Below are 53235 nucleotides of genomic sequence, written 5' to 3'. Positions count from 1 at the left end.
AAATCAGTTTCTTACTCTACATTAAAATCTTACTTTACTTCTACCCAGCCATTTTTAATCGCAACAACCACTGCTTGGGTACGGTCGTTGACATTCATTTTTTGTAAAATGTTTGAGACATGGTTTTTGACTGTTTTTTCACTGATGAATAAAGCTTCGCCGATACCACGGTTGCTTTTTCCATCGGCAAGCATTTGGAGTACTTCGCACTCACGGCGTGTCAATAAATGCAATGGACGGCGAATTTCCATTGTTGGCATATAGCCTCCGCCGCCACGGGCCACACCCGCAGCAAGCTTGCGATATTCGTTCACCAAATTATGGGTGACCTTTGGATGTAGATAGGAACCGCCATCCGCCACAACACGCACTGCTTCAATTAGGGCATCGGCATCCATTTCTTTTAATAGATAACCTTGCGCACCCGTCTGTAAAGCATGGGTCACATAGTTTTCATCATCATGTATGGATAAGATAATAATCTTCGTTTTCGGATATTTTTCAACCAACTCACGAGTTGCTTCGATCCCGTTCTTTTGGGGCATGTTAATATCCATGATGACAACATCGGGTTGGAATTCTTCTACTAATCTTAGTGCTTCACAGCCATCATCGCCTTCAGCAACAACTTGGAACGATTTTTCAAACTCTAGTATTCTCTTAACGCCTTCTCTAAATAGTTGATGATCGTCTATAATGACAATTTTTGTAATCAATTGTTACGCCCCCCTAATCCTTCTAATTTCGAAATTTTTCTCCATTGGCGGTAGGTTCATTAGTTCTTTAGTTAATTAGTGGAACTCGAATAAGTACTGCGGTTCCCTTGCCCATTTTTGAATCAAAGGTAATTTCGCCTTCAAGCAAATCGACACGCTCGCGCATCCCTATCATGCCAAATGACTCAGGTTTCTTTTGCGTGATATCAAAACCGACCCCGTTGTCCTTGATCAAGACGGTAACTGAGGCATTGGTTATTTCTAAACGGACTTTGATTTCACAGGCATTTGCATGCTTCAGTGCATTTTGCACCGATTCCTGGATCATCCGGAAGAGTGCGACTTCATACTTAGTAGGAAGCCGGCGCTCTAGGCCTATATTCACAAACTCGATTTTTGAGTGGTTATGATATTCTTCGATGGTTTGTAAGTATTTTCTGAGGGTAGGGACAAGACCTAAATCATCCAATGCCATCGGACGAAGGTCATAAATAATGCGCCGGACCTCATAAAGTGCCGATCGGACCATTTTTTTAAAGCTATTGACCTCAGAAAAAGCCTCATCCGCGCCCTTTTCCCTATAAACACGTTCGATTAAGTCGGAGCGCATGATGACATTGGCAAGCATTTGGGCGGGACCATCGTGAATCTCCCTTGAAAGCCGCTTGCGTTCCTCTTCCTGTGCTTCAATTATCTTTAAGCCAAAATCTTGTTTGGCTTTCGCATGTTCTAGGACTTTACCAACCTGTTTTAAATCACTCGTCAAGTAATTCATCACGACGGAAATTTGCGAAATAAGCTGGTCAGCACGATCAATCGTTTCATCTAAACCGACCAGACGATTTTCCAGATCTGCCCGTTTATCCAAAAGCTGCTTTTTGTACTGCCAATTAATCGAAAGATCCATTTGCAGTTGATGGGCCTTTTCGTAGGCATCTCGGACTTCTTCTTCAGAGTAATTTTTAAAATTCATACTGACTTCTGAGAGCATACTCCGCGCCTCGAGGACTTGTTTCTCGAGCTTCTCGCCTTCTTTTATGAGTTTGCTCATCATTTTCTTGATATTGTCTAATTCATTGATCATATTTTCGTAATCTTGACGGCATTGCTCGCCTATCTGGAAGATGTCGGTTTTGCTGCAAGTAACAGTTTCAATCATTTCTTCGCGAATTTCATCAATCGATTTCATATTAATCTGCTTAAGCTTCATACACATTCCTCCGATAAGAAAAGCAATAAACGCCTGGACGCTAAGCTAAACAATAATCTAATTTCAGTGAATGATATTTTATTATCTTTGGATTTCAAAATTCATCATACTACCTTTTAACATATTTTACCTTTAATTTTATCAATATGCGAATATGAACTTACGTTGTACCCTTGATTCCAGTAAAAAAGTAGTATAATGGTAGTATCTCTTTTTGTCTATAAAAATAGGTTTTCACTACCTTTATCTTTTTTATTATAACACGGAAACTTTACTGCCATATTAAAGTTATATTACACCCTGATGAAATTAAGGAAGGAGTGCGCAATATGTTGCCTCGTTACCATACAGTAAAACAAACTGGTGAACATGAAATTATTATTCAAAAATCAAGATTTATTGCCCACATCAAAAGAACTGAATCCGAAGCGGAAGCCCAGGAATTCATTCAAACATTGAAGAAAAAATTTTGGGATGCCACACATAACTGTTCTGCCTATCTGATTGGCGAGCACGATCAAATTCAGAAAGCCAATGATGACGGCGAACCAAGTGGTACAGCCGGCGTTCCAATCCTTGAAGTTTTGAAAAAAAGAAAGCTGAAGGATACAGTGGTGGTCGTTACCCGCTATTTTGGCGGGATTAAATTAGGCGCAGGCGGTTTAATTCGTGCCTATGGTAAAGCCACGTCGGAAGGCCTGGATGCAGTTGGGATTGTCGAAAGAAGGCTAATGCGGGTCTGCCATGTAAAAATTGATTATTCTTGGCTTGGCAAGATTGAAAATGAATTGCGATCATCCATCTATATCCTTAAAGATATCCAGTACCAGGAGAATGTCGAAATTGAGGTATTTGTCGAAGAAGAGAACCAACCGGCTTTCACAGAATGGATGATTGAAATGACAAATGGACAAGCCGATATTACTGCTGGAGAAGTTACCTATCTTGAGTCAGATAACTAGGAAATTTCTTTCCTCCCTGCCTATTGAGAATAGTAATAATCTTGTAAAAAAAATTTCATTTTACCAATCTCAATAAATATTATAAAATAGAGTAGATTTTCAACAAAACTTGACAATTTTCTATTTAAACTACTAGGAGGCAATCTATGTCTATCAATAGACAGGTGTATAAAAATAATAACAAGGGTAAGGTAAAGAGAAGACTAAGACGAAAACGAATCTTGCTATGGATCGTAATGCCCATTCTACTATTAATAATAGGTGCAACAGCTTACGGCGGATTTTTGTATAATAAGGCTGAATCAGTGATGAATAAATCCTACAAGCCAATTGAACGTGATACCAAAGCGAAGGCCAATGTAAAACTTGAAAATACATCGATACTATTTATTGGTGTCGATGATAGTGAAAAGAGAAAATCGAATGGCAGATCTCGTTCAGATGCCTTGATGCTGGCTACTTTTAATAAGAAAGAAAAATCTATTAAGCTATTGAGTATCCCGCGTGATTCATATGTTCACATCCCTGAGAAGGATATTTATACAAAAATTACTCATGCCCATGCTTATGGCGGCGTGAAACTTACGCTTGAAACAGTCGAAGAATTGCTTGATGTACCAGTCGATTATTATGTAAAAATGAATTTTAACGCTTTTATTGACGTTATTAATGCGCTAGATGGTGTGAAAGTAGACGTTCCATTCACATTTTCTGAACAAGATTCCCAGGACCATGCGAAAGCGATCACCTTGAAAAAAGGCGTACAAGAATTAGATGGTGAACAAGCGCTTGCGTTTGCACGAACAAGGAAAATGGATAGTGATATACAAAGAGGACAGCGCCAGCAGCAGATTTTTAAAGCCATCCTCTCAAAAGGATCATCTATAAAGTCTATTTCTAATTACACAGATGTGATGGAAGCTGTTGGAAAGAATATGTCAACAGACTTAACGTTTGACCAAATGAAATCGTTTATTAGCTATATCCAGGCTGGTAGTGGAATCGATGTTGAATCACTATCACTAAAAGGGTCCGATTCATATATTGATCATGTTTACTATTATCAACTTGATGAAACGGCCTTAGAGGAAACAAAATCAACACTTAAGACACACCTCAATAGAAAAATTACGGCCAGTACAACGGACGGTAAATAAGAACAGACCCGGATCAGATGAGATCCGGGTTTTTATTTGCATAAATATTAATTAAAAGAAAATAATAAAAGGGTAGATCACAAAGACTTACTCTGTTGTGATCTACCCTTTTATTATAGTAAATATTCTATTAGATTTATTTGTTTCTCAAAATCCCCATGATTCGGAGGAGCGGCCGGTAATTTTTATTAATTAAACCAATCGTTTCAACAAATAATTCAATTGCCAGTAATATTAGAGTAATAATTAAAATTGAGCCCCATACTGTTGTAATGGTAAAAATAAAGGCAGCAAGACCAAACATCGCACTCATAGCATAAATTAACAGAACCGTTTCTCGATGAGTAAAACCTAGTTCTAGTAAACAATGGTGTAAATGAGATTTATCTGGTGCGGATAATGATTTCTTATTGTAAATACGACGGATGATTGCAAAAAAAGTATCTGAAATCGGAACACCTAAAATAATGATTGGAACAACAAACGAGATTAAGGCAACATTTTTAAAACCGAGCAAAGCTAGAACTGAGATCATGTAGCCAAGGAAGAGTGCCCCAGAATCTCCCATAAAAATTTTTGCCGGATGAAAATTATATAGTAGAAAGCCTAACGTACTCGCAAGCAGGATTGTCCCCATGGCAACTACATAACCATTTCCCATCACAATCGCCATCCCGGAAATAGTGATAAAGGCGATTGAGGAAACACCAGCTGCCAAACCATCAAGTCCATCGATTAAATTAATTGCATTGGTAACGCCAACAATCCAGATGACTGTAATTGGAATACTAAAGATACCAAATTCTAAGGTCCCATTAAACGGTAAGTTAATAAATTCAACTTCCACCCCGCCCCACATCACAACGATCAGGGCAGAAACAATTTGTAAGGTAAATTTTATTTTGGCCGATAATTCAAAGATATCATCTAAAATACCGGTAACTAGTATGATTAAACCACCAGCAACAATAGCTGCATGGTAGGGACTGCTTGGGTGCAGGATTAAAAGACCGAAGAGAAAACTGATATAAATCGCCAGTCCGCCTAAACGCGGCATAATCTTAACATGTACCTTACGCTGATTAGGACTGTCCGTTGCTCCTAATCTAAAAGCCAATTTTTTTACGATTGGAGTGATTAATACGGAGCATAAAAAACATAATATTAAGGTCAGATATAACATGAAGACCCTCCCTATGAATATAATGCCCCATTAATAAATTTTAGAAACAGGCACATATTTCTAAGTACACAACGAACATATTATAGCACATATTTTTTACTTTGGTATATTTTGTTGAATTGTCGGAAAATTTCTTCTTAATAAGCTACCGTTACTAGGATTTATTAGTCACGATCCCACACCATGTAAGACGATTGGTTACTCCAAAAAGTTACATTTATTTTAGAATAATCGCTTATTTGGTGAACTTTAATTGGAAGATTTCCAGTAAAAACCGGGGGATGGCTAACATTCTCCTCCACCTCGACGGCTGCGAAATCAAGCGATAGAACCATTCGAGGTTCATTTTTTGCCAGAAACGAGGGGCACGCTGGACCTCTCCAGCGAGGACATCGATGCTGCCGCCAACTCCCATACATACCCCTTTGGAAAATCGTTCCAAATTCCTCGCGATCCATTGTTCTTGTTTAGGGAATCCTAATGCCACGAAAATCAAATCGGGGCTTGAGGCTTTAATCTCAGCAGTGATCGGATTGTTTTCCCAATCAAAAAACCCATGATGACTGCCCACTATTTGAACATGCGGAAATTGACTGTTGATATTAGCCACAGCTTTTTGATTGGTCTCTTCGCGCCCGCCCAATAGATAAATTTTCAACTTATTCTCGTTCCCAAGTTCCAGTAGACGGATCATTAAATCATAACCTGCGACCCTCTCCTTAATCGGGGTATTTAATATTTTTGACGCTAGAATAATCCCATAACCATCAGGAACCACCATGTCGGCTGATTGAATGATTTTTTTATAGTCGGGATGTTCATGAGCGTACATGACAATTTCCGGGTTGGCTGTGACAATGAAAGCTTTGCGATTACTTTTTATCACTTCATTAAGAATGTTAACTACTTCATTAAATTGTTTATTGATAAAATCAATACCTAATATATCGACGGTGTTGTTCTGCATGGTTTATATCCTTTTGTATTTTTTCATATTTAAAAAAAAAAGCTCAAAAAAATGGATCTAGCCAATTATTTTTGAGCCTCTTTTTATTATCTAGCTGTATTTAATACTAATCTGCTCTGCTTTTCTAAGGCTGTTTCTCTAAACTTTCGCTGTTCCTCTTTAGACATGGCCTTAAATTCTTTGAGAAACGCTTCATATTGCGGAACCACTTCCGCAGTCGTCCCATATGCTTTGATTTGACCAAATTCTAACCATAAAGCTTTTTGGCAAAAATCTTTAATCTGGCCAATCGCATGGCTTACAAAAAAGATGGTTTTGCCTTTCTCTTTAAAGCTGTACATTTTTTTCTTTGATTTTTCTGCAAATGCTTGGTCCCCAACGGAGAGCGCCTCGTCGATAATTAATATATCGGGATCCACTGTCACGGAGATGGCAAAACCAAGCTTTGATTTCATACCACTTGAATAGGTTTTTACAGGCTGATCAATAAACCTTCCTAGTTCGGAGAAATCAATAATTTCGGGTTCGAGCTCCCGGATTTCTTTTTTACTAAAACCGAGCATTAAACATTTCAGTTCAATATTTTCTCGACCCGTTAAATTATTGTTTAACCCAGAGGCAATCGCAATTAAAGATGTTTGTCCAATCGTTTCGACCTTTCCATTTGTAGGTGGAACTACGCCTGCAATAATGTTGGATAGAGTCGATTTTCCGGAGCCATTTACACCAATTAAACCAATCACATCGCCTTGTTCAGCGGTGAAACTTATATTTTGCAACGCGTAGAAATCATCACCATAGCCATTGGGCAAAATGATATCAAGAAGCTTATCAGATGTTCTATTATACAATTTGTATTTCTTTGATACATTATCAATAATAACTGTTTTAGTCATTTTATCCACTTCCACTTTACAAGTAGTCTACAAATCGGTTTCGAAATTTCAAGTGCAGTGCAGAGCCTATAAATAACAACACGAAAACAAGTCCCCAAAAGTAGGCGGTATATTTAATGTGTTCAATTAGATACCAGCTATGCCCTAACAGAGCAGCGCGATAACCTTCAGCAATATAGTATAATGGATTAAACTTCATTACGCTTTGAACGATATGTGGAAGTCTTTCAGGCGTCCATAATAATGGTGTCAGATAAAGCAGCATTCTGACAACCGCTTGGACAATCATTTGTACATCCCGTACAATCGTCGCTAAGGTAGAGGTAATTAATGAAATAGCTACCAGTAGAATAATGGTGGCAAACATATAATAAGGTAACGACAAATAATATATCGATATAGGATAGCCTGTAAATTGAAAGATAACCACAATTACTCCAACTAACATGAGATGCTGATAAAATTTCGATATAATGACATAGGTTGGAATAACACTCATCGGAAAGCTCATTTTTGCGATTAAGGCGATCCTCGTATAGATCGACTTTGATGCGTCCAATATTGCTGGATTAACAAAGAACCAAACTAAAATACCCGCCAGCATCCAATAGAAATACGGAATCCCCTCTACTGCACGTCCACCACGGATACCATATCCGAATACAAAATAATAGATACCTATTTGAATCATGGGATTGATTAATTCCCATAATATCCCTAAATAATGACTGTTATTTGCACTTTTTAATTCAAAAAGGGATAATCTTCTGATGAGATAAAAACTGCTAATCTGTTCCCTTATGACCTTAAACATTGACATCGTGTTGATCCTTCCTAAACGATTTAATTGGGGATATAAGATAAGACCTTTTCATAAAATGAATCATTCCCCCTCAAAGACCATAACATTTTACCATAAAAAAAGGATAAATTCTAACTCAATTACGACATATGTAGTTAGTTTGAGTTCTTATCCCTTTGATACGAGTCGCTTTGTGATTCTTTAAAAATGTAATCTACGAGCTTCTGGCTGGATATCCCGTTTGAATATTTATTCCAAATGTCAGAAAAACTGGTAACCTTCTGATAATCAAATAAGTTATCTTTAATAATCGTAATGATTTCATCCGTATGTTTCGTGATCGGACCTGGAACGGTCTCTTCAAAATCCTCCCACAATCCTCTTTCCACTTTGTATTGTTCAATATCATAAGTAAAAAAGATCATGGGTTTATTTAATAATGAAAACTCATATGGTATGGAAGAATAATCTGTAATCAGCAAGTCAGTGATAAGTAACAGTTCATTAGCATCATAACGTGAGGATGAATAATCATAAACAAAATTAGAATATAATTCATTGTTTTCTAAAGAACTTTTTATCGCAGGATGGAAACGGAGCAATAAAACATATTCATCACTGAGCTCCTGATACATTTTTTCTAAATCCAATTTTAATTCAAATTGATCTAATTGATGATCCCTGTATGTTGGGGCATACAAGATCACCTTTTTGGATGCTAATTCAGGATTCTCATCTAATAATTTAGAAATAATTGCTTTATGTTTGTTCTCATCAAAAAAAAAGTCAGTTCTCGGTATTCCTGTTCGAAGAATGTTTTGATCCTTTAGGGCAAATACCTGTTTAAAAATATCAGCCATTTTGTCTGACCCAACAACAACCTTATGAAATTTTTTGTAAACTCGTAGAAATCGCTTATGAGCCCTTTTACTACGATTGACATTGGACTCATCCTCCAGTCCAAACTTTTTAATCGCACCTGCTGCGTGCCAAAGCTGGATACATTCCACACCCGTTTTAAAATTAGTTGAAGCCAAAACCCCAAAATAGTTATCAATAATAATTTTTTTGGAAGTAGCAAGGTGATAGATGGAACGCAATAGATCGATAAACGATGTTTCAAATGGAATGACAGGAAGAGCAGGATATTTCTTAAAAAGTGAAAGAGAAGAACCCTTACATAAAAAGACAATTTCTTGTTGGATATTCTGGTGAAGGATTTCCTCGTACACATATTTGGCATTATCCCCAAAGGAAACCAGAAAAGTGACCTTATTTTTTAATGGAAATGTCTTACAAATCATAAAAAAACACTTAAATATAAACAAATAAATGGATATGACAATTTCTCTAATCATTTTTCACATAATTTAAATCGGATTTAATTTTGGAGGTTGAGATACCGGTAGTTCTTGGCAAATAAACCACTTCACAATACCTTCTTAGAAAATCAAAATGACCTTTCCAATCATCACCCATTACAAAGACATCAATATTATGGTCAATTACGTCCTGGATCTTTTGTTCCCAGCAGGATTCCGGAATGACGTGGTCAACATAGCGAATTGACTCCAAAATTAATTGTCGGTCCTGATAACTATAGTAGGCTTTTTTATTTTTTTCGATATTAAATTCATCTGTTGATAGACCAACGATTAGAAAATCTCCTAATTCCTTAGATTTTCTTAATATATTGATATGACCAACATGGAGCAAATCAAAAGTCCCGTACGTTAATACCTTTTTCATTCTTTTCAACTCCTCACCGAGTTTTCATTGCAGCGTTCACCACCTGAAAACTCTTGCAGAAAAACAATCCATTTCCCATTATATATCCCACTAGTTTTTATTTCAAACACTAGTGAAAGGATTCACGTTCGGTCTATTTAAAAATAAAACCATGATATTTACTATCATGGTTTTATTAGTATATCCACAAATCTTTTTGCAGATTCTCCGTCAAGATCATCGAAGAATCGATGTTTAAAGCTTTCAATCTTTTTAAAATCAAACTGGTTTTCTTTCACCGTTTTGATAACCTCATCAGTAGTTTTTACAATTGGCCCTGGAACAAAGTCAGAGTATTCATAGTAAAAACCACGATCTTCGAGATACTCATCAAGGTCATATGCAAAGAAAATCATTGGTCGTTCCAATAAAGAGAATTCAAAAACTAAAGATGAATAATCACTAATTAAAATATCCGTATTCATTAATACATTATTTATTTCATTCGAACTCATATTTATTACAAAGTCTGCTGCTTCCTCTGGTATTTGAACTTTTTTGGTAACAGATGGATGAAGCTTTAATATCAGTACATATTCATCTGAGAGTTCTTCAGCCATTTTTACTAAATCCAATTTAATATTAAAATTAGCCCGCTTACCTGGACCACCTCTAAACGTGGGAGCATAGGTAATCACTTTTTTATTTTTAAGCTGTGGATAGGTTCCCAGATATCGCTGGTGAACGAATTCCATTAATTCCTTATCAAAAAAGACATCTGTTCGCGGCAATCCTAATGGGTAAATATTTTCTTCCGGTACTTCAAATGCCTCAGCATAGTGAGGAATAATCTCTTTACTTGTAACTACTGCTTTTGTATAAATTTGATGAGCACTTCGTTCAAATTGGGTGGAATTACTTTCACGATACCCTACGGCACTATGGCCAAATTTCTTAAAAGCGCCAGCTGCATGCCAAGTTTGAATCACTTCCGTTTGCTTGCGCACACGAAGCTTATATAATGGACGATAATAATCATCTAAGATTAAATAACGGGAAGTCGCGATATCATAATACAGTCTACAGAAATCCCTGAAATTTCGCTTTTTCTTCAAATGACCTCTAATTTTGTAATCTGGGCGCTGATTAATTAATTCATCATAAATATGCTCAAATGAATCCGTTAATCTCGGAAATTTGTTGGTCGCCATCGTAATTTTCTTTTGTACAGGCAGGGTGCTAAAAAATGGAAAAGCCACCCGCCGGACAAAGGCCGTTTTCACCTTGGTTTTTATTTTTTTAAATTTAACTTTTACTAGATAGAAAAAGATCGGGGAAAGATTATTTCTTTTCCATGCTTTCTTAACCGCCATGAACACTTTTTGTTTTTTCGAAGTCTCTAATGCATGTAAAGAACCTGGATCCAGTTTTGAGAAACAAACCTTTAGCCATTGTAGATACAGTTTTTTGGCAGCTGGACTAACTAGTTTATACCGATCTGCAATCTCATAGGTCATCACTCTATGTAACGACGGAATCTGATTAAATAAATGATAATCTAAAGTTTTAACCCACTCCAAAACCAGGGTAAATGATTCTACTTGAGTTTTTTGATCCTTGCTTACAAGCGCACTTCGAATAGCAGGCCAAATGTCTGCTGAAATAATTCTGGTATAATAACTTTTCTTTAAAGCAAATCGGGTATGTTGATTAGAAATATATTTATCCCATAATTGATCGGAAATACGTAAACTTTTAAAAATATCGGTTAAAACCTTTACTGAATTCACCCGGACAGTTTGTGATAAGGATAAATTCTCCTCCGCTTCCCTAGACCGATATTTATATATGATTTTATCAACTGTATATATTTTATTTGCCTTCATATAGGCTTCAATTACAAATGGCTGATCCTCGGTTACATGAATATCTGCAGGAAACCGTATTCCTTTAACAATTTTAGAATGATAAAGCTTATTGCATGGTCCTAATGAGAATAGTAACCCTGGATTGGAGACGAGGCTCTTTTCACCTGGAATGTATACACCATTATTCACGTGACTAGCAATAAACCATGTTTCTGAGCTATTAAAGCTTAAAGAAGTTCCTAAAACGATATCTGCCTTTTCTTTTAAAGCACTATTATACATGGTTTCTAAGGCATCTAGTGGTAAGAGGTCATCTGAATCAACAAAACTAATGAATTCACCTCTTGCTACTTCTAAACCATTATTCCGTGCTACTCCTGGTCCTGAATTTTCTTGTTTTATAAAAACAATATTTCTGTATTTATTTGCATATTCTTCAACGATTTCTGGACTTTGATCACTTGATCCGTCATCAACCATAATAATTTCAATGTGATCTAACGTCTGGTTGACAAGAGACTCCAATGTCTCCGTAATATATTCTTCCACATTAAAAACTGGGGTAATTATACTTACCTTCACATCTTCTAATTCAGGATGAATGATATATTGAAGTTTACTCATATAATATCTCCTCTGTTGTAAAAAAAACAAAGCACCATTTTTTGAAACGCTCATCTTTTTTAACTATTATTAACATCATTTCCCTCTTTTATGATTTAAATAGAAGAATAGGGATAAAATTCACTCTATTTAGAATCAGCATCTACGATGAGTTGGTCAACAACGCGATTGCTTGATTTTCCATCCGTATGATCAAAAAAGTAATCAACAAATGTCTCGATTTTTTCCATTTTGAAGTCTTTATTTTGAATGGTTTCAATTAATTCATCTAATGTCCTTGCTAATGGGCCAGGGATAAATGAATCATATTTATAATAAAAATCTCGTGTTGCTATATATTCCTCTACATCTGGGGAGTAGAAAATCATTGGCTTATTTAATAAAGCAAACTCAAAGCAAACAGAGGAGTAATCGGTAATTAAAATATCAGAGATAAATAATAAATCATTAATTTCCCGATAATGTGAAATATCGAAGAAAAAATCATTATATTCTGCAGGGATTTGCCAATAGTCTTTTACAAACGGATGCATTTTAAATAGAAAAACATACTCATCATGTAAGGCATGATAAAGTTTTTCTAAATCAAGATAATCCTTTGGATAATAGGCAGACTGTTGGCCGTCCCCCCGAAAGGTTGGTGCAAACATAATGACTTTTTTTTCAGATAAAATGGGATACTTTCTGTATAATTCTTCTTTAACCTTCACTTGGTATGCTTGATCAAAAAAGACATCCGTTCTTGGTATCCCAGTTGCAAACACCCGATTTTCACTAATCCCAAAGCCTTCAGCATAATGCTTTGCCACATTCTTCGAACTTACGATTACCTTTGTATAATTGCGGTGATTCAAAGAATGAGGGTCTGGACCGCCCGGAAGACCTACACGGCTGTATCCAAAGGTTTTAAACGCACCGACTGCATGCCATAACTGGATAAGATCGGCACCTTTCCGTATCTTTAATGGATAGACCATCGGATAAAAATCATCCAACAAAATAAATTTTGCCGTTGCCAGATGAAAAGCTAAACGAACCATTTCCCAATAGGTTTTATAAGCCCTCGTACTCTCTTTGAGAATAAAATGGTATTGGTAATCTAAATTTTTTCTTTTCAATTCTTGATAAACGAATTCAAAGTTACCGCTTAAATCGCTTCGGCTATCTGATGCAAATAATATTTTTTTTTTATTTAACGGAAATAGACAAAAAAGTAGGTAAAGCAATCGAAACATAACTTTACGGAAAAAACGGTAAACAAGACTAAATTGAGAGCTGTTTCCTTTACTTTCCGCTTGGTTTTCCATTTTATTTTTTAACATTATTAATCACCTACTGGAAAATTTATGCGATCTAGCTTTTTTCAATTAAATTATCTACGATTCTTTTACTTGTTTTTCCATCAAAGTATGTAAAAAAACGATTTCTAAATTGTTCAATTTTTTTCAGATCAAATTCATCTTGTTGGATCCACTCAATCAGATCTTGCGTTTGATGAAAGAACGGCCCTGGAATGAATGACAGGAAAGGAAAATAAAAATCTCGTTCCTTTATATACTCTTCAAGGTCATCAGCTATAAAGGCAATTGGCCTGACTAATAAACTATAATCAAAAATAACCGATGAATAATCTGTTAAAAGAATATCAGCTAGAACTAGTAATTGTTCGATGTTGAATTTTTCCTTTACATGAAAGACAAAATCTTTATCTTCTTCCTTAATAGTGATCTCCGAACGCATATATGGATGTAAATGAATCAGTAGTACATATTCATCTCCGAGAGTTTCCCTCATAGCTGAAAAATCGATAGGACAGTGAAATGATTCTTGATAATGACTTTTGCCTCTAAAGGTAGGAGCATATAAGATAATCTTTCTCTGCTGAATCTCAGGAAATTCACTCTGTAATTCTCCCATCAATCTGAACTGCTCTCGTTTATTAAAAAAATAATCTGTTCTCGGTACACCTAATGGGAATATCCTTGAGGATGGCATATCGAAGGCTTCAGCATAAAAAGGAATGACTTCCGAGGAACTCACAAATACTTTAGAATAGTTTGAATGAACCTTAACATGTTTTAAATAATCTGAACTGGGACCAAATTCTTTATCTACGGTGCTTAAGCCAAATTTCTTGAATGCACCTGCTGCATGCCAAAGCTGAACAATATCCGTTCCCTGTCGAGGTTTTATCACATAAACGGGGAAATAATAATCATCGATGATAAAATAACGGGATGTTGCTAAATGATAACTCGCTTTAACCATATGTAGGACATAGTGGAATTTGCCTAGAAATGAGCTGCTATACTTTTTAAAAAGAAAAATACACGTCCAATTGGAATATCTTCCGTGTAATTCCTTATAAATATAATAGAGATTTCCCTGAATCTCCGTGGCCCGATAGGAAGCAAAGGTGACCTTTTCATTATTTACTTTAAAAAGAAGGCATGACAGGTAAAAGATCATCTGAATGAATCCCTTCACCATAATTGTTGGAAAAATTTTCAGTAAATACATCGCCATGCCTGCCTTTTTTATTTTATATTTTCCATTCGAGAATGGTTTTTCCCCAAGAGTTTGTCAGGTCTTTTTCAAATGCATCAATAATATCTTGGATGTTCTTTACTTGGTGAACTTCTCCAATCAGCATGCCAAAATACTCGACCACTTCCGGGTGCTCAACCATGAAATTTACAGTGTTGACAAAATCATTTCGTCCACTTCGACTGCTGCCAATCATTGTAAGACCTTTTTCTAGAATCATTCTAGTGTTTATTTCAACAGGATATTCAGAGACACCGAGAATACAAATAGATCCCTCTGGATTAATATAATCAATCATTTGATTAATCGCAGATTGGCTGCCATGCCCGCCAACACATTCAAATCCATGATCAATCCGTAAATCATCCGGAATCTCATCAATTTGATACGCTTCATCAACAAACGAAAAATGATCCATTTTGTATTTTGTTTTCCCAAAAATATAAACTTTGCTATCCGGATAGCGTTTCTTTAATATCAGCGTGGTTATATAACCTAAATTCCCATCTCCCCATACCCCGAACGTATTTTTTCGAGCATGTGCCTTTGCCTCAAAGCGCACTAATGCATGCATACTGATGGTGATTAATTCCATAAAAGCCGCAACCGATGGATCAATTTCTTCTGGTAAAGGGACAATCCGATCCCTATTAAGAAAAACATAGTCCTGCATAAATCCATCGTAACCACTTGAACGAAATTTACTTGATCGCAAGTAATTTTCTGCAATAACTTCATCTTTTTCAGTTGGGGTATTCGGTACCATTACGACCCGGGTACCAGGTGCAAACTCATTATTTGGATCATAAACGACCTTACCAATCCCTTCATGGATAAGCGCCATTGGCAGTTTCTTTGCCATTGCTTCCTTTCCACGTGTGCCGGTGTAATACCTTTGGTCCGCTGCACATATGGAGAGATGGGTGGGACGCACCACAATTTTATCGGACTGAATGGAACGATCTTTATAGGTCACTTCAAACTGTCGCGGAGACACTAAACGATACACTTGATTAATCATCGTGAAACCCTTTCTTGTAGGATTGCATTAGCAACCTTCAAATCATATGGGGTTGTTACCTTTATATTAAATAATTCACCCTTGACAATCTTAACCTGTTCACCTGCAAGCGCGCAAATTTTACATGCATCCGTAAGAATCATTTTTTGTTCCTCGGTTAGTGCATTATAATAAGTAACCAATTTCTTGATATTAAAGCTTTGTGGCGTTTGTCCCTGGAACATAGTATCCCTTACCGGAATGTTTGAGATAAATTCTCCATCCTCAGATTGGATAATCGTATCAATCGCCTCAATCACTGTATCAACAGCCCCAAACTTAATGGCCGCTTCAATATTCTCTTCAATAATTCGATGCGTTAGAAATGGTCTAACAGAATCATGGGTAATAATCACATCATCATCGTTAATTCCAAAAGTTTTTTCGATATAGCGGATACCGCTCATGATCGATTCATTGCGATCTTTTCCGCCTTCAAGCACAATAATCCTTGCGTCTTTTCCAATATATTTATTAATAATATCTTTGGCGTGATTAACCCATTCTTTCGGTGTAACGACTAGAATCTTCTCAAAACGATCATTCAGGATAAACTTTTCAATTGTATGTATAATGATAGGTTTACTATTTAAAGTTAAAAACTGCTTGGGCATATTAATATTACCCATTCTTGTTCCTTTTCCTCCGGCAAGAATTTCTGCAAAAATCATTGTCCACACTCCTTATCATACTTAACATGCTTAATTTAAAGTAACTTTATTATTAAAATGATACATAATTAACCGTACCACTCTTCATCCTAATTAACAGAAAACGACAAATTTCTTGACAAAAACTCAATTAAAACTATACACTCTTTCAAATACATTTTCAAGCGAGGTAAGATTTCAGTTCAGTGTCTTTATTGCAAAAAAAATGAAGGGAAGAAATCTTCCACTTCATTTTTTGGGGCTTAATAATATTTAGGGACATCAAAAACTAAAGTATAGCTATCTAGTAAACTATAAAGATTAAAAATGTTAGGTGTTTGTTTCACAGCCCAGCCAATATCGGTTGCATATTGATGTGTAGCTGGAGCCGCAGGATTCCATTTCATTTTATAAATGGTGTCCTGGCCTTTATCAATATAATTCAAGGCAACAAATCTTGCCCCACCCACAATCGCTTTATCCGGTGTAGTCCAGCCCTGATTAAATGCCCTTCTTGCTCCACAATGAAGCGGACACTTATCAAACGCACCAACACCGTACATATTATAGACGATCGCATCATAGGAGGTCGCATCACTTTTTAATTCAATAATCTCTTTTTCCCCTGTAGCAGGATCAATGACAGGATTTCCGTTACTATCAAGCTTTGTCTTTACCTTAACCCCTTTTGCTAACGGAGAACTGCCATTTCCTGTTTCGAGCAGCGCATGGGAAATCAAGTAAATTTCATTGATGTTATACAGTGCACCTGCGTTAACAAAAATTTGGCCTTTCCCTGTAAGAGTTCCTTTATTCGTCAATATCTTTTGATTGACTTCGTACGCATCTGCACCGGCAATTTCAGAAAGCTTTAGAAATTGATAATAACTTGCAGTGCCAATTCCAAAATTGGTAGGGTTAATATAATAGCTAATATCCGTTGGGCTTGGATTAACCCATTCTTCATTATATTGAATCTTATACCAATAATATCCATCCTTTTGCATGGTTTTGGAATCGATTGTCACTTGTTCATTAAGATCTAGCTTTCCAAGGATCCAACCATCAACTGGTATTCCTCTAACGTTTGTATTGTCTGTGTTTACAACACCCACATTCGGTGTTGAGGCATTGACTGTTAATAAATCACTTCGTACATAGGCATCATATTTTTTATCAGTTTGAGATACACCAATTTGTTTATCGAGAAGTTCTCCTAATGAAATATCATAATTGGTATATTGAGTAGTGGTTTTCTTAATAACCTCACTTAAGTTCACTGCTAATGAGGCACTATACTTACTGTCATAATACTCAACCTTAATGGTGTGAATCCCTTCCGACAATTGTTGGGGGGAAGAACTATAATTATTAACCCCGTCCTTCCAGCTATCCACTTTACGTACACCATCAACATAAATACGTATGCCATCATCGGATTTACCTGAAAGTTTATAATTACTTGATTTTACGATATATACCTTTTTTTCAAAAACAGCAGAAAAATTATCTGCTGGGATATTGGTTATAGGAGATCCACTCCAATAAAAATTCAGCGCATCAAACGTTTTTTGAACAGGAGTCCCTGTCAAATTATTGCTAGGATAGAATTTCGCTTCCCAAAAATCTTCAATGAGGTCTAATTTCATCGTGGCACTATATTTTGAATCATAATACTCAACCTTAATGGTATGGGTACCCGTCGTAAGAGTTACCTGATCATCGATGATATTCACGCCATCTTTCCATTTATCGACATTGAGGACTCCGTCTACATAAACTCGTACACCATCATCTGCTTTTCCTATGAATCTATATTTTCCAGGTTTCGTCACAACATATTGTTTTTCAAAGGTTCCAGAGAAACCATCAGATGGGAGCATAGGATCTGGCGAGCCATTTCCCCAAGAAAATTGTAATTCATCATAAACTTTTATTAATGGGGTACCTGTAAAATCCTTTGATGGATAATAAGTTGCTTTCCATTTTGTAGGATCAATCGTTTCATTCTCTTGATTAATTGGTTCTAAATTTAAATTCAATGAAGCGCTATATTTTGAATCATAATACTCGACTTTAACGGTATGGGTCCCAGGCTCTAGCGTAATCGGAACATCAAGGTAATTCACGCCATCTGTCCATTTATCCACATAACGGATTCCGTCAATATACACTCTTGCTCCATCGTCCGCTTTTCCTACGATTTTATAATCGCCTGTTTTATCAACAACATAATTTCTTTCAAAAATACCTGAGAAATTATCAGTTGGAATAGTAGAATCTGGTGAGCCGCTTCCCCAAGAAAATTGCAATTGATCATATTCTTTCTTAATAGGTGTACCTGTAAAATCCTTAGTAGGATAAAATCTGGCACTCCACTTATCAACTGGAATTGTTACCACTTCGTCTGGGATGGATTCCACTACTTCATTCATGTTAAATGCAAAGGAAGAACTCCATTTGTCATCAAAATACTCTATTAATATCGTATGACTGCCAGATGCTAGATAAACCTCTTGATTAAATGAATTAATTCCCGACTTCCACTTATCAACTTTTTTGGTACCGTCGACGTAAACACGCACTCCATCATCTGCCTTGCCTGTTAAGCTGTAATTTCCAGATTTAGTAACCTGTACTTGTTTTTTAAATACAGCCGTAAAATGGTCAGATGGAATGCCTGAAATTGGTGATCCGCTCCCCCAATGAAAGTCTAAGTTTGGATAAAATTTCTTTACTGGACTCCCAGAAAAATCAGCTGACGGATAAAATTCTGCTGACCACGAATCTGATCCAATACTTTCAGAAAGTTTTACCAAATCAATGGCTAGAGCAGCGCTCCACTTTTTTTCATAATATTGAACCTTTAGCGTATGAGTGCCTGCGGTTAAATAGATTTCTTGATTAATAGAATGTACACCGTCACTCCAAAAATCTATTCTTTTCTTCCCATCTACATAAATCCGTACCCCATCATCAGCTTTTCCTGTTAGGCGATATTTCCCTGGACTTGAGATGGTTACCGTTTTCTCAAATACTGCCGAGAAATTGTCTTTTGGAATTTTTGGATCAGGCGAATTAGCCTTCCAATCGAATTTTACATTTGTATATGTTTTAGTTATCCCAGTTCCAGTAAAATCAATTCTGGGGTAGAAAGTAGCTTTCCACGCTCCATCCTCGGCCTTAGCGGAATCATCGTATATAAAAAATAATCCGAAGAATCCAAGAAAGAATATTATTAATGGAATATTCAATTGTCGAAATTTGATTTTTAAGCCCTCCTAAATAATTTTTTTGTCGATATATAAACTATTATCTTAAAGTTTCATAGAATTGTTAATACATAATATAAATATAGTAAAAAAGACCCAGTATAACAACTGGAGATATGTCCCAACTAGGGAATGTTTAGTTAAAATGGTAAATTTTATGTACATTTATTAATTAATATCGAATAAGTTATAGATAATCCTAGAAAGAGGTGGCAGGTATGAGTAATCAAATGTTGGAAATTCAAAAAATAAGAACTTTTTTTGAAACGGTTGATCAGGATACTTCCGTCGAGAAAATAAGAGCAATGGGACTAAGTTTGATTTCCATTATTGATGAAATGATACAACAAAATCATCTCCTCAAGGATAAATGGCTTGAGGCCAATGAAGATCTCCACTGGCTAAGAAAAAGGGCTGATGACTGGATGTTAAGGGCTATGGAAAAGGATTCCCAAGTTAATAAATAAAGTCTACTTTAGTATGATTAATAATTTTTAGGACAAAATATTATACAAAGTTAACTGAAATAGAAGGTGGTACTATGGCACTATGTGCTGATTGCGGACGGGAAGATATTTCATACTACTTAATAAATGGTTTTTGTGAGGATTGTATTGAATATAATAGTATTTCTGAATGGAATGATGAGGATGAAGATGGAGATGAAAATGGAGATACTGGCAATGTAATGCCCTTAGATCCTGTCCTTTATTTATTACAAACAGATGAAATTTGAGTTGAGTTTTTTGGAATCGGTGAGGAGTATAGTATTCCTCACCTTTTGCTTTTTACCATTGCACTTCTAAGAAATTTTATTGTTAGAGGTTTAATTCTCATTAGACGTCTGGCTTTTTCTTTCATAACAAAGATCAAATATTCCGTACTGTACCGGATATCTTCTTTCCGAATAAATTCTACGGTCTTTATATTATCCTTATCGACTCGTCTGATCTCAAACCAACCTCTTATACATGGATAAACAATGTGCTCCTGCCTAGGTATTTCATAGTGATTGGCTGGTATAGATTTAATGGAAGGTCTAGTATAAGTGATTACATTTGCCCGTTTTGTTTTCATTTTCCACATGGTGGTCACTCCTATATTTTTTCTGTATTCCTCTATGTCCAGAATAAGGATTCTACATTTGGACTGAAGCCAGTTTATGAATATCATTTTCTTTTGCCACTTCCATAAAGTAATGGAACCGAGGTTCTAGAGAAGTAAGTAAGCTGTCATCCACATGGTTGTCAATAAATCTTTTTGTTTCACTTAACCAGTCTTTTTTTTGTTCGTGTGTTAACCGTGAAGTTAATAGATGCCCACGTAAACGGCTGGCATGTAGAAACCGATTTAAGAAAGCAACCTTTAACCTTGTTTTATATGATTCATCATGGTTACATTCATGTAAAAATTCCATGAGTCGATTAAAGGAAAAAAAGAATTGCTCTGCAGGGAAATACTTTACACTCAGATTCTCTTTCCCACGCGATACAACGAAGTAATAATGATAATCCGCGAGTACGGTAATAACCTTAGCTGTCACATAGCATTGCATGACAAAAAGCTGATCTTCACCCACTACAGCCTTTGGATGGAATCTAAAATCATTTTGTCTCAGAAAAGAGAGCTTAAACATCTTGTGAGGTGCTAAAGAGTTAACTAAATTATCTTTGATAATATCAGCCTTCGGACGGTTCCCTTTTTTAAACATAGACCCAGGTACTTTGCGCCCATTGATACCAACATACTTGCCATAAATGACATCGGACTGATTTTTTTTTGCTTCTATATAAAGGCGTTCTAGCGCTTCTTCTCCTAGGAAATCGTCATTGTCCAGGAAAAGAATATATTCACCACGAGCTGCATCTATCGCATCGTTTCGTGGAATCATTGGGCCTCCTGAATTATCAATCCGATCAATTAGAACAATGTTACTCATTAACTTACTAAAGTTCTCAATAACTTCCTTACTATTATCTGTAGAGCAATCATTCACACAAATGACCTCAAATTCTGACGCATCCATCGTTTGGTGCATTAAGGAATCCAACGTTACATTCAAATGTCTTGCCGCGTTATATACAGGTATAGCCACTGTAACCTTTAACAAGTCCATTCCTCCAACTAGGTAGTCCAAAATAAATTTATATGTATTACTTTTTCACTTTTTGTATCAATATATAACAGAAGCATAAAAATAAGAACCTAACTTCGGGTTACACTCATTATTCCCGTATTAATCTCGTATTAATCTTGATTGTCTGTCTTATAACGCAAAAAAGGCCGCCAAAAGGCCGCCTTATGTTTTGTATTCACGTATTTAATACCATAAATTCCTGGAAAGCACGCGAATAAGATGACAACCGGATAAAGGATTTTTAATTAATAAGATATGGCTCGCTTACTTTGGTTGCCCCATAATCTATTAAATTCCGCTTTGCTGATTTTGGCATTCTTTTCCCCTGTCCAGCAATCATTATAGTAATAATTAGATTGATCAAGACCTGTTAGCACCAATGCATGTACTGAAAAACCATGCATACGTGAAACCAAAACAACAACCGGTTTATTATTTACTAATTGTTTTTCTATTGTTCCATTACTAGCACCTGTTAGGTTTTTGGCACTTCCAGCATATTCCTTTACTAATCCCATTAGGGCAGGAGGATAAATAGTCCATCCTGATCTTGTAAACGGATTCCCAACATAACCAAGGTTTGGATTACTTGAATGCCTTGGCATTTTTTTCGCTAAGGTGACTTTATCGACACGCACGCCTTTATACTGAAGCATCATTGTGACTGCAGTAATTTCACAACCTGTTGGCAGCTCTGGCCTTTGATTGATCAAGGGTACATTTAATTTAAGACTACTGACCTTAGATGCGTGGTTCCCGTAAACCGTTTTTGCTTGATATTGATACCATGAAAGAACGCGTTGTGTTCCTTTTTCTCTTTGAGTAGCCTGGGTCACATATCCTAAATTGTTTAGGGTATAGCTAAACTTGATATTTTTCCCGTGGGTGCCATACACCGTATTAGGGTAATACTCGTATCTAGTAAGATTTCGCTGGGTTCCTTTTTCTCGTAATATAGCATTTGACACATACCCGGAGGCATTAAAGTTCAGGACATATTTGATATTTTTCCCATGGCTACCATACACAGTGTTTGGGTAATACACATACCTCGAAAGAATTCTCTGCGTCTGTTTTTCTCGTAAAACTGCATTGGTCACATATCCAGAGGCATTAAAATTCAAAACATACTTGATATTTTCCCCATGGGTACCGAAAACCGTTTTGGGATAATAAAAATATCTAGCAAGAATTCGCTGCGTTCCCTTTTCTTTTAAAACAGCATTGGACAAATACCCGGAGGCATCAAAATACAAGATATATTTAATATTATTTCCTTGTGTTCCATTTACAGTGTCTGGGTAATACACATATTTTTGAGTGGACTTATTTGGTTTCGTCGTGCTTATTGCGTGAGCATAATTCCCTAAAGCAGGAAATAAAAGCACAAGGATCAATAAAGAAACAGATAATTTTTTACTCATTATTTTCCCCTTCCTAAAAAAAACTTAGATACTATTATTATAGCATTATACACATATAAGACTTTCTATAAATTTACCAAAATTCAGAAAGTTAAAAGCAACCATACGGGTGAAGTTTGCCTAAGAACAACATCCTTATCAAAACCTGTCAACGAAAAAAGCCCTCCATTTCAGCAAAAGGCTTAGATGGAGAGCTATTTTTCAAAGTTGTTTATTGATTTTCACCCTGCCCTGGATGTTTAAAATTTGTTAAAGCAGGAGTGACAAAAATCGAGTTAATATTATTTAACAGGACAATTTGATCAATTTTATTTTCATCTACATATTTCTGGATTGGCATTTTATTATAATGGCGTAAATCCAATACATGTATCTCTTTATAGTGAGGAACTAGAAATTGAACAAATGCATTGGCATAGGAATCTTTAATGACTAAAAGTTTTTTATTATTCGTATGATTCGGATTTGTAATCGTCAGTTGCGCAAAATCTCCGCCTAAATAGGCCTGGTAACGATTTGTGTACAGATCCTCCATGGTTAAAAAGTCCGTATTATATAAGCCACTGCGTGATTTTATTCCCCACTTCATTACGTACGGCTTGTGGTTTTCTTTAAGCTCCGCTACAAGGATTTTATCCGCCTTTTTTGCATTTGCACTTGTTGTTTTCCTCGCATCTGAACCATAGAACGGTTTGCCTTTTAATTCCCAAGAATACTCGTTATACTGCGAAATTGAATCTTTCATGTTTTCCTTATCAATAATTTCAGACATTACATTCTGATACGCGTAAAAAGCGGCCTTAGCTTGCCAGTGATGGTCTGAATAGAAAAACATATAGTCCTCATTCATATGTTTTTCTAAAGTAGCACGCGAGTCAATCGGATGGGTATTTTCATCTAGCTCCTTATATAAGAGGTCCATATTTTTTTGACCATAGCTTGGAAAATACGAGGGAAATTTATTCTCCATCATCGTCGGTTTATTTGGCATTAATGCGGTATAAACCCCAATGTTCTTTTTAGCTAAATCATCGGCCAACTCATTGATTCCACTAGCTATTCCTTTGGCATCAGCCGACGTTCCCTCTGCTATCTGGGATAATAAATAACCGTCATCCGACACATAGACATCATCAATAATATTTTGTCTAAGAAAATTCTTATTAATTCTGCTGTTGGTTTCGATAAACGTATCACGCATCGGAAATTGATCATTGTAATACTGCTCAAATCGCTTGGAGTACTCACCGGTAAGTAGATTTTCAGAGTTTAAATCAGGTCTTTGTGCTAAATTTCTATTTTCTAAAAGCGACATTGACTTTGATGGCGTTACAAAAGTAAAGATAAAGAAGCCAAAGATCGTTAGTAGGAAAATGGCAATCAAGGCGAGACCTTGTATATTAGCTTTTTTCATAATATCCTCCATACTTATTAAAACCGAAAATAAATAAATGGATTGAAGGTGGATGAAACCACGCTTACAAGCGTTAAAAAGAAAATAACAGCGTAACTTGCTGTGACAATGAGATCCCTGCTGCTTGTGACACCGACTGTTCCATGCTTTAAGAATCTGTCTTTGATGAAAGGGATAACAGGCATAGAGGCGATGATCGCAATCAAAAGGATAATTCCATATTGTGAAATATAAAAACTAGCTTGGCGGTCCCAGACAGGGTTTCCATTGGCACCGAACATAACCTTCAGATAATTAAACCCATAAGTAAATGTTTCTGCACGGAAGAACACCCAGCCAATCATAACAGCTAATAGTGCATAAAGATGTTGGAATACCCTCGGAATGCTTTTTATAAATTTCAGCAAAAAGGCTTTTTCTAACATAATCAATACACCGTAATAAACACCCCAGGCAATAAATGTCCATGCGGCGCCATGCCAAATCCCAGTAGCCAGCCAGACAATGAACAAGTTCCGATAGGTCTTAAAGGTTCCGCCGCGGTTCCCGCCTAACGGAATATATAAATAATCCTTAAACCACGTACTTAGTGAAATATGCCACCTTCTCCAAAATTCCGTGGCCGAACGAGAAATATAGGGATAGTTAAAGTTTTCAAGAAAATCAAAGCCAAACATTTTTCCTAAACCTATCGCCATATCGGAATAACCCGAAAAGTCAAAATAGATTTGTAAGGAATAAGCAATGATTCCAATCCACGCCAGACCAACAGATAACTCACTTGCAGGCATTGAGAAAATTTGATCAGCCACCCAGCCGCAATTATTGGCTATAATCATTTTTTTCGCTAACCCTATGATAAACCTTTTGGTACCTTCAGCAAATTTCGGTAACGATTCTTTTCTGTCGGTAATTTGGTCGGCCACCGTTACATAGCGAACAATTGGTCCTGCAATAAGTTGCGGAAACAAAGCTTTATACATCGCCATGTTAATCAGATTTTTTTGCGCCTTCCCGTCTTTCCTGTACACATCAATAACATAGCTTAGTCCCTGAAACGTAAAAAAGGAAATCCCTAACGGAAACGGGATGTTGCCTAATTCAATCGTCGTTCCAAACAAGTTATTTATGTTATCTACAATAAAGTTGGCATATTTGAAAATAATCAGAATAGAAAGATTAGCAAAGACAGTAAGGCCTAACACCCACTTTACCAATACACGTTTCTCTCTATTTTGATCAACTAGCAGTGCAAAAACATAATTAAGAAGAATGGAAAGAAATAAAAACAACACAAACTTTGGTTCGCCCCATGCGTAAAAAAACAAACTTGCCAAAAGTAAGATCGTGTTCCTTAACTTTCTGGGTGAAAAAAAATATATAGTTAGTGTAAGAGGCAAAAATAAAAATAAAAATACTGTTGAACTAAATAGCACGATTCTTATCCTCCGTATATGTACCTTTTAAGCCTTTTGGGGCTTTTAACCGCATTTTACAAGTTTCTTGCTTGATTAATAACTGTTTCGTTGTAAGTCAGGATTTGATTGATGCCGTCTAGACTTGTTTAGTTTTCATACAAATTCTGTCACACTCCCTGAAATTCCGAAAATATTCATATAAGATTTTATCAATGATTAGTTGATATGTATAGAATTTGTTAACTTATAAAAAATATACAACTAAAGGAATACACTAATTATAACCAGCATAAAAGGGCTCCCATTACGGAAGCCCTTTTGACAGATATCTAATTCGCCCTTGCTAAAACGGTAAACTTACTTGCCAACACTAAGAGCCGTAACATATTTACTAGCTACATAACCAACTCTTCCGCCTATGTCAACAACATAGTAGTCTTTTTCCTTTTTGAAAAAATAGTATTCTTGATATTTATTAATATAGCCAATTACCTTACCTGCAGTGGATTTGTCGACAATAGGTGCCTTTTCTCTCATTTTAATAATACCGGTTTTCGACTGATTCGCGGCCCAGCCGCTTTGTGCTTGCTTGATCAGCGCGATCACCGATTTCTTTTCGATATAACCGGTTCCTTTACCAAATTTAATCCCATACCACGTGCCTTGATTCGAAACAATATGAAGGATTTGGTATTTCGTCAAGGTTCCAATCGCAGCTGTTTTTGACATACTATGATAGATTGTCACATCTGTTTTACTCTTAAAATACTTAGCTGACGCCTTAGCTTGATGATTTTTATTCACAATGGCTGCTAAGTCGGCAATCACCCTTTGTGACTTCTCATAGGAAATACCATTTGTCATAATCGCTAAGACAAAGGGGGTTTTGTCATAAACGATGGCCGCGTCATTATAGATTCTTTCATTCGGGATCATCCCCACCTTGTGGGCGACGGCAACTCCCTTAATCCCACGTGGTATAGTAGTATTATAGACTGTCTGTTTCAAATAACCAACGAGTTCTTTGCCAAGCGGACTCTTCTCAGAAAATTGATAAAGTCTTTTCGCATAAATCGTTAAATCATTGGCAGAGGTTAAATTTCGTCCATTCGGATAAGCATACTGACCGCCAACGCTTTTCATATACTTGATAAAATTCCCCTGGCCCACTCGTTCCTTTAACATAATGAAGGCAATATTATCACTATAAATCATCGCTTTTTTGACAAGATCTCTGATTGTATAATAGGTTCCCACCTTTTGTTTTTGGATAACGCCGCTGCCGCCATAATAATGATAGCTTTTATACTTTAGTTTCTGATTTAGATTGATCTTTCCTTGAGAAGCCTGCTCCATGATATAAAGGGCGAGAGGCAGTTTAATCGTACTAGCCGCCCGACCGGAGGTTTTTCCTTTCATTTGGAACACTTCCCCCGTCATTAGATCCTGATACTGCAGCGTAACTGTCCCGCCAGATTTTTTTATATAATTAGTAAGTTCAACAGATAACTTATTTGAAAAATCCTGATGTGCCGTTAATTCTGCTGCACTCGCATGTTTGCTCGGCATGATTACGGAAAACAAAATTAATGCAATAAAAATTCCCTTTAAAAAATGCCCTGCCTTCAACTCTTTCCCCATCCTTTTCCAGATATTATCTTTCTTAAATTTTACCAAAATTAGCAATATATTAATATAAGTTTTGAGTAGAATCTTGTCGATTTCTATGCAAAAAAGAGCCTATCTATAAATCAATATTCTTGATTTTAGATAGGCTCTTTTTAAATAAACTTCTTTTCTAGCATATTGTCCCTGGGGAATTTTTGTTTAGCTTACTCTATTATGATGGATTACACTATTTTGTTAACAACAATTCGTGTAAAAAGTTTTTCCAAATTATCCAGTTAAAAAATATGTAAGTACTTCAAATAAATGTATTAAATTTCGATAATTTCTGCTATTCTATAGGTTGGTTCTAAATAACGTTATGGAGGAAAATTAGATGAGAGCTGAAAAGAATAAAAAGAAAAAGAAAACATGGCTCCGCTTAACTGGAATTGTTTTATTACTACTTATAATTGGAATTGGGGTTTACGCCTATTCAGTATATAGCTCATTAACAACTGCTGTCGAAACGATGCATCACCCTGTCGATCGAAAATCCGACAAACGTACCGAGGAAGTATCATTACAAGAAAAGGAGCCTTTCTCGGTATTGCTCTTGGGTGTGGACCAGCGTAAAGGCGATAAAGGTCGTTCTGACACCATGATTGTTTTGTCAGTGAATCCAAAACTAAATTCTGTAAAGATGTTAAGTATTCCACGTGATACCCGAACAGAAATAGTTGGTAAAGGCACCGAGGATAAAATCAACCATGCCTACGCATTCGGCAACGAAGAAATGGCGATGAACACGGTTGAAAATTTCTTGGACATTCCCATTGATTATTTTGTAAAAATAAACATGGAAGGCTTTGAGGATATTGTTGATGCGGTTGGAGGCATAACGGTAAACAATGATTTAGACTTTTCTCAAGGCGGTTACCATTTTCCTAAAGGTCAAGTAACTTTAGATGGCAAAAAAGCGTTAGCCTTTACTCGGATGAGACATGAAGACCCTCGTGGTGATTTTGGGCGCCAATTACGTCAGCGTGAAATTATTCAAGGTGTTTTAAGAGAAGGTGCGAGCCTCTCATCGCTTACTAAATATCAAAGTATTTTTACAGCCCTTGGCAATAATGTGAGAACAAATCTTACATTTGATCAAATGATGGATATTCAAAAGAATTACCGTAGTGCGGCTGGTAACGTTGAGCAAATGACAATAAAAGGCGGCGGGACGAAAATTAACGGAATCTATTACTACATCGTTCCGCAAGAAGAAAAACAACGGATTCAAAGTGAACTGAAAACACAACTAGATATAAAATAGCAAAAAAACCTCTGCCGAGATAATAATTGGCAGAGGTTTTTTTTGCTATTTAATAATTCACCCGAATCGAAACACAAAGGCATCAAATTATAGTAAAATGAACTTCCTTTCCTTCAGTGTCCATCACTCGTGGACAAATTAGGGGTTTTGTCCACGGGTGGTGCCTGACACCTTATTATCACGGTTTTGTCATGAAACTAGTAAGCTATTGAAATATTTGTGTAATATTATTGTGGTAACTTTTATATAATAGAAGGAAGGGGTTTTCAGTTATGAAGAAATTCCTAGTCATGTGTAGTTTGGCAGGTATGTTATTATTCGGAAGTAGCAACGGCGCATCAGCAGCATCCAATACATATAAAGTTAAGAGTGGCGATTCGCTTTATCGTATTGCAAAAACATATAAAATCTCCGTGAACACATTAAAACAATGGAATAAACTTAAATCAAATACTATTCACCCGAATCAAATATTAAAGATTACTAATGTACCAGCTAGTAAACCTGTTGTTAAGAAAGCCAGCACTAGTGCAAGTAAAGCACCAAAGTTAAAGGTAGTTAAGACTTTAACAGTTAGTGCAACTGCCTATACAGCGAATTGTAAACGATGCTCTGGCATCACAGCGATCGGTTTAAATCTAAAGAAAAATCCAAACCAAAAGGTCATCTCTGTAGACCCTAAAGTAATTAAGCTCGGAACAAAGGTCTATGTTGAAGGTTATGGCTATGCCGTTGCCGGCGACACTGGCGGTGCCATTAAAGGGAAAAAAATTGATATTTTCGTTCCTACTCATAAAAGTGCGATTCAATGGGGTAGGAAAACAGTGAAAGTACAAATATTAAAATAAGCAAAGTCCCAAGTGAATGAACTCACTTGGGACTTATTATTGTTTTAATGAATTGTTAAAACTTAAGGCAATATTGGTTCTGATATTGGTTCTGATATTGGTTCTGATATTGGTTCTGTTATTGGTTCTGCTATATCAATAATAAACACTACAGTTGTCTTGTTGCCGGCCGCATCAGTAACCACTAATGTATGTGTTCCCTCTGCACTAACAACTGTTCCTGTTTTCACTGCTTCTCCATCCAATGTTGCTTTTCCTTCATTAAAAGAGATCTTCACATCTTGGCTGTAGCTTTCGTTATTACTTACTCCGCTAACCACTGGTGCTGTTTTATCAATTGTAAACACAACAGTTCTCTTATTGCCAACAGCATCAGCTATCGTAACTCTGTGTGTTCCTTCTGAAGTAACAGCCTTTCCTGTTTTCACTCGATTTCCATCTAACCACGCTGTTCCTTCTTTAAAGGCGATAGTAACATCCTTGTTGTAGAATGCGTTATTACTTACTCCGCTCACTACTGGCGCTGTTTTGTCAATCGTAAACACAACAGTTGTCTTGTTGCCAGCCGCATCAGTTAACACCACTGTGTGTTTTCCTTCTGCTTTCACAACGGTTTTTGTTTTTACTGACTTTTTATCAATTGTCGCTTTTCCTTCTTTAAAGGAGATCGTAACATCCTTGTTGTAAACTCGGTTATTACTTACTCCGCTAACCACTGGCGCTGTTCTGTCCAGCACAACTACCGTTTTAGCCTTGCTGATATTTCCAGATTTATCTTTAGCAGTAAAAGATAATTTTAGGCCAGCCTTTTGTTTCGGAATCTTGACCTTAAATGTTCCTTTGGAATCCGCAGGTTTTGCTGTATACCTTTTTGACCCAATCGCAACAGTGACCGTGGCTCCTTTTTCTGTTTTACCAGATACTTCAATTGTTTTGTCTGAAACAGTATAAACCGTTGGAACGGCAGGAGCTTTGATGTCCATATTTTTGTAATATGGTGCGGCTAACTGATTAAAGCTTTTTTTCGAGGAAACGATCATTACTTTCGTCCTCGTCTTTACCTTACTGAACAATTCTCTTACCTCTTTATTATGCATCCGGATACATCCGCCAGAGACATATTTTCCAATCGAACTTTCATTATTGTTACCATGTATTGCGTACGGATATCCGCCATTCTCCTTTTTACTTAAACCCATCCAGCGGTTTCCTAATGGATTACGCGGATCGCCGCCAGCAATATGTTTTTTATAGTAAGGTCTGTTTACAATTTTTTCTCTTATGTAAAAAGTTCCCTCCGGGGTGAGTCTTGAAGTTCTTCCTGTTGCCACCCTGTATGTTTTGATTAATTTACCATTCTCGTAAAATGCGAGTTTATTAACCTTTTTGTTAATAATAATTAGTTGTTTCTTGGTGGTACTAGCCTCAGCCTCTTGGGCGTTGGGAAAAACTGAAAATCCCAAGCATAAAATAATAAATCCAATCAGAAAACGTTTAAACACAAGTACATCCCCCTTAAAAATTTCCATTTATTACTACAATACCATAATTAATGTTTTAATAGAAAAGATTAACTCTATATATATTTCGGCAATTTATTACAAACTTCTCGCATCATAAAAAAACAAAATTCACCATAAAAAATAAGAAGATCCATTGAATCATGGTGCCTGACACCACAGCAACACCAATAACACAAATAACGTCATTTCTCGGGAAATACCACCAATTATTTTGGGATTGACGGGCATTGTTTACTTTATGTAGAAAAGTTAGAGAAAATATGGATTTATTGTCGCTTTTTGTAGTAGGATATTAATAGTTTCAAATCATTCTAAAAAATGACAAAAGAGGTTGCCGGACTCACCTGGCAACCTCTTTCCTTTTATTCTACACTTTGCGTCAATTCTGCCATTTGACCTTCCTGAACCATCGTTAACTGGCTCATTAATCGTTTTTGGTGTACTTTTTCTAAAATAAAGAGACTCAAGTGGATAAGTAAAACACCAAGAGTGAAATATTCAACCGCATAATCGATATAGTACCATGAAAGAGTTGCTGTGATATCGTATAAAGCATGGACAATAACTGTTAGCCAAAGGTTCCGGGTCCATAATAGGATAATTCCAAACATCAATCCCATATTTGCGAAGGTTACAATCGCCCCAATTCGGATCGCCCATGGCTCCTCTGTATCGAGCGTATGGTCTATGCCGAAAAGAATAGAGGTGATAAACAGCGCAGCCATTAGAAAAACATCTCTTGAGCCACTTTCCCAACGCCGCGGAAACAACTTTTTACATACCACAAGCAGTAGAATGATATAAGCTAGCCGCCAAACCTCTTCCAGTCCAGCCAATGTGTCGTTATATAGATCATATCCAATGGTATCTACCTTTTCAAAAATGGACCAGACTGGATCGTCTGGAAGGCCAGCATCCACTCCATCTTCCACATCAAAGGATTGCGACTCCGTATAGTCTTGAACATATTGATCATAATCCTCATTAAAATCCTCAAATGTGATACTAGAGTACACATTAACAATCGTACTTCCAAGGAAGAAAATGAGAAAAGCACCAGTGAATTGCAGCATGATCTGGCGCGGGCTTTTCTGATGACCCTGCTGATTCCCAAGCCTCCGGTAAAGCTTCCAACCGATAAAAAAGGAGGACACCATGACGGCATCATATAAGGTGCTGGCCATAGAACTGTAACGAGTAAGATAAAGAAGAACCTCTGCCCCGATGGTTACAATGATCATTGCAAATAGCAGCTTTTTTGAAATCGGTTTTGTTAAATTCGTTATCATTCTCATCATTCCCTACCTGAAAAATTTGGCGGAGAAATCCCGTTTCCCCTTACCTGCCCAATATCTTTACTGCAATGATCCCGAACGCATTAAATAAAAGCAGGAAAAAGAAACAAGCAATCGTCCACTTCCATTTTCTCGTCACGAAATGATCCCCTCTTTTTCAAAAAATATATTAGTAATAATTTAGCATATTGGTAGGTAAATATCACGAAAATAATGATTGCTTTTTATTACCATAAAAAATTTACCGATAGTCTTCTATTCCAAATGTTCGAAACATATATTTAATCAAAATAAAAAGTTTGATAGAGTCTCAAAAACCGATCAAGCTTTTCTTTTAAAAATTTACAAAGGGCCTCTTCCGATTTATACCTATTTATATAAAAATTCACAATTAATAATTACGAGATAGGAGAATGTTACTATGAGACGTCTTTTTTCGATCATTGTTTTAATCGTTTTGATTTTTATTCTATCAGCCACAAATCCTGAGCGCTCTGCCTATATCGACTGGGCCAATCACAAAACAATGGATAAATCTTCGAGTTTGATAGAAAAGGGATTATTATCTGTTGCTGGGAAATCCATTTATGATGCGGGAACAACGCAAAAGGATTATTTTATTTTCTCGATCTACAAAACCGATTTTTCCGAAGTAGGTCTGGGAAAAGTCACATCGATTGGCATCTTCAATAAATTCATTACCATCTCGAGTAAAAAATAATCAAATAATCAAAAGCCGGTCTCATTAGGGACTGGCTTATTGTTTCTAAAAGGCTATGTTAAAGCTTATTGTTAATTTTGGCACCCTGTTGAATGGAGCGGAAATCAACAGGCAAGTTTAACAGAGCCAATCAAAAAAAAGACCAAACATCAGCAATAGCCCGTGTTTGGTCCTCTTTCATTTATTCAACTTTTTCTACTTGAAAAACGGGTACGCGAACAGATTCGCCGTTTTCGTCGGTAATATTCTCATAACTATTGAAAGTACCAATAACGGTATAATTCTCATAGATTGTGAAATCGGAATCTCCCTTTAATAACAAATACGTTTTCTCCCATAGTCCCGTGCTATTGTTATAGGTTTCCGATAAGGTTACCAAGGCCCCTCCATTTTGGACTGAATCTGCGAAAGCAGTGAAGCGAACCTTCTCCCCATAATAGTTGGCTATATCAGTGACTTGTATATCAACATAGTCTACCTTTATACTAGAAAACTGATATTCCCCACTACCATCGGGTTCGAAGTAAGCAAGCTCCCCTTCACCCTGTCCAACAGGATTATCTACAACCAATACTTGCTCTGATTCGAAAGTTAGCTTATCCGCTTCCACATCGAGGATCTTTACCATCGAACCGCCGCTGACTTCATAGGCTATATAATGATGCTTCCGTTCGGATGACTTCGCCTCAATATAAAGGACTGGATTGTCAGAAGTGCTGAAGTTACTATTAAAAGCCAACTTATTAATGGACGCTGCCCCTTCGATCGACCCCTCGGTTACAACCATTGCTTCCTCTCCCGTAAGCTTGCCAAAATATATGCCGCCGTCCGTGGAGATTGCTGCAACAACGCTGTCTGCGCCCCATTTGTTTTTTGCATTTATAACGTTCGGAAACTCTTTTCCTGGATACAGACGTTTTAAAACGCGAATAGGTTCATATTTATCCCAAGCAAGATTGGCACTCGCAATTGATTCAGTCGTGTCCTTTAGTGGTTTTAATGCTTCATAGATCCTGATCGCATCCTCGTATTTATTAGCCTCTGTGAGATTCTCCGCTTTAACGAATAGATCAGAGGTTGTTTTTTCAATATAAGGAAATACATCGGCACCATTCATATTCGCTTCTAACTTTTTGATTGAATTTGCGGCTTCGGCAAATGCGCCATAATCCTTTTTATCAATCGCAGCCGTTACAATCCTTAACAAGTTCGAATCAAGAGTTTGCTCAAGCCAGCTAGAATCCAACGACAATATTCTTAGTGCACTAAACTGCCTGCTCCCCTCGTCAATAATCGATGAGACAGTGCCAGTTTCAACCATTTTATTTATCTTTGCCGCGTAATAGTTTTTGAATGAAGATTGGATTGCCTCTGTCTTAGCTGACGAACGACTGCCGTAATATTCTGTTGGAATCTTATTGAGGACGGTAAATATCTCCTCCTCTTCAGAAATGTCATTAGCCGTTTCATTCATTAATTTATCAAGATTTTCCTTTTTAATCGTGGAAAAATAACCCTTCATATCCGTATCTAGCTTCGTCAACGCCACCATTTCCCCGTACATATCCTTTTGAACATTAGTGCCTGACACCCACTTTTTCTCGCTTGCCTTCCAACGATCGTATATTTTAATGAGGTTGTCGAGGTCATTTCCTTCATTATAATCAGCAGCTTTTTCATCTAGATCTTCCATGACTTCACGAATCGGTGACAGAATAGATAGCATGAAATTGATGTCTTTGTTATGGTCAGTGACAGAAACATTTAGCTTTGCGGCACGGAACTTTTCCTCTGCAGCGACTAATTCACCTGACTTAAATAATTTTACTGCTTCATTGTAGGTGTCAATTTTTTCATGTGCCAAAACGATTTTTGCGCTAACCAGCCCAAGCAAGATAACAAGCATTAACAGGAAAAAATTCCTAGACATATTCACTTTTCGATAAACGGTAAATTTAAACATATTGAGTAAGATCCTTTCTACGATACGAACTGCTTGAAATCAGGATCGTAATGATACTTCACCATAACTAAACGCTTGGTTTTTTCCTCTAGACTGCCCCAATCAACTTCCGGGTTGGAATAGATTATACTGCACAGTCGTAAGAACCGGTCCTTTGGGAAATATTCAAGGAATTCCTCGATGAAGTCTGAAAATTCTAGGATGTACAGTTTCATTCTTAACGCTGAACCGGCCACAGAAATGAGTGAATCCATTCCAAAATCGCTGACAATGGCCTCACGATACTTAATAAAATAGGCAATACACTTTTTCGTAAAAAGCGTCCGATTAATTTTTAACACCTCAAGTGCATATTTTACAAAATTCGAATCATAGGATGAAGGAATAAGGGGTTCTAGTTCAAGCTCCATATCACTTCTTAGAACGATTTCATTCAAGACCATGATACGGCGGATTTTCACTTGATCACTCGCAATAAAATCGCCAATATCGCGGAGCTTTTCATAGGCTGGGGCTAGTCTCTCAGCATGAACATCCTCTTTCGCAAGTTCACTGTCATATTGAATACCTGCGGCAATTTTTCTAAGGTCGATTCGAAGTAGTTTTTTCAATTGCATGAAATACTCACTTTTCATGTAGATGGAGGTAAGAATGACATATCCAATGACAAACACTACCCCGGCAATTAACGAGTAATATAACATTTTTACCGTTGGAGCAGCCAAAATACCTACACAAACAAACATTAAGATCCATATCGCTTCCGTAAATACACGGTTTTTAAAAATCGATTTTACGAGCGTTTCAATTCCGATAAAATCTGAACCGCAATTCTGGCATTTTTCATCCCCTAAAACGGAATAACGGTTGCATTTTTTACACATCTTTAGCTTTTGAAATCGATATTTTGTTCTTTTTTTCTTGGAGAGCTGGACGGCCTGTTTAGCCAATCGAATCACCTTCATTTAGCATGATGACTAATTCATCATCAATACCTTCAAAATCACCGCTATTTCGCTTATTTTTTATTAATTTATAGGTTTTCCAACAAAGGATTATAACTAGAAGACTAGTGAATACCACACCGTACATTTTACTTCTCCTTCCTGAGATCATTTTATATGAAAACCAATTATCCACAAATAATCCCAGATAGTTTCCAATAAATACATTACTTTATATTATAATAGTAGAATTATAATATATCTAGGGAATAATTGTTTCGGTATATAATAGGAAAGTGGTAGAATAGTTGTACAATGCAATAATTGTAATTATTACCCGAAATAGGAAAAATGCAGTGGGGGTTGCACACAGATGTTAAGAAAATGTATCAGTAGTTTAATCGTAGTTGCGTGTCTATTCTGGAATATTTCCTTATATAATGTACACGCTGCAAGTCCGTTAAATTCCACTTCTCGAATAGAGGGAATGCTTGTCGTTGATGTGAGTAATTCCATGAAGAGCAGTGATCCAAAGAATATCAGTAACGAAGCGATGAAGATGTTCATTGATATGGCCTCCTTTAATGGCGATAAAATTGGTACCATCGCTTACGCTGACGAAGTCATGCGTGAAAAAGCGCTTGTCAAAATCAAGTCAGAACAGGATAAGAAGGACCTAAAGTCGTTCATCGACTCCGTTCAAAAATATATGTACACCGATTTATCAACCGGGGTTAAGGAAGCCGTCAACGTATTAGATAGTAGTCACGAGCAAGGTTATTACCCACTGATCGTGCTGCTTGCCGACGGGAATAACGAACTAGACCCAAAGAACTCCAAAACTGAAAAGCAAGCGGAAAAAGACCTAAACCAAGCAGTCGCCGCCGCTAAAGCGAAAGGATATCCAATCTATACGATTGGCTTAAACGCTAATGGCAAGCTAAATAAACAGGTTCTCACAAATATAGCCAAGAGCACGAATGGGGAATTCTTCGAAGCAAGTTCTGCCGATAAATTGCCAGGCATCCTTAGTGAAATTTTCGCCAACCATTTAAAATTAAAAATCGTTCCGATTAATCAAATAATAGGTAATGGTGATTTTCAAGATATCAAAATAAATGTCCCCAATGAAAATGTATTAGAAGCCAACATCTCATTAATGTCAAACCATCCGGTCGAGGTTAAGCTCGTTGACCCTTCCGGTAAAGAGCTCGCCATCCCTTCAGACCAAGTCCTACTTTCAAAATCGAAAACCTACTCTATGGTCAAACTGCTGAAACCAGTTCAGGGAGATTGGACACTGAAGGTTAAAGGGGTAGCAAAGGACAAAATCGATATCAACCTTGTTTTCAATTATGATTTACAGTTGAAGCTAGATAAGCTTGCTAAGCAAAGTTACAAGGCGGGCGAAACAGTTAAGATCCATTCCTTTTTTGAAGATAATGGTACACCTATCGCTGATAAAAGCATTTATCAATCAATGAAATCGACTCTATATGTGAAAGATCTCGATCAAGGGAAAAACGAGGAAGTAAGCTTAACAGCGGATGACCAAGGCTTTTCGGGTCAATTTAAGTTAGGAAACTCAAGCAGTTATGAAGTAGTGGTAAAAGCGGAAGATAATAGCTTTTTCCGTGAAACGCAGCCGCAAAAAATAACGGTGCAAAAAACAGCCAAGACATCTGTAGCAGCTAAAACCACTCAACCAAAAGAAGAGTCGCCGTTTTCATGGCTTTATGTGGTTGCTGGGGTGATTGTGCTCATTCTTCTTGCCGTATTTGCTTACAACAAGTTAAGGAAAAAGCAAGGTTTTAGTGGTCAAATCGTTGTGGAAGTAAAAGACGAGGATACTGGTAAACGCTCAAATCCGCAATACAAGCCATTAAAAGGTTTTAAAGGGAAGTTTCAGCTGCATCAGCTGCTGGGATTGCATCCTGAATTCGCTGAAACCAATCAAATTATCTTCAAGCCGCATGCTGGGGATTCGCTCCTGCTGATCAACAACTCGGACTGTACGATTGAAAAAAGCGGACGGGCAATCGATGCCAAGAAAGGTCAGCAGATCAAACGAAATGACCGTCTTCGCATTGTGTTAAAGAAGGTAAATAAGTCCATTTATATTGAATATATAAGCTAAGCGGTTTTCGGTGTCAGGCACCGAAAAAGGAATCCTAATCAAATTATTTTTCGTCTATATATATTAGTAGTTCACAGCTAGGGAGGTATAGTTGCATGAAAGCAAGTGTAAGAGAACATATTTCACAGTTGGATGTTTCCCAAGGTGGAGGAATCATTTCAGAGAAGATTCGCGTTGACACGATTGACAATCCAATGCTTGTGATTGGCCTTGGTGGTACTGGTATTGATGCTCTATTAAGACTCAAGTATCAGGTAAATCGCCGCTTCAAGCTTCCAGAAGATCCAATTACAAAAAGAAAAATGGAGAAACCTAAAAACATTGAATTTTTAGCCTTTGAAACAAATGAAGCTGAACGTAATAAAAAATACCCTGCAGAAAACGGTATTGGATTAGATCCATTTAAAGAATTTGTACTTCTTTCAAATCCAGAAATTGGCGGAATTCTGAATGATCGTAGTAAGCTTGAACCTTATATTACGGATTGGCTATCTCCAGAACTATTGATAACCGATGGCATCAATGGTGCATCTGGTGTGCGCCAAGCAGGGAGATTACTTCTTTTTACAAAAATCAATCAAGTTGTTCAAACAATACAAAGAAAGATTGAAGGATTACTTGAAGGAACTAATAAAAAGTTAAATATATTTTTATTGACAGGACTCTCAGGAGGAACAGGAAGCGGTTGTTTCCTTGACATCGCCTATATCACCAGGGGGATCATTGAGCGCCAGTTTAATTCAACAGGTGTTGACAAAGTCAATATTCTTGGTTACCTCTTTACTCCAGATGTCAATTTATCAAGAAGAGGACTTAGCTCACACACGGTCGAATACATCGAAAAAAATGGCTATGCTGCTTTAAAAGAGCTTGATTACTGGATGAACTGTGATGAAAGACATGAAAAGTGGCAAATGAAATATGGCAACCTGCTTACAGTCAATTCACCAGCGCCGCCGTTTAATCTATGCCATTTGATTTCCGCTACCAATACGGAAGGGAAAAGGCTCGAGAACGCATACGATTACTGCATGAATGTCACCGCTGAAAATATTACCAACTTCATGGCCAATGAAGAAAGACACTCAGGTGAAGAATTTGCCATTCACGATTATATCAGCAATATTGGAACCAATATCGCGCAAATGACTAAGCCATATGCAGCCAACTACCAATACAACATAATTGGTGCCTCGATGGCAGAAATCCCAATCGAAGAAATGACAACCTATGTTGCCTATAAATTATTCGATAAAATGAACAATATGTTTGATTCCAATCCAGATCAAACTGAAGTCGAGCAATTTGCCGAGAAACTTCGGATTGATCCAGATTCCGTTCATCAACGCTTCAATGAACGCGTTCCAGAACCAGTTTCTGGCTATGAAAATAGTGACCGTTTCTCATACAATAACGTAATTAAAACATCAGTAATGAATCTAGATGAGGAACTAGAAAGAGAGTTTCTATTGAAAGCCAAGGAAGAGTATCGTAAATGCAAAAAGCAGCTTCCAGGCGGGATTATGGAAGAGTTTCAGCGCCAAATCGAAAGATTGTTCTTACATCCAAAAAAGGGTCCGATCTATGCTTCTCGCTTGATTTACTCTAAAGATGATTTTTGTTTATTAGCAACATTGCAAGCATATATGGAAGGTCTGCGCGATCGCTTAGAACGTTTGCCAAAAGCGATTCACTCTGAAAAGGATTATGCTGACAATAAATTAGAGGATGCTAAGAGCGCATTTATTTCAAAGGAAAAGAAAAAGAATGCCTATATTGAGGCCAAACTGAATGAATTTTATTTGAGAGCGGAAAAAGAGCGACTTGAAGAGATGATTGAATTCTACGAGGATTTGTATCAACTCTTAAACAATGAGAATTCTAAAATATATGAGATTTATCGGGAAATTTTAGAAAAACTTAAGGATATCTTCCAAAAGAATGCAGATATACTTGTAAAAGGTGAAGAAGTCAAACATGGAAACAACACCACTTATTACTGGCACCTAGTTAGTGTCCCAGATGTCGCACGTGAAATTCAACGGATTTTCGATTCAAAAGATGGAGAATTATTAATTCAGCAATGGGCACAAATGCTTCTTAATAATTCAATCCACTGGGTCAAAGAAAGCGATATTGATATCGTTGGTACCGTATCAGAATTTTTATCTGAGAAGTTTGGTGATTTGATTACTAGGTCCATGGAAGACTTTTTAAGGATGAAATATGGGGAAGATATGCCGATTGACCAAATTATCGAGCAAAAAATTGCTGGCAGGTTAGACAGTGATGCTACACCAGTATTTGATCTTAAAAATAGCACAGGACAATTGCACTTCCCTAATTGGGGGTTTGTTTCTGTACCTGTCCAGGCACCTAATATTTTCAAAGGAATTGACAACTTTAAAAAACATGCCTTACATCATGAAAATTTCACCATTAAAAGAAGTGAATTGAAGAACCGAATCTTTTGGTTGAACACGAAAAATGGTATTCCATTATTCGCCTATGGACAACTTCAAAACTTTGAGAATTCCTATGAAAAAACAATTACGGAAAAAGAAGGCGTGGGACGCCATCTCGTGCAAACGAATAAAGAGAACTGGACGTACCTCCCATCACCTATTCCGGAAAAATCATGGGGTGAAACGTACTATAATGACCGTGTAAAAAAATATAATGATACTGTCCGTGAATTGTTTGATAAGGCAAGAGAATTCGGTTGCATTACAGAAAAGGATTCCGAGCACAATACGAGTGCAAGATTTAAGTGCTATTTTACAAAGGAAATCAGCATTTCAGACCTTTATGCACGTTACGATGCCGATCCTAAACATATAGATAAAGCAAGCCCTGGAATCCTAAAGCAGATTCTTCGTGATTTAAAGGAAATGTTTGAGGGCAATATGGAATCTGTAGGATCTAGTGACATATTTGGAAGCACCAGCCTTGAGCTTGCCAAGGAAAACTTCATCCGCTCTCCTAAGCAGATTGAAAAGGTAAAAGCTGAGGTTAGAAAGTATAGCCTGCTTCAAGAAAAGATTAATGAAATCGAAGCTTATTTAGAGGGTCAAATAGAAAAAGAAGCTTCCCTAAAATCCTTCATTCAGGCTATTTATACCAAGACAATTCGTAAAAGAGGTGCTCTTTATGTTTATGATAAAGAGATTGAGGAAGATGCTTGGGAGCCTTTCGTTAACCTATTGAAGACAACAAAGTTTGTTGAGTATGAAATATATCAAACTTTTAAGGCATTAGGTCCGAAACAGATGGATCAACTGCAAAAGAAAATGGATCGCCGCTTCAATGACCTGACTAGTCAAGAAAATACTAATGAGCTTGTTGCTGCTTTAGAAGAAATGTCTGTAACCTATTCAAAGGAAAAAGAGGCCCTTGATTACGACTACAAGAGTTTGGTCAATGGCGAAGAATTATATAGTTTCTACAAAGAAATAATGCTTATGGTTAATGAAATGCTTGGTCAATTGAAATCATAAGAAAAATAATAACAGATACTTTTACTTAGGCCACTTGCAGCTTTTGCATGTGGCCGCCTCTAATCACACCCATTCTTTTATAAATAGGGGAATGTTTTTTTAACGGGGGGAAACAGCTTTGAAAGAACTCTTACAAAAATACGCAAACACCTTTTCAAACCAGCTGGAAAAAATGACATTAGAGGAAAACGAACAGCGCAGTGTAAACCATCCCATTGTCTTTTTATTTCTAGGCGACTCTGTCAAGGAAGCCATGACATCCATCATGACTATTAATGAAGAAAAATGGCATAACAGCACGGGTGTGTTATATTTCCATGCCTATCAAACCAATACCATCAGCCACGATAACGTGTTATCCATTCAACTTCCAGGCCATCAGTTTGATCCCAAAACCATTCGTAGAAGCATTTACGAGTCCTTTTATCGGGATGAGAATTTGCTGATTGAACTAAATAAAACCTTCCGTAAACTTTCGTCCAAAATTGCTGAGTACGGAAAAGTCTATTCCTCACTTGTTAAACTAAACCTATGTGTGGTGACGGCCGTCGATGACCCTGCAAATATCCTGATTCAAGAATTTACTTTGCTGTTAAAAAGTATTTTACAAGAGTCTTTTCGACAAGTGGAAGTAGATTTGTATGGATTAATAAAGGAAAAGCAGGATGGCGAAAATTTTGCTCTCTCCACTTCACTGGGGATTAGTTTTTTTAATGAGTTAAATCAGTTTCAACACGATAAATACACTTTTGAAAAAGAACTTCAGATAGAAGAAGATCTGCGGCTCCCAGTCGTTCACCCTCCTTCCCCGCTCTTTGACATGGTGTATTTGTTAAGCGATAAAAATGAAGATGGCTTAATTTCAAGTGATGCCGGGAAGCAAAACTACGAAATTATTAGCAATCTAAATCTCTTAAAAAACCGAAAAATGATTACCGATTATCATGAAAAGATGGACAGCTATAATCATCAGGACTTTAAACGTAGTTTCAGAGGAAACTCTGAGGAACCAGTATTCGCCTCAGCTGGCTTTTCCAAGGTGAACCGCCCCAATAAAGCGATTGCGCTTCATGCGGCCAGCCATTTTTTCCATGAACTGTTGACATCATTAAGAGCAGCCAGCTCCGAGAAACGCGAAAATGTGCTCGGCTTATTTGAGTTGACGGAGACTTCTTTCCAGAAATATTATCATGACATCATTCCTTCGGATGAAAAGCTCGTGGATATGAATGACATGATGGGAGTGTCCAATTCCTATCAATCGGTAAAAAGAATGTCTGTCAGGGAGGCAGAAGAGCATCTGTATGAAGGTGGTACGGAACGCTTTTTCCATACTAACTTTAAAGAGCCAGTCAGTGAGCATTTACAAACCATGAACTTGAAAGCACATATTGAGCGATGCCTCCATGAAAACGTGATTAATAATGAAAAGTACGGGTTATATTGCGCCTATTTATGGACCTCCGATTCCACAGGCTCGAATATCAGCATACTGGATGAAATTCATAAAATGATTCGTGAAGCCAAAAATGAACGAGCAGAGGCTGAAGCACGGCTCGAGCAGCTCTATCATCGAATCGTGGATAGCTGTGATTTTAAAAAAAGCTATCTCCCATTTTCAGACAAGAAAAACCTAACTAGCTATTTACAGTATTTTTTTAAAGAAGCTTACGGTTTAAAGTATCAAATGGTCAAACTTGAGGTAAAGCAAGCCATCTTAAAGCAATATCATGAAGTATTACAAGAATACCACCAGTATCTGCGCGCGAAAATAGAGATTGTCGATCAGGTGGAATCTTTATTGAAACAAGCAGCTGCGGAGAGTCTGTATGATTCGGATGAGTATTTAGATAAAAATATCGCGGAATATTATGGACAAATGATTAGCAGCGTAACAACAAAGCTGAAGGAAAAACGCGGTCCTCAGTTCTTTTCTGATGAGCGCTTTTTTGGAAACCTGCTAACATTTCTTGAAAACGGTGCGACCGAACTGATCGAAAGATTGCTGTTTGTATGTAATCGTGAGGTATTGACCCAAGAGGAATTCCAGCGCAGCTTTGAAGATGAACTGTTAGAACGGGCGAATGTTATGACGCACTATGATAATCAAGACGTCCTAACCAAAGAGGATTTGTTCAAGCAATTAAACACGCGCTTAAGCGAAAATTCTTCGATTCATATTGAAGTTTTTAACTACAAACAGGAACACCGCTATGAAGAAAAATACTTCTTCGGTGACTTTCACAGCAAATTCATGAAGTTTGCTTTAGAAAAAGAACAAGAAACACGCCATTTTAAGGTGGGCTGTGCCCATGAGAAGAATAGCAGCGGGATCGAAAAGCTTACCCTGATGGGAGGCTTTAAGCTGAGTGACTTAATGTACTACCAAAGAGGGGAAAAATACTACAAGGCCTACACAGAAAAAGGATACGAATTCCACTCCAAAGCGGTAACACCAGTGGGTCTGATTTTTCCGTAAAAAGAAATTCATCAAAAAGGGATCATTTTAAAAAGGGATTTTGATGGACAGCGTTCAGGAGCGGCCTGGACCTCTCCGTACCAATTAGAAAAGATGGTGGGTGATTTCTGGTGAACTGGGAAACCCTTGCTTCCCCTGACTATGAAATAAAGGATTTACGAAAGACAATAAGAGATTCAGAGGTTCACTTAACTTGGTTCTGGTCTAAAGATATCGACTTTGTCTATATTTATAAAGCGTCCTCAGACAATGTAAAACCAATCAGCGAAATCAATGAGCAGGATTTAAAACTCTATACCCGCGAGGAATATAAAGCCAATCATGGATATGTTGGCAGACTGGATGCGATTGGCCGCTACGCCTATCGCATCTTTCCCTGCAAAAAACGTGACGGAAAGCTGGCTGTTTTTAGTCAGAAAAACGATAACAATCTCATTTATATAACGGGATCGAAGGCAAAGATTTATTTTTCAATTACCTATAAAAATAAATTCCTTCAGCCGAAAAAAAGAGTTCGCATGTCCATCATGACAGAAATCGTGCTTGATAAAGATCTGTTAGTCTATGTTAAAAAAACGGGTAGTCCTCCCATGTCCATTGAAGATGGGACCGTCTTCCCATTTATTCGTGACTTCCCACCCGGAAAAACGGAGCTGCTTGAAAAGGAAATCGGCAAGGATGAATATATTAGAATCTTTTTTAGTAATGGAAGGAAATCAGCTGAAATTTTTGAACTGATTCCACAATAAGGAGAGACCTTACATGTTTGGACTACTAAAACGAATGTTTGAAAAAAAGCAGCCAGAACCTACCAGACTACCTTTTTATGATATTGTCTGCCCCTACTGCTTTTCAAAATTTCATCATGAAGATGTCGTTTTCCGTGCCGCACACTATCGTGATGATGATGAGCTATTTAACCTTCAGGAAGATCCTGAATTGAACGATTATCGGAAGAAATTTGGGCTTGCTGAAATTGATGAAATTGAGGCGATTGTTTTTCCTTCGACGATTCCAGATGAAAATAAGATTTACTCCAACGCTGTGCTTATGGGTGTTTCTGATAAATACTCGGTTGTGACGAGAAAGCGACTTTGCCCAGGGTGTCATAACGAACTTCCCGTTACAGCAGGTAAATATCCAAGTAATATTCTTTCCATTGTCGGTGCCACTTCCGTCGGGAAATCTGTTTATATTACGTCTCTCATTCATACCTTGCAGCATGTAACAGCTAATAATTTTAATGCGGCATGTATTCCGCTTAATAACGCGATTAGCAGAAGATTCAGGGATGAATATGAAATTCCTTTATTTGAAAATGGGAATTTGCTTGATGCTACCGCTACGACAAAGCGTCAAGAACCGTTTATTTTCCAATTTGTGTTTAAAGATGAAGACAAAGCACCGCTGACACTCGTATTTTTCGATGTAGCTGGTGAGGGTATGACTGAACAAGAATATCTTCAACTTCATGCTCCCCATATCAAAAATTCAGCGGGAATTTTATTCTTAGTCGACCCAATGCAAATTCGAGCAATCCGTCAGAAAATGCTTCATCAAATGGGTGAAAATCCGGGGGAGATAGTTGGACTTGCTCGTGAACCCCGCGAGGTTGTTGTCGCACTATTTGAGGATTTCATTTCCCAACAGGAAAACAACAAAACGAATATTCCGACTGCAGTCGTGCTGACAAAAAGTGATTTATTGTATACCCTAAGTTCCGACGAGGGTGAATATATTCGTTCTAATAGCAATGTGTTCCACAATGTTACACATAGTGGATACCTTAACCTGGATGAATACGAGAATATCAATGGAGAGATTAGAAGATTTCTATCAAAGGTAGATACTCCGTTCGTCGGTTCCATTGATGTTTTTTTTAACGAGGCTTCCTATTTTGCCGTGTCTGCCCTCGGAAGCAATCCAGTCGATCGACAAGTTAGTGGGATAATTAGTCCGATTCGTGTGGATGAACCGTTTATTTGGCTCCTGTATAAGCTGGGCTATATAGAAGGGAGACATGTGCAGTGACCGGAAAGTTAATTCAACAACAAATGTATACCAGGGAACGGGGCGGAATATTCCTCTCAACGGACGGATATGATACCATTGCTATTTCCGAAGGCTTGGATAAGTCTTTTGTAAAAAAATATTTACATCCCTTTTGCATTTATCAATCGCCAAAGGCTTTAACAACACGTGGAGAAAAGGACAGTTCCCTCTACCCCGAAACTGTTACATTATTTCAGCCGGAAACCGGTGACATGGTCATTGGTCAATCTGTATTTGTGCCTGCTGATTTTACGGGTCAGCGCAGCGCTTATTTCATGCATAACTATGTACTCCCGCCAAACCGAAAGGAAGAATGGATTAAACATCCTGAAAAGCTATTTCAAATAAATGACTTTCAGACTTCCTATAAAATCGAGCAAGGCCATGTTCTTTCGGAATTGAAAGAAACCGGATATGATGATATGGATGTTCTTGCCGGAAAAGATACTCTTTTGGGGAATTTAGGAATTCGCGAAGATCAGTTTAAACAACTATTATTTGCAGTCATGTCGTCCATTGCTGGAAAGAAAAAGGTGTTTATCTCATTAAATGTACCTTTGCAGGAATATTCGAAGGCTGCACTTCAACTGTTGGAGCTAATTTATCTTTATTTGCCCTATGCACACCGCCGCAAATTAGGCGCAATGACCTTTTCAAGTGAACCAGAGAGTAAAAACTATATCCATGTGATGTTTTATGAGCCAGGTACATTAAACATGAATGATCGTTCGATTGAAAAGCAATTCATTTTTGATTTTGTAAATGATAGGATTTCTGGCCTCGATATTACTGGTCAGAAGCATGAGTATCTGGACTTTGCACTCGACCATTTTTCCCAATCGAAGCGAATGGACGATTTCTTTGCGTTCGCAGAAACAGCGTTATCAGGCTTACCTGAGGAGCAGAAACTAGAGGTAGCGAGCTACTATCAGTTGACCTCCCTTTATCAAACACTTAATAGTCACGATGACGCCTTATATAAAGAAAATAAACTAGGCTTTTTAAATAGTTTGCAGAAGTTTCTACAGGTGAATAGTGATGAGAAACAGCCTTTGGTTGAGCTATTTTTAAAAATCCTAGCGATGGAAAAATATGCAGGCGATCCTGCAACAGCTCTAGATTACATTCACGCTGTAGTGTCCATCAATCAAATGGTACGAAGCGATGAGGCTCTCTCGTTCATACTAGAAACACTCAACTATTATCAAAATGCTCAACTTTTCCATAAGCTCTGGAAATTGGTTGAACAGGACAATCGCTCTTATAAAGCGATTTTGATGTTTATTAATGAGCATCCCAACTATGACAGGCTCCTTGAGCTTTATCTGGATGAACGGTTCAATCGGATCATTCGAGTCGAAGACATCCTGCGGGAGCTCAAATCAATGCTTGGCTCACCATACCTTTTAACTATTGAAAAATTTAAATCGGTTGTGATTACCAAAATTGAAGCCTCGTTAAAACAGGAGAGTAATGCTTTCACTTCGGTTCTTGCCATCAAGGACTTTAAAGTGGATATGGCAGACAAGGATTTTCTCGATTTTAAACAAAAGATGTTTGGGCGGTCAGTATGGGTCATGTTAGATCATATTCGTCCAAAAGAGCTGACGGCTCAGGATATCATGACTTTCGGTAAAATTTTCAACCAACCGATAAACCCGAGAGATATGAAGGATGGCAAGGCAAAGGATAATTATCTAATGACTGATGCCCTATACCAGGTGCTCAGCATGCCATCTCAGGCTAGTCCTAATCAGCTTAAATCGTTATCAAGATCGGGCCGGGAACTGGTGCGGGAGATTCTACAGCAGCTATTACGGGTCAATGTTTCCACCGAGCACATTCCAGTTCTACATATTGCCTTTGGGTCGGAACATGGTGAAGTAGATTATGAGATGCTATTTAAACACTTGATCCAATACAGCGATGACAAAACGATGATGGCTTTTATAAAGGATCATTCAAATTTAGTTGGAATTGACGTACCGTATCGAAGTGCTTTACGAAGCTATTTAGTTTCCGATCCAAAATCAATTTGTCGGAATAAAAAGTACAATAAAGAATTGAAATTAATCCGAAAGAGCAGCTTTAAGAACTTTTTGAAGGAAGTTGAAACAGAAACAGCAAGTCCTCTTGTCAAATTCTTTAAAAAGTATGGGGTAAAACTGTTTATAGCTTTAGTCGTTCTTGGCGGAGCAGGCGGTGCAGCTTGGTTTGGAGTGGACTACTATTCCAGTAAACATTCCACAAAAAAGGTTGCATCGGCACCGGCTGTGAAAAAGAATGTCAAGAAAGCAGAGAATGTAGTTTCTTTAGACCAATTTAAACAGTTATCTAAGGAAAAAGCAGACGGTGAGAACGGTGAAAGTGAAGTAGCTTACGAATTCCCATTTACAGACCAAATAAGTGACAGCCAAGAATAGCGCAAAAAAAGAGCATTCCCATGGTGGGATGCTCTTTTTTTGTGGAAACCTGTTTTGTTGATTTTGGGGAACTAGACATTGGAGACACTTTTTACTGTTTTAATATGATTTTTGTCGCCAATAGCCCTCATTGGAGTTACTTTTCATTTTTTCTCCAAGGTAAACTTATTATTTTTCAAAGAAAGATTGGACAATTCTGTCCCTGTCACGCTGATAACATCTTTGCTCTGCTTAACCTCAGTACCATAGTCACTCCATACCTGTTTGGCACTTCCATTTGCTTGTACTGTTAGTGCGATCACTTCTGAAATTAGACCACTATCATCTGGAAGTTCAAAAACCAGCAGACCGGTTTGCCCATTTTCTGCTGTAATTGTTAGTAACGAATCTATATATGATTTTGTTTCGGAAGAATTGCCATTATACTCATGCGATTCCCCTACCTTCTTGCCCTGGGATAAAATAAAAACTTTCACCTTGCCTGATGAATCGTCTTGTTTCTGGGCAGCGGCAACTAAAGTATATTCATGACCTGCTACTTTGACGGAAGCATGTTTGATTGGATCCCAGCCAGAAACTACTTGCGTGAATTGACTTAAATCAACCTGATCTTTTTTCTCCACTGCCTTCGCCTTGGGCTTGTCCTTCTCCACAGCTGTTTCTTGCTTACTTTCGTTCGCTTGATTCGAGGTTTTTTCCACTCCACCCTTTAAAAAGTTAATGGAAAAGATGACGATTATAAGTAAAACAGCTGCAGCAACGCCTATAAACAATGAGCCGGATTTCCGCTTTTCTTTAGGGGGCGCAGGCGCAGGTGTTACTAACTCTGGCTCCTCCCACTTTTTTTTCTCATGAATAGCTGATTCAGAAACGGTCTTTGAGGATTCACCTAGATTCACTAATCCCGGCTTGGGAATCGCTAGTTTTCTTAGAATCCACCCTTGCAGTTCCTCGATGTGATCAAAGCTTATCCCCTCAAAATGCGATTCAGCAAGGGAAGAATGATTTTTTAATATGGATAGCACTTGTTTTAGGTCATCCTGAATGGTTATTTTTATATCTGGTTGAAAAACGGTTCTCTCACCTGCGCCATATAAGGTAATCTCGGCATTTTCGTTTATCCAGATATTAAATCGATTGATCTTACCATGAAGAATTCCATGTTTGTGCAAATATATGACAGCATCGACGAACTGATCAATTTGTTTCCCGGTAAGCATCTGCTCTTTTTCTAAAAAGTTTCCTTCGTTTCCTTCCATCACAACAAAGGGCTTACGGTCCCATACATCTAGCACCTTCACTGCAGGAAGGTGCTTATAATTGGTAATCTTCGCCTCATACTCACGATACAACTGATTCCACTCATCACGGAGCGGCAACTGATGGATCAAGCGAAGGATTCCTGATTCTCCGTCCTTTGGATCTTCCACTTGATAAACGGTTAATTGCTCACCAGTATATAGTTCTTTAATGATCTTGAATTGGTTAATGTCAGCCATTTTCACAGCTCCCTGGTCATACTAATACCGAAGGAACCTACTTCCCAGTTTGGGTTTCGCTTCCCTCGTAGCTATTTTTCAGCCTAAATTTGAACTCAACCCGCCTCGACTGTGCACGGTCCACCTTGCCTTTAACGATCTTCAACTGACTCTCTGACCGCCCGTTGGCGGTAATATTTTTTGTAACCTGATTTTTATATGGAAAATCTCCGAATTCATCACTTAAAATGTATTTCACGACACTGAAGGCCCTGCGCTGGGATAGATCAAGATTATACATATAGTCGCCTTTATCATCGGTATGCCCTTCGACCACGACTTCAGCAATACTGTCGTTATACTTTCCGTAAAGTGTCTTAAAATAAATCGGGATAAACTTATCCAGCTGTTTTTTAAATTCTGGCTTAATAACATCCTTGCCCTTTTCAAATAACAAGTCATCCTTAAACTTAATTGCACCCGTATCTTTATCGATTGAAATTTCCATATGCTGCTTTTTAAATTCCTTGTCTAAATCTTTGACAATATCCTTTTGAATGTAGGATAACGCCTCAATCTGCTTTTCTTTGTCAGCAATTTGCTTTGCTTGTTTCTTAATTTCCGTCTGGCTTTCCATCGCTTTTGCCTGCATCGCTTTGCTTTCTTTATTAATACTAATGATGATCGCGACAAAGATAATTAAGACAACTAAAAGGATGGTTGATAACAAATCTGTAAACGTGGGCCAGAAATCTGATTCTCCAGAACCGTCATTGATTAGTCGTTTATATTTTTCCTTCATTGCTCAGACCCTTTTCCTATTTTGATAGATTAACTGCATATTGTTTTTCGTTCATTTTTTCTGAAAAAGTCTCTAGACTTTTCATTAAATCATTCAAAGTTGACTCCAGGGAGTTTAAAGCTTCAGGTGTATCCTTAGCCCCTTTTGAAAAACTTTGATCTAGTTTATCGATGAGATCATTTGTATTTTTAATATTATTGCTCAGGGCGTTTAGGCTCGTTTCTAAAGATTGATTAGATGACTCTTGAATGCTCATATAATTTCCCATACTCGTCACGGCATCTTTAAATAAGTCTCTGACTTCTCCGTTTTCTGAATTCGTCTCTTTCAGCTGCTTCAATAGACCTGCCTGCTCTTTCTTAATTTGTTTATAGATCGATTCAGTCAGTTGCTTATGCATATCTACTTGTGATTCATTTTGAGTTACAATTTGAGAAATTTGAGACTTTGTACCTTCGAAAAAGTTGGCCATTTCTTTGTAAGCTTGTTGGATCTCCTGTTGTGAACTATCCACTAACGATTTATATGAATTGTGTAAGTTATAATTGTTTTTCATAAAACCATCAATCACATTGTTTTGATTCGCAACAAACGACTTAATGTCATGGGCTGTATTTTCAAACGTCATCTTAATTTCGTTATTAAGATTGTGCTGATTATTAAAATAAGTAAACATTCTCTCAAAATCATCATGGATTAACGCGGTCTTTTGATTAAACAATTCAGTAATGGCCATCATGTCTTTAAATAAACCACTAACTGCCATCGTGTTTTGCTGAAAATTATTATTAAATTGTTTTAAATTATCAGTAGCTATTTTAAATTCCTTCGAAAAGCCGGCGACCTCCATGAAGGCATTTCCCATATTGTGAACGGCCTCTTTAACTCCACCAATAGCCTCGACCACATAATAGTCAGACGTCTTTTGATCCTTTTGGTGAATAAAGTTTTCAACCTTCAACATAACTTGCAATAATAATTGTTCCGAGTTTCTTACCTTTGAATGGAGATTGATCGCGATCGAAAATAGAATTCCACCGATACTAGTGAAAAAGGCAGTATGGACGCCGCCTAACACCTTTAAGATGGATTTATCAATATCACTTGGGTTAAGGGCAGCTAGCGTGATCACGAGGCCTGTAAAGGTACCGAGGACCCCGACGAGTATGGAAATCGATGCAAACGTATGAATCAGTTTCATTCGTTTGACAATACTTGTTTTATTATCAATATGATATTCAGACATAAACACCTCAATAAACGAAGGAATATTGAGCTGTGTCTTTGTTCTTTCTTTTTTATCATTAAATGCTCGCCATATCGTTGCAGCAAGTTGATTATTTTCTGGATTTTTCGATAGATCTTCATCCTGCTTATTTAAAAATGTAAAGATGGTGTTATTACTTCTTATTGAGAAATTGGCAATCGTGCCAAGAACAATTAAAACGGCTAGTACAAGAAATTCATTTGCACCAAGCTTGGTGGCCCCTCCACTTAAATAATAGATTAATAGAAAAAAAGTCGGTAAAAACATTAAAAGAGGTAATAAAAATCGATTCATTCTATTTGTCCCTTTCCTTTAGATATAAGTAATTTGTCAATTAGTCTAGAATTCCATCTTTAATTGTAACAAAGAAAAGTAATTTTTAGGGAAAAATATAAATTTTTGTCAATGGAAACTACTGGCTTGGGGGTTTCTATTTATAAGATATTAGGGTTTAGATTTTTTTTTTAATAGAAGAGACGGGTAAATTTCGAGGCTTTTTAATTAATGCTTTGTTGTTTTTATTTTAGTGAAAATTCTTAAATGAACACAAAAAAGACAATCTTTTTCAGATTGTCCTTTTCGTGCCTGGCAACGTCCTACTCTCACAGGGACGCGTGTCCCAACTACCATCGGCGCTGAGAAGCTTAACTTCCGTGTTCGGTATGGGAACGGGTGTGACCTTCTCGCCATTGCTGCCAGACTATTTTTTTAGAGGAATCATTCCCTCAAAACTAGATAATGCAGAAGAAGTTTGTAAAACGAGTATGCCTTAAAATTGTCCAGCTGCGGCTCCTAACTTCTCGGCCGTTTCGATCTATCCCTCCAAATCCAAAACCAGG

Annotated in this window: 40 protein-coding genes and 1 rRNA gene; 13 read left to right on the top strand and 28 right to left on the bottom strand. The window is 37.2% G+C overall.

The genetic code is table 11. From position 1 onward, the window contains the following. Positions 1–29 precede the first annotated feature (29 nt). A complete protein-coding gene (locus tag J7E63_RS27605) occupies positions 30–713 on the bottom strand; it encodes a response regulator (protein WP_179196042.1) in 684 nt (227 codons plus the stop codon). 70 nt (positions 714–783) lie between these two features. Beyond that, complete coding sequence (locus J7E63_RS27600) at positions 784–1926, bottom strand: sensor histidine kinase (protein WP_215018357.1); 1143 nt, start codon at positions 1924–1926, stop codon at positions 784–786. A 329-nt stretch (positions 1927–2255) separates the two neighbouring features. Here J7E63_RS27600 and J7E63_RS27595 point away from each other — a divergent pair, with 329 nt between their 5' ends. Together J7E63_RS27595 and J7E63_RS27590 are read left to right on the top strand one after the other, a co-directional pair. Further along, positions 2256–2888: a YigZ family protein gene (locus J7E63_RS27595; RefSeq protein WP_215018355.1), complete on the top strand. Its 633-nt coding sequence runs from the start codon at positions 2256–2258 to the stop codon at positions 2886–2888. 146 nt (positions 2889–3034) lie between these two features. Next, positions 3035–4045 carry an LCP family protein gene (locus tag J7E63_RS27590; protein ID WP_215018353.1) on the top strand — a complete coding sequence of 337 codons (1011 nt, stop codon included), beginning with the start codon at positions 3035–3037 and terminating at the stop codon, positions 4043–4045. A 136-nt stretch (positions 4046–4181) separates the two neighbouring features. Here the strand turns inward: J7E63_RS27590 and J7E63_RS27585 are convergent, their stop codons facing one another. The 12 genes from J7E63_RS27585 to J7E63_RS27530 form a co-directional block, all read right to left on the bottom strand. Then, positions 4182–5228, bottom strand: a complete 1047-nt coding sequence (locus J7E63_RS27585) for a glycosyltransferase family 4 protein (RefSeq protein WP_215018351.1) — start codon at positions 5226–5228, stop codon at positions 4182–4184. A gap of 235 nt (positions 5229–5463) precedes the next feature. Then, positions 5464–6195 (bottom strand): WecB/TagA/CpsF family glycosyltransferase, encoded by a 732-nt coding sequence (locus J7E63_RS27580; protein ID WP_215018349.1) that lies wholly within the window; start codon positions 6193–6195, stop codon positions 5464–5466. A gap of 86 nt (positions 6196–6281) precedes the next feature. Beyond that, on the bottom strand, positions 6282–7091 hold the full coding sequence (gene tagH / locus J7E63_RS27575) for a teichoic acids export ABC transporter ATP-binding subunit TagH (RefSeq protein ID WP_088089635.1): 810 nt from the start codon (positions 7089–7091) through the stop codon (positions 6282–6284). Between the two features lie 16 nt (positions 7092–7107). Beyond that, positions 7108–7911, bottom strand: coding sequence for an ABC transporter permease (locus J7E63_RS27570; protein ID WP_251033810.1), 804 nt, complete (start codon positions 7909–7911; stop codon positions 7108–7110). Between the two features lie 137 nt (positions 7912–8048). Continuing rightward, positions 8049–9197, bottom strand: a complete 1149-nt coding sequence (locus J7E63_RS27565) for a CDP-glycerol glycerophosphotransferase family protein (RefSeq protein WP_308162033.1) — start codon at positions 9195–9197, stop codon at positions 8049–8051. Between the two features lie 46 nt (positions 9198–9243). Next, positions 9244–9642, bottom strand: coding sequence for a glycerol-3-phosphate cytidylyltransferase (gene tagD / locus J7E63_RS27560; protein ID WP_215018345.1), 399 nt, complete (start codon positions 9640–9642; stop codon positions 9244–9246). 164 nt (positions 9643–9806) lie between these two features. Beyond that, on the bottom strand, positions 9807–12113 hold the full coding sequence (locus J7E63_RS27555) for a bifunctional glycosyltransferase/CDP-glycerol:glycerophosphate glycerophosphotransferase (protein ID WP_215018343.1): 2307 nt from the start codon (positions 12111–12113) through the stop codon (positions 9807–9809). A 125-nt stretch (positions 12114–12238) separates the two neighbouring features. Then, positions 12239–13435: a CDP-glycerol glycerophosphotransferase family protein gene (locus tag J7E63_RS27550; protein ID WP_215018341.1), complete on the bottom strand. Its 1197-nt coding sequence runs from the start codon at positions 13433–13435 to the stop codon at positions 12239–12241. Positions 13436–13466: 31 nt separating this feature from the next. Next, the gene (locus tag J7E63_RS27545; RefSeq protein WP_215018339.1) at positions 13467–14633 is read right to left on the bottom strand and encodes a CDP-glycerol glycerophosphotransferase family protein; all 1167 of its coding nucleotides are present in this window, start codon (positions 14631–14633) and stop codon (positions 13467–13469) included. 22 nt (positions 14634–14655) lie between these two features. Beyond that, positions 14656–15681, bottom strand: coding sequence for a ribitol-5-phosphate dehydrogenase (locus tag J7E63_RS27540; protein ID WP_215018337.1), 1026 nt, complete (start codon positions 15679–15681; stop codon positions 14656–14658). Beyond that, positions 15678–16391: an IspD/TarI family cytidylyltransferase gene (locus J7E63_RS27535; protein ID WP_215018335.1), complete on the bottom strand. Its 714-nt coding sequence runs from the start codon at positions 16389–16391 to the stop codon at positions 15678–15680. The genes J7E63_RS27540 and J7E63_RS27535 overlap by 4 nt, the downstream gene beginning before the upstream one ends. Positions 16392–16633: 242 nt before the next feature. Then, positions 16634–19624 (bottom strand): PA14 domain-containing protein, encoded by a 2991-nt coding sequence (locus J7E63_RS27530; protein ID WP_215018333.1) that lies wholly within the window; start codon positions 19622–19624, stop codon positions 16634–16636. Positions 19625–19860: 236 nt separating this feature from the next. Between J7E63_RS27530 and J7E63_RS27525 the strand changes: the two genes are divergently transcribed. Both J7E63_RS27525 and J7E63_RS27520 read left to right on the top strand, forming a co-directional pair. Further along, positions 19861–20109, top strand: a complete 249-nt coding sequence (locus J7E63_RS27525) for a hypothetical protein (protein WP_215018332.1) — start codon at positions 19861–19863, stop codon at positions 20107–20109. A 74-nt stretch (positions 20110–20183) separates the two neighbouring features. Further along, entirely contained in the window at positions 20184–20378 is a 195-nt protein-coding gene (locus J7E63_RS27520) for a hypothetical protein (RefSeq protein WP_215018330.1), read from the top strand. 402 nt (positions 20379–20780) lie between these two features. Here the strand turns inward: J7E63_RS27520 and J7E63_RS27515 are convergent, their stop codons facing one another. The 5 genes from J7E63_RS27515 to J7E63_RS27495 all read right to left on the bottom strand — a co-directional run bounded on the left by J7E63_RS27515 (position 20781) and on the right by J7E63_RS27495 (position 27664). Next, positions 20781–21752, bottom strand: a complete 972-nt coding sequence (locus J7E63_RS27515) for a glycosyltransferase family 2 protein (RefSeq protein WP_215018328.1) — start codon at positions 21750–21752, stop codon at positions 20781–20783. A 272-nt stretch (positions 21753–22024) separates the two neighbouring features. Continuing rightward, a complete protein-coding gene (locus tag J7E63_RS30670; protein ID WP_215018326.1) occupies positions 22025–23203 on the bottom strand; it encodes a C39 family peptidase in 1179 nt (392 codons plus the stop codon). A gap of 211 nt (positions 23204–23414) precedes the next feature. Further along, a complete protein-coding gene (locus tag J7E63_RS27505) occupies positions 23415–24617 on the bottom strand; it encodes a DHHW family protein (protein ID WP_215018324.1) in 1203 nt (400 codons plus the stop codon). Positions 24618–24634: 17 nt separating this feature from the next. Then, positions 24635–26053, bottom strand: a complete 1419-nt coding sequence (locus J7E63_RS27500; RefSeq protein ID WP_215018323.1) for an MBOAT family O-acyltransferase — start codon at positions 26051–26053, stop codon at positions 24635–24637. 339 nt (positions 26054–26392) lie between these two features. Next, positions 26393–27664 (bottom strand): serine hydrolase, encoded by a 1272-nt coding sequence (locus J7E63_RS27495; RefSeq protein WP_215018321.1) that lies wholly within the window; start codon positions 27662–27664, stop codon positions 26393–26395. A 373-nt stretch (positions 27665–28037) separates the two neighbouring features. On the opposite strand from J7E63_RS27495, the gene tagU reads away from it, so the two are divergent. Continuing rightward, positions 28038–28967 carry a polyisoprenyl-teichoic acid--peptidoglycan teichoic acid transferase TagU gene (gene tagU / locus J7E63_RS27490; protein ID WP_215018319.1) on the top strand — a complete coding sequence of 310 codons (930 nt, stop codon included), beginning with the start codon at positions 28038–28040 and terminating at the stop codon, positions 28965–28967. A gap of 272 nt (positions 28968–29239) precedes the next feature. Then, positions 29240–29815 (top strand): 3D domain-containing protein, encoded by a 576-nt coding sequence (locus tag J7E63_RS27485; protein ID WP_215018317.1) that lies wholly within the window; start codon positions 29240–29242, stop codon positions 29813–29815. A gap of 62 nt (positions 29816–29877) precedes the next feature. Here the strand turns inward: J7E63_RS27485 and J7E63_RS27480 are convergent, their stop codons facing one another. Next, positions 29878–31317 carry a L,D-transpeptidase family protein gene (locus J7E63_RS27480; protein ID WP_308162032.1) on the bottom strand — a complete coding sequence of 480 codons (1440 nt, stop codon included), beginning with the start codon at positions 31315–31317 and terminating at the stop codon, positions 29878–29880. A 383-nt stretch (positions 31318–31700) separates the two neighbouring features. Further along, the gene (locus J7E63_RS27475) at positions 31701–32627 is read right to left on the bottom strand and encodes a CPBP family intramembrane glutamic endopeptidase (RefSeq protein ID WP_215018313.1); all 927 of its coding nucleotides are present in this window, start codon (positions 32625–32627) and stop codon (positions 31701–31703) included. 427 nt (positions 32628–33054) lie between these two features. Here J7E63_RS27475 and J7E63_RS27470 point away from each other — a divergent pair, with 427 nt between their 5' ends. Beyond that, complete coding sequence (locus J7E63_RS27470) at positions 33055–33354, top strand: DUF4359 domain-containing protein (RefSeq protein ID WP_214999006.1); 300 nt, start codon at positions 33055–33057, stop codon at positions 33352–33354. Positions 33355–33535: 181 nt separating this feature from the next. Here J7E63_RS27470 and J7E63_RS27465 read toward each other — a convergent pair whose 3' ends face one another. Genes J7E63_RS27465 through J7E63_RS27455 form a run of 3 tightly spaced genes read right to left on the bottom strand, consistent with a single transcriptional unit; the run spans position 33536 to position 36409 of the window. Further along, the gene (locus J7E63_RS27465) at positions 33536–35317 is read right to left on the bottom strand and encodes a hypothetical protein (RefSeq protein ID WP_215018311.1); all 1782 of its coding nucleotides are present in this window, start codon (positions 35315–35317) and stop codon (positions 33536–33538) included. A 17-nt stretch (positions 35318–35334) separates the two neighbouring features. After that, complete coding sequence (locus J7E63_RS27460; RefSeq protein WP_215018309.1) at positions 35335–36267, bottom strand: hypothetical protein; 933 nt, start codon at positions 36265–36267, stop codon at positions 35335–35337. Further along, entirely contained in the window at positions 36260–36409 is a 150-nt protein-coding gene (locus J7E63_RS27455) for a hypothetical protein (protein WP_215018307.1), read from the bottom strand. The genes J7E63_RS27460 and J7E63_RS27455 overlap by 8 nt, the downstream gene beginning before the upstream one ends. Positions 36410–36634: 225 nt before the next feature. Here J7E63_RS27455 and J7E63_RS27450 point away from each other — a divergent pair, with 225 nt between their 5' ends. The 6 genes from J7E63_RS27450 (at position 36635) to J7E63_RS27425 (ending at position 48849) form a co-directional block, all read left to right on the top strand. After that, a complete protein-coding gene (locus tag J7E63_RS27450; protein WP_215018280.1) occupies positions 36635–38398 on the top strand; it encodes a vWA domain-containing protein in 1764 nt (587 codons plus the stop codon). 95 nt (positions 38399–38493) lie between these two features. After that, positions 38494–41895 carry a tubulin-like doman-containing protein gene (locus J7E63_RS27445; protein ID WP_215018277.1) on the top strand — a complete coding sequence of 1134 codons (3402 nt, stop codon included), beginning with the start codon at positions 38494–38496 and terminating at the stop codon, positions 41893–41895. A gap of 118 nt (positions 41896–42013) precedes the next feature. Then, the gene (locus tag J7E63_RS27440) at positions 42014–44374 is read left to right on the top strand and encodes a hypothetical protein (RefSeq protein ID WP_215018275.1); all 2361 of its coding nucleotides are present in this window, start codon (positions 42014–42016) and stop codon (positions 44372–44374) included. Positions 44375–44484: 110 nt separating this feature from the next. Further along, positions 44485–45123 carry a beta-mannanase gene (locus J7E63_RS27435; protein WP_215018273.1) on the top strand — a complete coding sequence of 213 codons (639 nt, stop codon included), beginning with the start codon at positions 44485–44487 and terminating at the stop codon, positions 45121–45123. Positions 45124–45136: 13 nt separating this feature from the next. Beyond that, entirely contained in the window at positions 45137–46405 is a 1269-nt protein-coding gene (locus tag J7E63_RS27430; protein WP_215018272.1) for a TRAFAC clade GTPase domain-containing protein, read from the top strand. Beyond that, the gene (locus J7E63_RS27425; RefSeq protein WP_215018270.1) at positions 46402–48849 is read left to right on the top strand and encodes a GAP1-N2 domain-containing protein; all 2448 of its coding nucleotides are present in this window, start codon (positions 46402–46404) and stop codon (positions 48847–48849) included. Before J7E63_RS27430 ends, J7E63_RS27425 begins: the two co-directional genes overlap by 4 nt. A 143-nt stretch (positions 48850–48992) precedes the next feature. Here the strand turns inward: J7E63_RS27425 and J7E63_RS27420 are convergent, their stop codons facing one another. The 4 genes from J7E63_RS27420 to rrf form a co-directional block, all read right to left on the bottom strand. Continuing rightward, complete coding sequence (locus J7E63_RS27420) at positions 48993–50348, bottom strand: protein kinase family protein (protein WP_215018268.1); 1356 nt, start codon at positions 50346–50348, stop codon at positions 48993–48995. A 37-nt stretch (positions 50349–50385) separates the two neighbouring features. Further along, positions 50386–51129, bottom strand: coding sequence for an OmpA family protein (locus J7E63_RS27415; RefSeq protein WP_215018266.1), 744 nt, complete (start codon positions 51127–51129; stop codon positions 50386–50388). Positions 51130–51145: 16 nt separating this feature from the next. Next, positions 51146–52690: a MotA/TolQ/ExbB proton channel family protein gene (locus J7E63_RS27410; RefSeq protein ID WP_215018264.1), complete on the bottom strand. Its 1545-nt coding sequence runs from the start codon at positions 52688–52690 to the stop codon at positions 51146–51148. Positions 52691–52979: 289 nt separating this feature from the next. Further along, positions 52980–53096, bottom strand: a 5S ribosomal RNA gene (gene rrf, locus J7E63_RS27405). Positions 53097–53235: the final 139 nt, after the last annotated feature.

This window comes from Bacillus sp. ISL-75, from assembly GCF_018613095.1.
The sequence above is the reverse complement of the archived record's forward strand: the minus strand, read 5'-3'. Positions and strand labels throughout refer to the sequence as shown.

What these genes read in the sequence shown, in the direction of transcription:
- J7E63_RS27540 (WP_215018337.1), bottom strand. Translation starts at nt 15,681, where the DNA reads ATGATTAATCAAGTGTATCGTTTAGTGTCTCCGCGACAGTTTGAAGTG.
- J7E63_RS27600 (WP_215018357.1), bottom strand. Translation starts at nt 1,926, where the DNA reads ATGAAGCTTAAGCAGATTAATATGAAATCGATTGATGAAATTCGCGAA.
- J7E63_RS27570 (WP_251033810.1), bottom strand. Translation starts at nt 7,911, where the DNA reads ATGTCAATGTTTAAGGTCATAAGGGAACAGATTAGCAGTTTTTATCTC.
- J7E63_RS27450 (WP_215018280.1), top strand. Translation starts at nt 36,635, where the DNA reads ATGTTAAGAAAATGTATCAGTAGTTTAATCGTAGTTGCGTGTCTATTC.
- J7E63_RS27565 (WP_308162033.1), bottom strand. Translation starts at nt 9,197, where the DNA reads ATGATTTGTAAGACATTTCCATTAAAAAATAAGGTCACTTTTCTGGTT.
- tagU (WP_215018319.1), top strand. Translation starts at nt 28,038, where the DNA reads ATGAGAGCTGAAAAGAATAAAAAGAAAAAGAAAACATGGCTCCGCTTA.
- J7E63_RS27525 (WP_215018332.1), top strand. Translation starts at nt 19,861, where the DNA reads ATGAGTAATCAAATGTTGGAAATTCAAAAAATAAGAACTTTTTTTGAA.
- J7E63_RS27590 (WP_215018353.1), top strand. Translation starts at nt 3,035, where the DNA reads ATGTCTATCAATAGACAGGTGTATAAAAATAATAACAAGGGTAAGGTA.
- J7E63_RS27455 (WP_215018307.1), bottom strand. Translation starts at nt 36,409, where the DNA reads ATGTACGGTGTGGTATTCACTAGTCTTCTAGTTATAATCCTTTGTTGG.
- J7E63_RS27415 (WP_215018266.1), bottom strand. Translation starts at nt 51,129, where the DNA reads ATGAAGGAAAAATATAAACGACTAATCAATGACGGTTCTGGAGAATCA.
- J7E63_RS27545 (WP_215018339.1), bottom strand. Translation starts at nt 14,633, where the DNA reads ATGTATTTACTGAAAATTTTTCCAACAATTATGGTGAAGGGATTCATT.
- J7E63_RS27410 (WP_215018264.1), bottom strand. Translation starts at nt 52,690, where the DNA reads ATGAATCGATTTTTATTACCTCTTTTAATGTTTTTACCGACTTTTTTT.
- J7E63_RS30670 (WP_215018326.1), bottom strand. Translation starts at nt 23,203, where the DNA reads ATGAGTAAAAAATTATCTGTTTCTTTATTGATCCTTGTGCTTTTATTT.
- J7E63_RS27420 (WP_215018268.1), bottom strand. Translation starts at nt 50,348, where the DNA reads ATGGCTGACATTAACCAATTCAAGATCATTAAAGAACTATATACTGGT.
- J7E63_RS27505 (WP_215018324.1), bottom strand. Translation starts at nt 24,617, where the DNA reads ATGAAAAAAGCTAATATACAAGGTCTCGCCTTGATTGCCATTTTCCTA.
- J7E63_RS27430 (WP_215018272.1), top strand. Translation starts at nt 45,137, where the DNA reads ATGTTTGGACTACTAAAACGAATGTTTGAAAAAAAGCAGCCAGAACCT.
- J7E63_RS27465 (WP_215018311.1), bottom strand. Translation starts at nt 35,317, where the DNA reads ATGTTTAAATTTACCGTTTATCGAAAAGTGAATATGTCTAGGAATTTT.
- J7E63_RS27520 (WP_215018330.1), top strand. Translation starts at nt 20,184, where the DNA reads ATGGCACTATGTGCTGATTGCGGACGGGAAGATATTTCATACTACTTA.
- J7E63_RS27580 (WP_215018349.1), bottom strand. Translation starts at nt 6,195, where the DNA reads ATGCAGAACAACACCGTCGATATATTAGGTATTGATTTTATCAATAAA.
- J7E63_RS27485 (WP_215018317.1), top strand. Translation starts at nt 29,240, where the DNA reads ATGAAGAAATTCCTAGTCATGTGTAGTTTGGCAGGTATGTTATTATTC.
- J7E63_RS27470 (WP_214999006.1), top strand. Translation starts at nt 33,055, where the DNA reads ATGAGACGTCTTTTTTCGATCATTGTTTTAATCGTTTTGATTTTTATT.
- J7E63_RS27475 (WP_215018313.1), bottom strand. Translation starts at nt 32,627, where the DNA reads ATGATAACGAATTTAACAAAACCGATTTCAAAAAAGCTGCTATTTGCA.
- tagD (WP_215018345.1), bottom strand. Translation starts at nt 9,642, where the DNA reads ATGAAAAAGGTATTAACGTACGGGACTTTTGATTTGCTCCATGTTGGT.
- J7E63_RS27595 (WP_215018355.1), top strand. Translation starts at nt 2,256, where the DNA reads ATGTTGCCTCGTTACCATACAGTAAAACAAACTGGTGAACATGAAATT.
- J7E63_RS27445 (WP_215018277.1), top strand. Translation starts at nt 38,494, where the DNA reads ATGAAAGCAAGTGTAAGAGAACATATTTCACAGTTGGATGTTTCCCAA.
- J7E63_RS27585 (WP_215018351.1), bottom strand. Translation starts at nt 5,228, where the DNA reads ATGTTATATCTGACCTTAATATTATGTTTTTTATGCTCCGTATTAATC.
- J7E63_RS27535 (WP_215018335.1), bottom strand. Translation starts at nt 16,391, where the DNA reads ATGATTTTTGCAGAAATTCTTGCCGGAGGAAAAGGAACAAGAATGGGT.
- J7E63_RS27550 (WP_215018341.1), bottom strand. Translation starts at nt 13,435, where the DNA reads ATGTTAAAAAATAAAATGGAAAACCAAGCGGAAAGTAAAGGAAACAGC.
- J7E63_RS27555 (WP_215018343.1), bottom strand. Translation starts at nt 12,113, where the DNA reads ATGAGTAAACTTCAATATATCATTCATCCTGAATTAGAAGATGTGAAG.
- tagH (WP_088089635.1), bottom strand. Translation starts at nt 7,091, where the DNA reads ATGACTAAAACAGTTATTATTGATAATGTATCAAAGAAATACAAATTG.